The organism is Sphingopyxis sp. GW821-FHT12F08 (genome assembly GCF_058806755.1).
The window spans coordinates 168,948-226,618 of sequence record NZ_JBXAQA010000002.1 but is presented as its reverse complement, the minus strand read 5'-3'; the positions used below and the strand labels follow the sequence as shown (position 1 = coordinate 226,618).

The following is a 57,671-nucleotide window of genomic DNA, read 5'->3' as shown; positions in this document are numbered from 1 at the left end:
CCGGCATTGCCCATCACCTCGGTCGCCTCGACGGGCCAGGCCTTGCCGGTCACCGGCCGGTCGTCCTCGATCCGGTTGTTGAGGTACGCGGTCCACTGCCCGCCGACCTTGCCGCCATTGTGCCAGTTGCCGGTGGCGACATTGTCGGTCGAGATGCGCAGCCACATCCGCACCGCGGGGGTCACGGCATTGATGTTGAGCCAGGTCCCCGCATCCTCGACGACATTGCCCCGCAGCGTGATGAACTTCGACCCCTCGTCGAGATAGAGCCCGATGCGGTTATTGAGATCGAAGACATGGTTCTCGGCAATCACTGTGCCTTCGCTCGCCGAGAGATTGTAGATCGCGCCGCCATCCTCGAAATGCTTCTTGGTGTCGTAGATGCGGTTATAGGCGACGACGACGTTGCGGTGCGTCGTCGGGGTTTCGTAGACCTTGTTCTGCGGCCAGTCGTAGCCGCGCATGCGCGTGCGGTAATTGGCGTTGCCCCCCGCGTCGTGCATGCCCCAGCCATAACCGATGTCGATCGCATCGTAAGGCGTGTCGCTGATGTCGTTGTGCACGATCTGCGCGCCGTCCACGTAAGTCGATAGGATCGCGCTGTTGTCGCTATAATCCTTCGACACCGACCGGATCAGGTTGTTCACGATCGTCAGCTGGCGGTTGGTCATCCGCGGGTCGGAGGGGTGGTGCGCGTCGCGTCGCACCCCGCCCGCGACGATGGCCCCACCGGCAAGGTCGGTGAAGACATTGGCCGACACGACCGTATCGACGGTGCCGAGCCCGACCCCCGAGATGTTCGCGCTCGCGTCGTTGCCGATGCCGAGCGCATATTGGCCGAGGTGCGCGAAGACATTCTTGTCGAACCTTATGCCTTCGGCCACCGACACCTGCACCGCGGCGGGCATCTGCGACCACTCGTTGCGCACGCTCTCGAACTCGGGGCAGCCCCATTTGCAAGTGACCAGCGGCTCGGCGGGGTAAGCGGCGGCGCGCCCCGTGAGATAGGAACCGCTCTGCTGGCTGGCATAGCCTTCGGCGCCGTTCGGACCGAGCCAGCTGCTGTGCGAAAAGCGCAGCCCGCTGACCGTGACATTATGCACCGGCGCATCATAGGTCCCGGCGATGTGGAACAGCGTCTGCAGGCGCGGCAGCTCGACCTCGAGCTTGGCGATGTCGGCGCCGTCGGCGGGGCGGTAATAGAGCTTGCCCTTCGCGGGATCGAGCGCCCACTGGCCGGGCTTGGTCAGCAGGCCGAGCCCGCCGCGCAGGTACAGCTTGCCGTCTTCGGGTTTGTAGGGGTGGGCGAGGGTGTCATAGCCCCAGATATTATTCGCCCAGGCGGGCTGTTTCATCACCAGCGTCTTGCCGTCGATCCACTCGACCGGCGAGAAGCGCGTGGTGAAATGGCCGAGCGCCATCAGTTCGAGCCGCCCGGCGTCGAGGCGCGAGAGGTCGCCCGCGGCGGGATCGTTCACCACCAGGCCCAGGTTGGTGAAAGTGACCAGCTTGCGGTCGAGTTCGATCCCCGCGACCTCGGCCATCTTGCCGTCGACGAACAAATGGCGGCTATCGGTTCCGCGCGGGACGTCGGCGACATAAATGCGCTTCGCTGCGTCGTGGAGCTTCCAGCCGGTGACTGCGATGCCGCCGGAGAGCACTGGCTTCGCCCCCGGCGCAGCGGCCCAGGTCACGACCCAGCCCTTCTGCCCGCCATCGGCGGCGGTCAGCGTGATCGGCTTGTCGAGGCGGTAGATGCCCTCGGCGATCTGCACCGTGACGTCGCTGACCGCATTGGCCTTGCGCACCTCGGCCTGCGCGCGGGCGAGGGTACGGAAGGGCTTTTCGGGCGTCCCGGCGGCCATATCGTCGCCCTGCGGCGAGACCGCGATGGTGACCAGCGGGCGCTTCAGCCCTTCGGTCTGCGCGAGCGCGGGGCCAGCGAGCAGCGCGAGGCCCGACGCGAATAGCCATCTTTGCCCGCTGTTGCTGCGCATCCTGCCTCTCCGTTTTTCGCTATGGCATTGGTTATGGCTTGGCCAAACTGAAATATCAATATATGATTCTCATATGTCAATGAGAAGGGAGAGCGACGTGCGGTCGGCAGCGGCGATTTGGGTTTTGGCTTTGGCTCTCGCAGGTCCGGCACAGGCGCGCGAGGTCGAGCAGCTTGCCGACGGCTGGTCGTTCCGCTTCGGCATCGCCGACGAATCGCCGGCGGCGCCCGGCTATGACGATGGCGGCTGGGACAAGGTCGCGGTGCCGCATAGCTGGAACCGGCTCGGCAACCCCGGCGTCGGGCGCGACGCGACGATCAACGCCGAGCGCGGCATGGGCTGGTACCGCCGCAGCCTCTGCGCGCCCGCGAAGGGCAAGCGCACGATCCTCGAATTCGACGCGGCGAGCATCGTTGCCGACGTCTGGGTCAACGGGACGAAGATCGGCCGGCACGAGGGCGCCTTTTCGCGCTTCCGCCTCGACGCGACCGCCGCGCTGACGCCCGGCTGCCGCAATGTCGTCGCGGTGCGCACCGACAACAGCAAGCCCGACGAAGGCAGCGCGACCTGGCATGTCGTGCCGCTGTCGGGCGACTTCATGATGTTCGGCGGGCTGTACCGGCCGGTGACGCAGCTGACCGTCGATCCGCAGCATATCGACCTGATGGATCATGGCGGGCCGGGGGTTTACGGTCATGTTGCGGCGCTGACCGATAGCGAGGCGAGAGTCATCGTGAAGACGCGTCTCGCCAATGACAGCGCGAAGAAGACCGCGGCGACCGTCGCGACGACGATCCTCGACGCCGACGGCCGTGCCGTTGCGACCGAAGAGCGCAAGGCGGCGCTCGCGCCGGGGCGGATCGAGAGCGAGGTGCAACTGATCGTCGCGAACCCGCGCCGCTGGGACGGGCTCGCCGATCCCTATCTTTATCGCATTGCGGTCGAACTGCGCGATGCCAAGGGTCGCGTGCTCGACCGCGTGGAACAGCCGCTCGGCATCCGCTCGATCGCGATCGACGCGGAAAAGGGCTTTTTCCTCAACGACAAGCCGCTCAAGCTGCAGGGCGTGTCGCGGCACCAGGACCGCTATGCCAAGGGCTGGGCGATCACCGATGCCGACCATGAAGAGGATATGGCGCTGATCCGCGAGCTCGGCGCGAACACGGTGCGGTTGTCGCATTATAATCAGGCGACGCCCTTCTACGATCTGGCTGACAAGAACGGTATGATCCTGTGGGCCGAGCTCGGCCTCGTCAACCAGACCGCGCCCAAGGGGGTCAAGGAAACCCCGCCCGCGATGCTCGCCAATGCCGAAGCGCAGATGACCGAGCTGATCCGCCAGAATTACAACCATCCCTCGGTCGCGATGTGGTCGATTGGCAATGAGGTCACCAACTGGAGCTGGAAGGGGCTGACCCCATCGAACCCGCGGCCCTTGATGGAGGCCCTCAACACCCTCGCCAAGCGCGAGGATCCGGCGCGCCCGACGACGATGGCGACCTGCTGCGAACCGATGCCCGGCGACGAGGATGAGCGCCCGATCCTCTCGGGCATCGCCGACACCGTCGGCTTCAACCTTTACCTCGGCTGGTACGGCAAGGGCTATGTCGCCGAGGTCGACGGGCTCGCTGCACATTTGACCGAACTCCACAAGCGCTTTCCCGGCCTGCCCATCTCGCTCGGCGAATATGGCGGCGGCGGCGCGATCAGCCAGCACACCGACAATGTCCATGGCGGCAAGATCATGAACGTCTCGCGCCCGCAGCCCGAGGAGATCGAGAGCTATATCCACGAACGCTCGTGGAACCAGGTCAAGGGGCTCGACTGGCTCTACGGCGCCTGGGTGTGGCAGATGTTCGACGCCGCGAGCGAGGTGCGCGAAGAGGGCGATGCGACCGACGTCAACACCAAGGGGCTGGTGAGCTTCGACCGGAGGACGCGCAAGGACGCCTATTATTTCTACAAGGCCGCGTGGCAGACGAAGGAGCCGGTGCTCCACCTGACCGGCAAGCGCTATGTCGACCGCGCCTATCGCACCGTCGACGTCCGCGCCTATTCGAACCAGCCCAAGGCGAAGCTGTCGGTCAACGGGCGTGATATCGGCTGGGCCGACTGCGTCGATGCGATCTGTCTGTGGAAGGGCGTCAAGCTCGACACCGGCGAGAACCGGGTCGCCGCCGAGGCGGGGAGCCTGACGGACAGCGCCGAATGGCGCTACGCCGGGCGGGCGGAGGATGTGCATATCCTGAGCGGCACGCTCACCGGGGCGGTGGTGGATGGCGCGCGCTATGGCTCGGACAATTATTTCGAGGGCGGCAACGGCGCGCCGCTCAACCGTTTCCGCCGCGAAATCTATGCCGCGCCGGGGAGCGAGAAGCAGGATCCGCAGCTGGTCGTCGCGGGGGCGAGCAAGCCCGAACTCTACCAGAATTATCGCACCGGCATGTCGGCGTACCGCGTACCCATCGCCAACGGCCGCTACCGCGTGACGCTGTACCTGTTCGAGCCGATCGAGGAAGCGGCGGGCAAGCGGGTGTTCAATGTCGCGGTGTCGGGCGGCAAGGCGACGCGCAAGGTCGATCCCTTCGCGCTCGCGGGCGGCAAGCTCAAGGCGGCGACGGTGGCGCTGCCGGCAGTGGTGAGCGACGGGGTGCTGGTCGTGGACTTCAAGAAGGTTGCGGGCGAACCGATCGTGTCGGCGGTCGATATCGTGGCGGAATAACGCCCACCCATCTCCCGTTCGCCCTGAGCTTGTCGAAGGGCCGTTCTTCCTTGATGCATAGAGAAGAGCGGTGCTTCGACAAGCTCAGCACGAACGGATTGGGGGCAGGGAAAGGGCTAGTCCGCCGTATAAACCGTCTTCATCTGCGTATAGAATTCGACCGCCGCAAACCCCTGCTCGCGCGGGCCATAGCTCGATCCGCGCGTGCCGCCGAAGGGGACGTGATAGTCGACCCCCGCCGTCGGCAAATTGACCATCACCATGCCCGCGCGCACGTGTCTGCGGAAATGGCGCGCATATTTGAGCGAGCTTGTGACGATCCCCGCCGACAGCCCGAAATTGCCCGCATTGGCGAGCGCGAGAGCTTCGTCATAGTCTTTCACCCGTACCGTCGAGACGACCGGCCCGAACACTTCCTCCTGGTTGATCCGCATCGCCGGATCGGTGTCGGCGATCAGCGCGGGGCTCATATAATAGCCCGGCCTGCCGAGGCTGAGCGCCGCGCCGCCGGTCACCAGTCGACCGCCCTCCTGCTGCGCCAGTTCGACATAGGCAAGGTTCTGCGCGAACTGCTGCTCGCTCGCTGCAGGACCGACCTGCGTCTCGGGATCGAGCGCCGCGCCGACCTTGAGCGCCCTTGCGCGCTCGGCGAGCGCCGCGACGAAACGGTCGTGGATTGCATCCTCGACGATCACCCGCGACGAGGCGGTGCAGCGCTGGCCGGTCTGGAAGAAACCGCCGTCGAGCGCGATCGCCACCGCGCGGTCGAGATCGGCGTCGGCGAGCACCACGAGCGGGTTCTTGCCACCCATCTCCATCTGCACGCGCGCCTGCCGCGCCATCGCCGCCATGCCGACCTTGGCGCCGACGCCCTGCGACCCGGTGAAGCTGACCCCCGCGATGCCCGGATGTTCGGCGATCGCCGAGCCGACGCCGCCCTGGCCCAACACGAGGTTGAAGATGCCCGCGGGCGCGTTCAGGCTGGCCGCTGCGTCATGGACGATCTTCGTCAGCGCGTGCGCGATCGCCGGGGTCGAATTGGCGGGCTTCAGCACCACGGTGTTGCCGAAGGCGAGCGCGGGCGCGGCCTTCCATGCGGGGATGGCGATCGGGAAATTCCACGGGGTGATCAGGCCATAGGCGCCGACCGCCTCGCGGTAGGTCGCGGCGTCGATGCCCGGGCGCGTCGATTCGAGCGTCTGCCCGTGGCGGCGCAGCGCTTCGCCCGCGAAATAGCGGAAGATGCGCGCGGCGCGCATCACTTCGCCGGTCGCCTCGGCGCGCGTCTTGCCTTCCTCGCGCGCGAGCAGTTCGCCGAGCGATGCGGCCTTCGTCATCAGCTCGGCGGCGACGCGGTCGAGCAGGTCGGCGCGTAGCTCGGGGCTCGCTTGCGACCAGGCGGGGAAGGCGGCGGCCGCGGCATTGACCGCAGCATCGACCTCGGCCGCGCCGCCCGCCGGATAGGCGGCGACCACCTCGTCGGTGTTCGACGGGTTCAGGCTTTCGAACGGCGTGTCGGCGGCGACGGCGGTGCCGCCGATGAAGTGGGTGAGTTCCATACGCGTTTCCATGTTCCGAAGGGGAGGTGCCGGCGGATCGTATAGCCGGTGCATCGCGCGCTTGAAATATTAAAAATATGATGTGATATATTACTCTTTTGTCGGCAGGAGGTCGAAACAGGGTGCAAGGCCACGCGAACAGATCGGCCAGCGACTGGCGTGAAAGCCCAAGCGCGTGCCTAATGAGGCGGGGACGGCACGCGATGCGAAGCAAGCCGCCGCGGCGTTTCCATTTGATTATTGGGGAGTGATATGAGACGTCCCGTGCAGCATTCCGGCGCGCCATTCTCTATCGGATTTGTTCGCGCCCGGGACCCTTCGACAGCCAATGGATATGCGACTTGAACCATAGTTCGGACAGGGCCGTCTTTTCGGATCGCAGCGATTTCGGCCGCTTCGGCGAGGCCGCGCGGTCGAGCCACGACCAGGTTGCGCGCGCGCTGGGCAACGAGATTTTGTCGGGCGCTTTGCCCTCGGGATCGAAGCTGCCGCCCGAGGCCGAGATCCTCAAGCGCTTCGGCATCTCGCGCACCGTGCTGCGCGAGGTGTTCAAGACGCTGACCGCGAAAGGCCTGATCGTCGCCAAGACGCGCGTCGGCACCACCGTGCTCGACAGCAGTTCGTGGAATTTCTTCGATGCCGACGTGCTGTCATGGAAGGTCAACCAGGAGTTCGACCTTAATTTCATCCGCGAACTCGCCGAAGTGCGCGTCGCGATCGAATCGGCCGCCGCCGAGGTTGCGGCGGTTCGGCGGACCGAGCAGGATATCGCCGACATGCGGCGCTATGTCGCCGAAATGGGCGCCGCGACCTCCGACCCGCGCGAGTTCGCCGAGGCCGATCTGCGCTTTCACAAGGCGGTCGGGCGCGCGTCGGGCAATGCGATGATGCGTTCGCTGTCGGCGGTGATCGAGACCGCGCTCGTCGCCTCCTTCCGCATGAGTTCGCCGGTGAACGAGGCCGACGAGCATAAGGCGAGCGTGCGCGGCCATGCGAAGATCGTCGATGCGATCGAGGCGGGCGACGGCAAGAAGGCGGCGCAGGCGATGCGCGCGATCATCGGCCATGGCATCTCGCGCATCGAGGGGGCTGCGAAGGGGAGGTAGGAGCGCTGCCGACCATGCTCTCTCCCCTTCAGGGGAGAGATACGCAGGCTTGGCAGCTTGCTGCCTAGCCGGAGTTGAGAGGGGTTGCCGGCCACTGGCGTTTATGCCCCTCTCCAAGCTTCGCTAGCTCCTGACGGAGCAAGCTTCGCTATCCTCTCCCCTGAAGGGGAGAGGGCTCAGGACACTGGATGCTGCCCATCGCAACCCGATTGCACTGCCCAATCAATTATACTATTATATTCCTAAATGCCCCCCCGAGCGGGCGGGCAGGCAAGGGAGATGATGATGGATTCGACCGCTCCAGCGCTTTCGCGGCGCCATTTCATGCATTGTTCGGCGTGCGCGACCGCCGCCGCGGGGATGACCGCGATGCCGGCCGCCGCATGGGCCGCGGCTGCCCCCGCGGCCCTGCGCGGCAAGGAGGCGATGCACGAATTTCCGTACGGCGCGGTCAGGCTGACCGGCGGGCGGATCAAAGAGCAATATGACCATATCCACTCGCATTTCCTCGCGCTCGACAACGACCGCATCCTCAAGGTCTTCCGCCAGAACGCCGGGCTGCCGGCGCCGGGCCCCGACATGGGCGGCTGGTACGACAAGGACGGCTTCGTCGCCGGGCTGACGATGGGCCAGTACATCTCGGGCCTCGCGCGCTACGGCGCCGCGACCGGCGACAAGGCCGCGCACGACAAGGTGCATCTGCTCGTCCGCGAATGGGGCAAGGCGATGGTCGAGGCCAGAAACCCCTATGCCGGTCCGCGCGCGCAGGCGCAGTGGGCGGCCTATGTCATGGACAAATATGTCGTCGGCCTGGTCGATGCCTATCGCCTGAGCGGGGTCGAGCAGGCGAAGACCCTGCTGCCGATCATCATCGAGAAATGCCGTCCTTACATATCGCCCGTCTCGCGCGACCGCATCGGCAAGACCGAGCCGCCCTATGACGAAACTTATGTGATCTCGGAAAATCTGTTCCACGTCGCCGAGATCACCGGCGACCGGAAATATCACGACATGGCGGTGCATTACATGCTCGACAAGGAGTGGTTCGACCCGCTCGCGCGCGGCGAGGATGTGCTGCCGACCAAGCACGCCTACAGTCACACCATCGGCAACGCCTCGGGGGCGCAGGCCTATCTCCACCTCGGCGACGAGAAGTATAAGAAAGCCATCGTCAACGCGTGGAAGTTCATGGAGCCGCAGCGCTTCGCGAGCGGCGGCTGGGGTCCCGAGGAACAGTTCGTCGTGCTGGGCCAGGGCAATCTCGCGAAGAGCCTCAAGACCTCGAAGGCGCATTTCGAGACGCCGTGCGGCGCCTTCGCCGACCTGAAGCTCGCGCGCTATCTGATCCGCTTCACCGGCGAGGCGCAATATGGCGACGGGCTCGAACGCACGCTCTACAACACGATGCTCGCGACGCGCCTGCCCGACAGCGACGGCGGCTATCCCTATTATTCCGATTATGGCGCGAAGGGCGAGAAGCGTTATTATCACCAGAAATGGCCGTGCTGTTCGGGCACCCTGGTGCAGGGCGTCGCAGACTATGTCTTGAACGCCTATTTCCACGACGACGACAGCCTGCTCGTGAACCTCTACACCGCGTCCGAAGTGACGTGGGACCGCCCCGGCGGCGCGGTCGAGGTGGTGCAGGAAACCGACTATCCGGTCGGCGACACGGTACGGCTCAAGGTCCGCAAGGCGGGCAACGGCCGCTTCGCGATGAAGCTGCGCATTCCCGCCTGGACCAAGGGCGCGAAGCTGACGGTCAACGGCAAGGCGCAGGCGGCGACCCCGGGCCAGCTCGCGACGATCAGCCGGACGTGGAAGGCGGGCGATACCGTAGAATTGACGATCCCACAGCCGCTCCGCACGCTGCCGGTCGACGCCGAGAACCCGAACCTCCAGGCGCTGATGCGCGGCGCGGTGATGTATGTCGGGCTCAACCCGTGGGACGGCATTGATCAGGACGTCGTCGCGCTCCCCGGCGCGGCCCAGCCGATGCCCGGCCATCCCGAAGCCTATCGCGCCAAGGTCGGCGAGCGCAACCTGGTGTTCGTGCCCTATTATGCGGTCGATACCGAGCGCACGACGACCTATTTCAAGACCGCCTGACGCGGCATGCGCCGGTTCGAGGGACAGAATATCGTCGTCACGGGCGGCAACAAGGGCATCGGCCTCGCCATCGCCGAGCGCTTCGCGGCGGAAGGGGCGAACCTCGTCGTCGGTGCGATCGAGGCCGACCTGTCGCCCGCGGAGCGCGCGCTCGCGGGCTATGGCGTCGCGGTCGTCGCGCAGCGCTGCGATGTGACGCGCGCCGACGACGTGCGCGCGCTGTTCGAGGCGGCCGAGCCGCTGGGCGGGGTCGATGTCGCGGTACAGAATGCCGGCGTGATCACTATCGCGAAGGTCGAGGATCTGACCGAGCGCGAATGGGACCTCAACCTCGCGGTCAACACCAAGGGAGCCTTCCTCTGCTGCCAGGAGGCGATCCGGCGGCTGCGCGCGCGCGGCAAGCCCGGCCGGCTGATCAACACCGCATCGGGACAGGCGCGCGACGGGTTCATCTATACGCCGCACTATGCCGCGTCGAAATTCGGTGTCGTCGGCCTGACACAGAGCCTGGCGAAGGAGGTCGCGGCCGAGGGGATAACCGTCAACGCGATCTGTCCCGGTATCATCCACACCGATATGTGGGACTATAACGACCGCCAATGGGGCAGGCTGATGGGCGACTATGCCCCCGGCGAACTGATGGACGAATGGGTGCAGGGCATCCCGATGAAACGCGCGGGCACCGGCGCCGACGTCGCCGCGCTCGTCGCCTTCCTCGCCAGCGCCGACGCTCGCTACATCACCGGCCAGACCATCAATGTCGATGGCGGCCTCATCATGTCCTAGGGATAAAAAATGGACCGCGTCACAGCGACTTACGAGATCGAGACCGCCTTTCCGCTCGAGGCGGCGGCGGCGGCGATGGCGGGCGAGCAGTCGACCGGCACTTTTGTGCGCGTGCCCGGCGAGACGGACGAGCTGCGCGAGGCGCACGCCGCGCGCGTCGAGGCGCTGACCGAGCTCGATGAAGTCGCCGAACCGTCGCTGCCCGGCTCGGGCGTGCCCAGGGGCTGGGACGGCAAGCGCCGCTGCGCGCGCGTCACTTTGTCGTGGCCGGTGTCGAATTTCGGCCTGTCGCTGCCGAACCTGCTCGCGGCGATCAACGGCAATCTGTCGGAGCTCAATGCCTTTTCGGGGCTGCGGCTGGTCGACCTGACGCTGCCGCCCGAATTCCTCACCCGCTACCAGGGGCCGCAGTTCGGGGTTGCGGGTACGCGCGACCTCGCGGGGGTGTACGGCCGGCCGATCATCGGCACGATCATCAAGCCGAGCGTCGGGCTTTCCCCCGAAGCCACCGCCGAACAGGTGCGCGGGCTGGTCGCGGCGGGGATCGACTTCATCAAGGACGACGAACTCCAGGCCGACGGCCCGCACTGCCCGTTCGAGGCGCGGATCGACGCGGTGATGCGCGTGATCAACGATCACGCCGACAAGACCGGCAAGAAGGTGATGTTCGCAGCCAATCTGACTGGCGAGATCGACGAGATGCTCGCGCGTCACGACCATGCCGCCGCCGCGGGCGGCACCTGCATCATGGCGAGCATGAACTCGATCGGGCTGCCCGCGATGAAGCTGCTGCGCGCGCATTCGGTGCTGCCGATCCACGGCCACCGCAACGGCTGGGGCCTGCTCGGCCGCTCGCCGGCGATCGGAATGAGCTATATCGCCTTCCAGAAATTGTGGCGCCTTGCGGGGATCGACCACAGCCACGTCAACGGCATCGATAACAAGTTCTGCGAGAGCAACGACAGCGTCATCGCCTCGGCGCGCGAGTGCCTCACGCCGATGTTCCCCGCCCCGCACAAGGGGTGCGAGATCATGCCGGTCTTCTCGTCGGGCCAGTCGGCGAAGCAGGCCGCCCCCACTTATGCCGCGCTCGGCAGCACCGACTGCATGTTCGCGGCGGGCGGCGGCATCATGGCGCATCCGGGCGGCCCCGCCGCGGGGGTGCGCGCACTGCGCCAGGCGTGGGACGCCGCGGTTGCGGGCGTGCCCGTCGAGCAGGCCGCGAAGGACGCGCCCGAACTCGCGGCGGCGCTCGGCGCCTTCGGCGGGTGAGCCCGCTCTACGCCTTCTACGGCGACGATTTTACCGGATCGACCGACGTCCTCGAACAGCTGGCCGAGGGCGGTGTGCCCGCGGTGCTCTTCCTCCGCCCCCCCGACGCGGACCTCCGCGTGCGCTTCGCCGGCGTCCGCGCCTTCGGCCTCGCGGGCGACAGCCGCAGCCGCTCGCCGGCGTGGATGGACGACCATCTGCCCGCCGTCTTCGCTGCGCTCGGCGAGGGCGCGGTCGTGCATTACAAGACCTGCTCGACTTTCGACTCCAGCCCGCACACCGGATCGATCGGCCGCGCGCTCGATGTCGGGGTGGCGGTGTTCGGCGGCCCCGCGGCGATCGTCGTCGGCGCGCCGCATCTGCGCCGCTATGTCGCTTTCGGCAATCTCTTCGCGGCGGCGGGCGAGACGGTCTATCGCATCGACCGCCACCCGACGATGGCGCGCCACCCGGTGACGCCGATGCAGGAGGCGGATCTTGTTCGCCACCTCGCGGTCCAGACGCGCGCGATCATCGGCCATGTCGCGCTCGACCGCATCCACGCGGGCGAGACCGGGGCCGCGTTCGATGCCGCGAGCATCGGCGCCGACGCCGTGCTGTTCGACGGCGTAACCATGGACGATCTCGCCGCGACCGGCGCGGTGTTGCTTGGTCGCGGGGTGCGTTTCGCGGTCGGCAGCTCGGGGGTGACGCGCGCGCTGGTGCTCGCCTGGCAGGCGCGCGGCATGATCGGCGCCGCCGCGCCGACGGTGCATGCGGGCGAGGCCGAGCGGCTGCTCGTCGTCAGCGGCAGCTGTTCGCCCGTCACCGCGCGCCAGATCGCGCGCAGCGCCGCCGACGGCTTCGTCGCCGCGCGCGCCGACGTCGCCGCGCTGCTTGCAGGCTCCGCCGCCGAGGAAGCGCGGCTGATCGACGCGGCCGCCGCTGCGCTGGGGCAGGGTGGACGCGCGCTGATCCATTCGGCCGAAGGCCCGCTCGGCAGCGATGCGCCCGCCGCGGGCGAAAGGCTGGGCGAAGCGCTCGGCCGCATCGCGCGCGCCGTCGTGGTCCGCACCGGCCTCCGCCGCCTGCTCTTCGCCGGCGGCGACACCTCGAGCCACGGCGTCGCGCAGCTCGGCATCGACGCGCTCACCTGGGCTGCACCGGTCGAGCGCGGTGCGCCGCTGGTGCGCGCGCATGCCGCCGATCCCGCGGTTGACGGGCTCGAACTGGTGCTCAAGGGCGGCCAGATGGGCGGCGAGGATTTCTTCGAGGTCGTCCGCCGGGGTAGCTAGGCCTTCGCCACCGCCAGCTCCGGCGCCGCCTTATGATCGAACCCCTTCGTGCAGTCGATCAGCGCGAACAGTCCCGCGGCGATCAGCACCATCAGCGCGACCCCTTGCACCGGCAGGTCGTAATTGCCCGTGCCCGCGATGATATAGCCGATCGCCACCGTGCCGATGAAGCCGCCGAGGTTGCCCGCGGTGTTCATCACGCCGCTCGCGGTGCCGCCGTAACGCCCGCCGATCGACATGCACATCGCCCAGGCCGCGGGCAGCATCAGGTCCATCACCCCGAAGGCCGCGGCGGCGAGCAGCACGATCGCGACCTTGTCGCTCGCCTGGCTCATCGCAAACAGCAGCACGGCCGTGCCCGTCAGGCAGATGCTCGCGATCAGCCGATAGGCGTTCTTGATCCCGATGCGCTGCGCCAGCCGGTCGCACAGAACCCCGCCGATCAGATTGCTGGCAATGCCGACGAGGAAGGGCAAGGAGCCGTACAACCCCATCTCGGCCTCGCTGAAGCCCGACCCCTTGACCAGCCAGGTCGGGAACCAGCCGAAAAAGAACCAGCTGCCGAAGGCGTAGAAGAAATAGGCGAGCGCGATCAGCCACAGCTGCGGCAGGCCGAGCAGCTTCTTCCACGGCGTGCCCGCATGCCCGCCGCCCTCGTCGGCGCCGATATCGGTGACCTCCTCGGCGCTGATCCCCGGATGATCCTTCGGATGGTCGTGATACCAGCGGCGCCAGGCAAAGGCCCAGGCGAAGCCGACCAGCCCGAGGATGACGAACACCGCCTGCCAGCCGAGCCAGACGTTCATCGGTACGAGCAACAACGGCGCGAGCGCGCCGCCGAAACGGCTCGCCGCCCAGATCACGCCTTGCCCGCGCGCCCGCTCGCGCGCCGGCATCCAGCGGTAGAGCACCCCCGACATGTTGGGATAAGCGCCCGCCGCGCCGAGCCCGAACAGGAAGCGTGCGACGGTGAGCTGCCAGAAATTGTGGCACGCCGCGGTGATCGCGGTGAAGAAGCTCCACCAGATGGTGATCCGCGTCAGCTCCTTGCGATAGCCGTGGCGGTCGCCCATCGCCCCCGACGGCACCTCGAACACCGCATAGGCGATGACATAGGCCGACAGCACCCAGCCCCATTGTTCGGGGGTGATGCCGAGGTCCTTCTGGATCGTCGGGCCGGTGACCGCGATCGCCATGCGGTCAATGAAGGTGATCACCGACAGCGCGGCGAGCAGGATCAGGACGCCATGGCGCGTCTTCATTTCGACAGGCCCGCGAGCATCTCGGCGGCGCGCGCCATGCCGAGCTCGGGGCTGGCGAGCACCGGCGCCGCGACCGCGCCTTCGGGCAGGCTCGCGACGACACGTGCCATCGACGCCTGTGCGAGGACGATGACGTCGACCCCGCTCATTGCCCCGGTCAGCGCCTCGCCGACGATGCGGTCGTGCGTCGCCCCGTCGCCCGCCATCACCGCGTCGAAGGCGCCGGCGCAGACATGCTCGACGATCGCGACATCCTTGCCCTGCTCGGCCGCCACGCGCCGGATCAGGTCGGCGGTGGGTTTCAGCGTCGTAGCCAGCGTCGCGATGACGCCGATCCTGCGGCCGGTCGCGACCGCTTTTTCGGCCATCGGCCGGTCGACGCGCAACACGGGCTGGTCGTAGAGATCGGCCGCCATATCGACCGCGGGGCCGATCGACGAGCAGGTGACCAGCGCGAGGTCGCAGCCGGCGTCGAAGGTCGATCCGACGAGCTGGATCACGCGGCGCATCGTCGGCTTTTCGAGCCGGCCGGCGGCGATGGTGTTCTTGATCGTGCTTTCGTCGACGAAATGCAGGATGCGCACGTCGGGCATCAGCCGCGCCGCGATCTCGTTGAAGATCGGCGCCAGCACCGGTGAATTATGGATCAGTCCGAGCGTCGGCATGGCGTGTCTCTCCGGTCTATGTTCTGAATTCGTAGCTGCCCGATCCGACCGCGAAGCGGACATGATCTACGGTACGGGCGAAATCGCGGATGTCGGGGTGCGCTTCGAGCGGCGTGCCGGCCTCGGCCCAGTCGCGTGCGGGCAGTTCGACCTCGGCGATGGCGTTTGCCGGGACGGTGAGCGCGAAGCGCGTGAGGCCCGCCGCGTCGCCGTCGGTCTCGGTGGCGATCAGGCCCACGGGGGATTCGAAACTTGCGGTGACGCGGCCCACGGCGGGCAACCATAGCGGCCGTGCGGCGATGCGGCTGAAGCCCGGTGCGGCGGGGGCGATCCCGGCGAGGCGGCGGTAGAAGAAACCGACCACCGCGCCGAAGGCGTAGTGGTTGTAGCTGTTCATTGCGAGGTCGCCGGTGTCGCCGTTCCAGCGCTCCCACATCGTCGTCGCGCCCTTGGCGGCCATATAGCCCCAGCTCGGATAGCCGGTCTGGAGGAGGAGGCCCGCGACCGCGTCGAACTTGCCCGCGTCGGCGAGCACATCGAGCAGATAGGGCGTACCGAGGAAGCCGGTCGAGAGCTTCATCCCGCGTGCCGCGATATTGGCGGCGAGGACCTCGGCGGCGGCGGCGCGGTGGTTTTCGGGGACCAGCCCGAACGTTAGCGACAGGACCTGGCTGGTCTGGCTGCCGTTGCCGCATACTCCGTCGGCCGCGACGAATTCGGCGGCATAGGCCGCGCCGATCATCGCGCGCAGGTCGCGGTAGCGCGCGGCGTCGGCGGTGCGCCCGGTCGCCGCGGCCATGTCGGCCATCAGCTCGGCGCTCCACGCCCAATAGGCGGTCGCGCACAGGATGCGCGGTGTGGTCTCGTCGTCGGGCTTGACCGCGTCGACCGACAGCCAATCGCCGAGGTCGAGCCCGCGGTCGTTTCGCCAGACATGGTCGGGGTTGCTCCGCGCGACGAAGCCCATCCACGCCTCCATCGCGTGCCAATTCTCGTCGATCACCGCGGTGTCGCCGTAGCGCCGCCACAGCTGCCGGGGCAGGATGATCCCCGCTTCGCTCCACCCCGCGGTTACGACGTCGGGGTAAGAGAGCGGCTGCGGCACGACGATCGGATAGGCGCCGTCGGGCCGCTGCGCCGCGCGCGCTTCGGCCAAGAAGCGGCGGATGAAGGGATCGACCTCCATGTTGAACGTCGCGGCGTCGAGGAAGACCTGGATGTCGCCCATCCACCCCATGCGCTCGTCGCGCTGCGGGCAATCGGTGGGGACCGAGAAGAAATTGCTGCGCTGACTCCACAGCGCATTATTCCAGATCGTCTGCAGCAGCGGCGCGTCGCGGAAGGTCATGCTCCCGACCTCGCGGCATGCGCTGTGGACGATCATGCCCTCGATATCCTCGGCGGTCGGCACCCCCGGATAGCCCGTCACCTCGACATAGCGGAAGCCGTGATAGGTAAAATGCGGCTCGAACACCTCCTCGCCGCCGGTTCCTGCGAGAATGAAGCGGTCGGTCGCCTTGGCGAGGCGCAGGTTCGACAGGTCGGCGGTGCTGTCGGGATGGAGCAGCTCGGCGAATTTCACGCTGATTTCGGTGCCTGCTGGGCCCTTCGCGCGAATGCGCGCCCAGCCCGAGAAATTCTGTCCGAAGTCGAAGACGAAACGCCCCGGCTGCGGCGCGGCAATGGAGACCGCGCGGCGCACGCCCCTGCGTTCGAGCGCGGGCGCGGTCTGTGTGACCAGGCGTGCCATTGGCGCAGCGCCGATGCTTACGGGCGCCCAGTCGCTGCCGTCGAACCCCGGCGCATCCCAGCCCGGCTGCTCCAGCCGCGCGTCATAGGTCTCGCCGTCGTAGATTTCGGACAGCGGGATCGGCGAGGTCGAAATCTTCCAGTTCGGCCCCGTCGTCACCCAGTCGCTACCGCCGTCCTCATAGTCGATTCGTAGCATCGCCCGGAACCGCCGCGGGGCGGGGCCGAAGCTATAGCGCTCGATCCGCCAGCCGAAAGGGCTGGCATACCAGCCGTCGCCTATGATCGCCGCCAGCGCATTGTCGCCCTCGGCGATCAGGCCGGTGACGTCATAGCTCTGGTAGAGGATATGGCTCTTCGCCACGGTCATTTCGGGCGCGAGGATCGTGTTGGATACGCGCTTGCCGTTGATCCGCGCGTCATAGGCGCCGAGTGCGGTCGCGTAGAGGCGTGCGGCGACGACGGGCCGGCGGGTGGTGAAACCGGTGCGCAGCAGCATCGCGGGCTCGCTCGGGCGCGGGTAGCCCTGTGCCCAGCTCGTGCTCGGCACCACCGGTGCCCAGCCGCTCGCGCCGAAATCGGGCGCGATCCAGTCTTTGGGCGGATCGGCGAGCACGCGAAAGGCCGAACCGACGATCCGCTCGATACGCCCGTCGGAGCAGTGCAGCCGGATCAGCGCTGCAAAGGCGCCGCCATCGACCGGAAAGAAACCCTCGACATCGGCCTCGACCAGCGCGCAGACCGAATTGCGCCCCGGCACTACCTCGCCGTCATAGGGCGCGAGCGTCCCCCAGAAGGGCAAATGCGTGTCCCAGCCGAAGGGCCGGTCGAGCGGCGACGCTGCGCCATTGACCCACACGCCGCGCAAATGATCCTTGCCCGCGACGAATATCTCCGCGCGCACCACGTCGGCGGGCGCCTCGAAGTCGAGCCGGAAGCCATGCGGCCGTGCGTCGAGCGACGTGGCGCCCCACACCCAGCTGACCCCCGCCGCGCGGTCGGCGGCGGCCAGCGCATCCTCCGCCTCGATCCACTCGCCGCGCCAGTCGGTCGGCGCGAGCAGCCCCGCCTCGAACCACGCCGGCTCGGACACCGCGCCGCCGTCGATCTCGACCGTCCACCACACGCGCTGCATCGCCGCCAGCGCCGGCCCGCCATAGGCGATGTCGAAACTTGCCCCCGACGCCACGACGCCGCTGTCCCACAGCAGATCGCTCGCCGTCAGCGCATCGACGCTCGCCGCCGCGCGGATGCGATAGCTGCTCTGCACGACCCTGCGCCCAGCACCCTCGACGCGCCACGACAGGCGCGGGTGCGCCGCCTCGGTGCCGAGCAAGCCGCTGACATAGTCCGCACGCAGGTCGATGGCGCGCATCGGCTAGAGCTCGATCCCGAGACGATATATCCGGTTCGCATTGCCCCCGAACAGCGCCGCCCGCTCGCTGTCCGAAAACTCGGCGGTGATCGCGTCATAGGCATCGAAATGCTGGTCGAAGCTGCCGAACAATTTGTCGGTCGGGAAATTGCTCGCGAACATCGCGCGCCCGGTGCCGAACATCGCGATCGTCTCGAGCACATAGGCCCGCGCCTGCTCCACGTCCCACGGCCGCCAGGTAAAGCCCATGCCCGAAATCTTGCACGCGACGTTCGGCAGCCCGGCCAGCTTCGCCATTCTGCGCCGCCACTCACCCCAGCCGTCTTCATCGCCGGGGATCGCCATCCCGGTATGATTGACGACCACCTGCGTATCGGGATGCTTCGCGATGAGTTCGGCCAGATGCGCGAGCTGCCCCGGATAGGCCTGGAGGTCGAAGCTCAGCCCGAAACGCTTGAGCAGCGCGAAGCCGCGCATCCACGCGCTCGACGCGGTGACATCGGCCAGCGAATAGCTGCGCGCCGGGTCGGGGTGCCAGTTGATGATATGGCGGATACCGCGAACGTGCCGGTGCTCGATATGTGCGGCGAGCAGCCGCTCGACCTCGGGATCGTCGAGCGCGGCAAAGGCGACGATGCCGCTCGGCAGGCCGCGGTCGTCGGCCATCGCCTGCAGCCATTCGGTTTCCTTCAATGCATCGGCCGGGTCCGCCCCCGCGTCGATATGCACGATCCCGCGGACGTCCCATTTCGCGGCATCGGTGAGGTAGGAATCGAGCGGATAGTCGACCGCGATCGGTTCGACGCTGCCATTGGGATTGTCGGTGTCGAACGGCCCCGTCAGCCACGGATAGCGGATATGCGCAAGGTCCCACAGATGGACGTGCGGATCGACCAGAGGCGGGCGCTTCGCCATGTCAGTAGGTCGCGCGCCCGCCCGAGGTGTCGAACACCGCGGCGGTAGAGAAGCTCGCTTCCTCGCTCGCGAGGAAACAGATCATCGCCGCATTCTCGTCGATCGTGCCGAAGCGGCCCATCGGGATCTTCGAGAGCATGAAGTCGATATGCGCCTCTGTCATCTGGTCGAAAATCGCGGTCTTCACCGCCGCGGGCGTGACGGCGTTGACCGTGATATTGTCCTTCGCCAGCTCCTTGCCCAGCGATTTCGTCAGCCCGATCACGCCTGCCTTCGACGTCGAATAGGCCGACGCGTTGGGATTGCCTTCCTTGCCCGCAACCGATGCGATGTTGACGATGCGGCCATAGCCGTTCGCCTTCATCAGCGGCACGGCCACCTTGTTGCAGAAGAAGGTGCCGTGAAGGTTGATCGCGATGACCCGCTCCCACGCGTCCGACGGATAATTTTCCACCGTCTCGTTGGGCCCGGTGATCCCCGCCGAGACGACCAGGATGTCGAGCCGGCCGAGCTTAGCGACGACGTCCGCGGCGGCGGCGATCACCTGCGCCTCGTTCGACTGATCGACTTGCGCGCTGTGCGCCGCAAAGCCGCAATCGGCGAGCGCCGCGTCGGAAATGTCCCAGATACTGACCTTGGCGCCCTCGGCCGCCATGCGCTCGGCGGCGGCGCGGCCGATTCCCGCCGCGCCGCCGGTGACGACCGCGACGCGGCCTTCAAAGCGTCCGCCGGTCATGCGGGCTTCCACGCGACGAAGTCCTGGCGCTGCGTGCCCAGCTTCTCGATACCCAGCTCGACGACGTCGCCGGCCGTCAGATACCAGGGCTCGGGCTTCTGCCCCAGCCCGACGCCCGGCGGCGTGCCGGTAGTGATGATGTCGCCGGGCTCGAGCGTCATGAACTGCGAGCAATAGGCGATGATCTCGGCGACGGTGAAGATCATCGTCCTGGTGTTGCCGTCCTGCAATTTCTTGCCGTTGACCGACAGCCACATCGACAGCTGCTGCGGATCGCCGACCTCGTCGGCGGTGACCAGCCAGGGGCCGACCGGGCCAAAGGTCGGGAAACCCTTGCCCTTGTCCCAGGTCATGCCGCGCTCCTGCTGCCAGTGGCGCTCGGACACGTCGTTGATCACGCAATAGCCCGCCACATGGCTCAGCGCGTCGGCCTCGGATACATAGGAAGCGCGCGTGCCGATCACGACGCCCAGCTCGACCTCCCAGTCGGTCTTGAGCGAATCCTTCGGGATCGTCACCGGATCGTTCGGCCCCTGGATGCAGCTCACCCATTTGTTGAACACCACGGGTTCTGCGGGGATCGGCAGGTTCGATTCGGCGGCATGGTCGGCATAGTTCAGGCCGATCGCGACGAAATGCCGCGTACCAATCACGCAGGGGCCGTAGCGGACGTCGCCCTCGACCGGCGGAAGTGACGCCGGGTCGATTTCGGCGAGCGCGGCCAAGCCGGTTTTGCTGATCGCGAGGGCGTCGATGTCGGCGACATGCGCGCTCAAATCGCGGATGCAGCCATCGGCGTCGATCAGCCCGGGCTTCTCGGCGCCCGCGGCGCCATAGCGGCAGAGTTTCATGGCTTGTCCTTGTCTTTTCTGGATCAGTCGTTGGGATAGGGGCGATGCAGCGCGATGTCGCGGTTGAGTTCGACGCCGAAGCCCGGCTTGTCGAGTTCGCTCGCGCGGATGCGGCCGTTCTTCGGCACTGGCTCGCCCAGCAATTGCGGCGCGAACATCGGCACCACCTCGGTCGGGCCGGGGTGCATCATCAGGAATTCGGCGAAGGGCGAATTGTGCCGCGTGATCACGAAATGATAGCTGTACACCGACGATCCGTGCGGGATCATCAGCACCCCCTTGCTGTCGGCATAGTTGGCGATCTTGATCAGCTCGGTCACCCCGCCGCACCAGCCGACGTCGGGCTGGATGATGTCGCAGCATTCCATGTCCATCAGCATGCGAAAGCCCCAGCGCGTCGCCTCATGCTCGCCGGTGGTGACCAGCAGCCCCTTGGGCGCGTTCTTCCTGAGCTGCGCATAGCCCCAATAATCGTCGGGCGAGAGCGCTTCCTCGATCCATTTCAGCCCGCATTCGTGCCACGCACGGTGCGCGATCCGCGTCGCATAGTCGAGATCAAGGCTCATCCAGCAATCATACATCAGCCAGAAGTCGTCGCCGCATTTCGACCGCATGTCGGCGAGCAGCGCGATATTCTTGTCCATCCCTTCCAGTCCCTCGGCGGGACCGTGGTGCAGCGGCAGCTTGCCGCCGATGAAGCCCATTTCCTTGGCCAGGTCGGGGCGCGCGCCGGTGGCGTAGAATTGCATCTCGTCGCGCACCGCGCCGCCCAGCATATGATAGACGGGCTCGCCGCGCAGCTTGCCGAGCAGGTCCCAGATCGCGAGGTCGACCCCCGAAATCGCGTTCACGACCAGCCCCTTGCGCCCATAATATTGGGTCGCGAAATACATCTGGTCCCAGATCTTCTCATATTCGGCGGGGCTGCGGCCGATCAGGAAGCGCGCGAGATGCTTTTCGACGATGAAGCAGGCGGGCTCGCCGCCGGTGGTCACCGCGAAGCCGATCGTGCCGTCCTCGGCCTCCAGCTCGACCACCAAAGTGCCGAGCACGTTGATGCCGAAGCTCTGCCGCGACGCGCGATATTCGGGATAGCGCGCCATCGGGGTCGCGATATGGTCGTCGATCCAGTGATCGCCCGGCTGGTCGTGATAATCGGCGCCGCCGCCGCGCACGGTATAGGCGCGGACGTGCCGGATTTTGGGCAGCCCCGCGGCGGTCGTCCCGTCGATCTGATTCAAGATATTCAAAACCTGCCCCCTATTGCGCCGCGCCGGGCGCGGCGAAGCCCGCCGCCGCATCGTCGAGCACGAGTGTCCAGTCGTTGCCCGGCGCTGTCTCGCCGGGCGGGTCGAAGCGGCGCGAGCCGCGGTTGTCGAAGCTGCCCGCGGGGACCGCCGACCCGTCGCGCGGCGAATACCAGGTCGCGGTGATCCGCTTGCCTGCGATGGCGCCCAGCTGCACCGTGAAGGGGTGCCCGTTATAGCTGTAGGCGAAGGCGTAATGTTTGCCACGGCTGGCGAGAATGCGGTCGTAGCGCGTGCCATTGTCGACGATCAGCGACTGGTCGGGCACGCGTTCAAGCATCGGTCGCGATTCAATGAGCGCGCGCAGGTGGCGCATCTGGTCCGCACCGACCGCTCCCGGTGCTTGCAGCGCGTCGTACCAGGGCAGGGTGGGTTCGAAATTGGCGGTGTCGGCGCCGGGCAGGTACATCTGCATGACGTTGTTCTCGCCATAGGTGTGACCAAAGGCGCCCGCCATCACCGCCCACCAGCCGTAACGGCGCACGTCGCCGGCGGTCCAGCGCGGCTGTTTTTCCTCGTGCAGCCCGTGCGGGATATTTTCGTAGCTCGGCTCGCCGTCGATCGTCGGTTTGGCGGGGACGCGCGCGAGGTCCTGCGCGACATAGCGCCAATTATCCTCGGCGATCGCGTTGGGACCTTCCTGTGCATAGCTGCGATGCCCCGACTGGAACATGTTGAAGTCGAGCCACGGCGCCTCGTGCCACTGCCACGACGAGCTCGTGCGTCCGATGGGGTGGAAGGTCATCAGCTGTTTCGGCGCGATGGTCTTGATCGTGGTGCCCAGCGCGTCCCACACCGCGCTGCGCATCTCGGACCGTGTGTCGCCGCCGTTCAGCCAGGCGATGTTCGGCTTCCTGCCGTAGCGCTCGGCGAGGAAGCGGCCATAGGCGGGGGCGTTGTCGACCGTCAGCTGGCGATCCATCGCCAGATCGCCCCACGCGGGCACCATCGCGACATAGATGCCGTGCGCCGCGGCGCGCTCGACCACCCAGTCGAGATGGTCCCAATAATCATATTCGCCGGGCTTGGCGGGGTCGTTGCCCGGGGTGGTGCGCGGCCGGCCCGGGTCGCCCTCGACCAGCGCGGGGGCGGCATAGCGGCTCGTCATCTTGGGGGTGTGCAGCAGCATCACCTGCACGACGTTGAAACCCTGCCGCTGGCGCGTCGCGAGATAGCGTTCGGTCTCGTCGCGGTCGAGACGGCTCAGCAGCAGCCAGGCGGTGTCGCCGAGCCAGAAGAAGGGCTTGCCGCCGGCTTCGAGATAACGGCCATTCGCAGAGACCGTCAGCGGCGGGGTCGCGTCCTTCGAGGCGGCGGCGGGAGTTGCCAGCGTGGTCGCCAGCGCGGCGAGCAGGGCTAGGCCGGCTTTCATCTTTTGACACTCTCCCCGACGCGGCTGGGCCGCTTTGCTATCGAGGAGTGTTTATACATATAATAGTATTAATTGGTCAAGCACTGTTCCCGACATTTTGTCGCGCCAGCGCCGCCGGCATCGGCCCGCCGGTGGCCCAGTCGAGCAGCTCGACCGTGTGGACCACGGGGGTGCCCGAGCGCGCGCCGATCTGCATCGCGCAGCCGATATTTCCCGTCGCGATGACGTCGGCGTCGAGCCGTTCGAGATGCGCGACCTTGCGGCCGCCGAGCTGCCCCGCGATCTCGGGCTGCAGGATGTTGTATGTCCCCGCCGACCCGCAGCAGAGATGCGCCTCGGCCGGGGTGCGCACCTGATAACCCGCCGCCGTCAGCAGGTGTCTGGGCGCGTCGACGACCTTCTGTCCGTGCTGCAGCGAGCAGGCGGCGTGGTAGGCGACGACCAGCCCGCGCCCGTCGCCCGCGGGCAGGTCGATCGTGGCGAGGAACTCGCTGACGTCTTTCGCCAGCGCCGAAACGCGCGCCGCCTTATCGGCGTAGGCGGGGTCGCCGCGCAGCATGAATCCATAGTCCTTGATCGTCGTCCCGCAGCCCGATGCGGTGACGAGGATCGCTTCGAGCCCGCCCGCCTCGATCTCGTGCATCCACGCATCGACATTACGCCGCGCCGCGTCGAGGCTGTCGGTCTCGCGCCCCATATGATGCACCAGCGCGCCGCAGCAGCCTTCGCCGGGGGCGAAGATGACATCGTGCCCGGTGCGGTTGAGGAGGCGAATCGCGGCCGCCTGGAACTCGGGGCGCAGCACCGGCTCGGCGCATCCGTGAAGCAACGCCACCCGGCCTTTGGCAGCGAGGACCGTCGACGACCGCGCCGCGATCTCGGGCGGCAGGCGGCGCGGGGCCAGCGCCAGCATCGCCGCGACCGGCTTCAGCCCGCGCACCTTGGTCAACAGCGGCGCGAGCGGCCGCGCGAGCGCGGCGGCATCGAGCGCGAGGCGGAAGCGGCCGGGATAGGGCAGGATCGCCGCCAGCATCCGCCGCAGCACCCGCTCGGGCCACGGCCGCTCATAGCGTTCCTCGATATAGGCGCGCGCATGGTCGACCAAGTGCATGTAATTCACCCCCGAGGGGCAGGTCGTCATGCACGACAGGCATGAGAGGCAGCGGTCGACATGCTTGACGACCTCCGCGCTCGGCTGGCGCTCATTCTCGAGCATGTCCTTGATCAGGTAGATGCGCCCGCGCGGACTGTCCAGTTCGTCGCCGAGCAGTGCATAGGTCGGGCAGGTCGCGGTGCAGAAGCCGCAATGCACGCATTTGCGGATCACCCCCTCGGACGATGCCATCGCCGGATCGGCCAGCTGCTGCGGCGAAAAATGCGTCTGCATCTAAAAGCGCCCCGTCTCGAACACGCCATCGGGATCGAAGGCGCGCCGCACCCGCGCTTCCAGCGCCGCAAGCGCGGCGGGCTGCGGATGCAGCGTCGGCACTGCGGTCCGCATCGCCTCACCGGCGCGCACCAACATCGCATGGCCGCCCGCCGCTTCGGCCGCCGCACGCGGATCGGCCTCGCCCGCCAGCCAGATCAGCCCGCCGGCCCAGTCGAACAGCCAGTCGGCGCCAGGCAGCGCGGCGACCACGCCTGGCGCCCGGCTCGGCGCGACGATGATGCGCCACAGCGGCTGGTCGGCGGGCAGGGGCGCGGCGAAGCGCACCGCCTCCCACAAGGCCTCGCCGTCGGGGATCGCGGTGAAGTCGGGCAGCATCGCCGCGCGCGCCGTGATCGACGGGGGAAAGCCGTCGAACCGCAGCGCGGTGACCGCCGCGCCCTGCCAGTCGGGGAGATGCGCCGCCGCCGACACCTCGGCCGCCGACCCCAGCGCCTCGGCCAGACGCGCTACCGCCGCCGCGGGATCGAGCCCGCGCACGACGAGTGTCCGACGCTCGCGCGGCGCGGGCAGGACTTTGAGCGTCACTTCGGTGAGCGCGGCGAGCCGACCCCAGCTGCCGGTGACGAGCTTGGAGAGGTCATATCCGGTGACATTCTTGACCACCTTCGCGCCCGCGACGAAGCGCTCGCCGCGCCCCGACACCGCGGTGAAGCCGAGCAGATGGTCGCGCGCCGCGCCGCCGCTCAGCCGCCCCGGCCCAGACACCCCGGCGGCGATGACGCCGCCGATCGTGGCGCCGCCCGCTGCGCCGCCGAGCATTGGACCATGGTCGAAGGGATCGAAAGCGAGCATCTGTCCTTCCGCCGCGACGAGCGCCTGCACCTCGGCGAGCGGCGTTGCCGCGCCGACCGTGAGCACCAGCTCGGGCGGGTCGTAATCGACCACGCCGGCAAAGCCGCGCATATCGACGATGGTGGCTTCCGGCGTCGGCGCGCCGATCGCATCTTTCGAGCCGTCACCGCGCAGTCGCAGCTTGGTGCCGCGTTCGCGCGCGTCGGCGACGATCGCGCAAAGCTCCTCGATGTTGGCGGGACGCAGCATCAGAAGCGCGGCAGCTCGGGAAACGCCACCTCACCCCGGTGCACATGCATCCGCCCCAGCTCGGCGCAGCGGTGGAGCTGCGGGAACATCTTGCCGGGGTTGAGCAGCAATTCGGGATCGAAGGCGCATTTGACGCGTTGCTGGTGCGCCAGGTCGACCTCCGAAAACATCGTATGCATCAGGTCGCGCTTCTCGACCCCGACGCCATGCTCGCCGGTCAGGACGCCGCCGACTGCGACGCACAGCCGCAGGATATCGGCGCCGAACGCCTCGGCGCGTTCGAGCTGGCCCGGCTGGTTGGCGTCGTAGAGGATCAGCGGGTGGAGGTTGCCGTCGCCGGCGTGGAAGACGTTGATCACGCCGAGCCCATATTGCGCCGACAGCTCCTTCATCCGCGCCAGCACCTCGGGCAGGCGGCGGCGCGGGATGGTGCCGTCCATGCAATAATAATCGGGCGAGATGCGCCCCGCCGCGGGGAAGGCGGCCTTGCGCCCGGCCCAGAAGGCGGCGCGCTCGTCGTCGTCGGCCGAGGTACGCAGCGACACCGCGCCGTTCGCCCGCGCGATCGCCTCGACCTCGCTGACCAGATGCGTGCATTCGGCGCCGGGGCCGTCGAGCTCGACGATCAGCAGCGCCTCGACGTCGAGCGGATAGCCGGCGCCCACAAAGGCCTCGGCGGCGTGGATCGCGGAACGGTCCATCATCTCCATGCCGGCGGGGATGATGCCGCCCGCGATGATTTCGGCGACGCAGCGCCCGGCGTCCTCGACGCTGTCGAAACCGATCAGCAGCGCCTTCGCGGTCTCGGGGCGCGGGAGGATGCGGACGATGACTTCGGTGACGACCCCGAGCAGGCCTTCGGAGCCGACGATCACCCCGAGCAGGTCGAGCCCCGCGGGTTCGAGCCCGCGCCCGCCGAGGCGGATGACCTCGCCCTCGATCGTTACCAGCTCGACGCCGAGCACATTGTTGGTGGTGAGCCCATATTTCAGGCAATGCACCCCGCCCGAATTTTCGGCGACATTGCCGCCGATGGTGCAGGCGATCTGGCTCGACGGGTCGGGGGCGTAATAGAAGCCGGCGTCCTCGACCGCGCGCGTGATCGCCAGGTTGGTGACCCCCGGCTGCACCACCGCGACGCGGTCGGCATAGTCGATGTCGAGGACGCGGTTGAACTTCGCCATGCCGAGCAGCACTGCATCGGCGAGCGGCAGCGCGCCGCCCGACAGCGAGGTTCCCGCGCCCCGCGGCACGACCTTGACCTTGTTGGCATGGCACCAGGCGAGCACCGCGGCGACCTGTTCGACCGTCTCGGGCAGCACGACGAGCAAGGGCGGCTGGCGATAGGCGGTCAGCGCGTCGCTCTCATAGGGGCGCAGCGCGTCTTCGTCGTCGATCACGCCCTCGCCCGGCACGATCGCGCGCATCGCCGCAGCGATCTCGCCGCGCCGTGCGAGCGTCGCGGCGTCGGGCAAGGGCATGACGAGTGACATCGGCGCCTTATTGCAGGTTCACGAACATCCCGCCATCGACGAGCAGCGCCGCGCCGGTGACATAGGCTGCCATGTCGGAGGCGAGGAAGACGATCGGCCCCGCGAGATCCTCGGGCTGGCCGAGGCGGCCGAGCGGGGTGCGCGATTCCATGTAGCGGACCTTGTCGAGGTCGGCGAGATCATCCTTGTTGATCTCGGTCAGGATCGTCCCCGGCAGCACCGAATTGCAGCGGATACCATGCTTGCCGAGCGCGATCGCCGCCGACTGCATCAGCGAATGCACCCCCGCCTTGGTCGGGGTGTAATGCGTCTGGTACTCGCCGCCGACGAGCGCCGAGATCGACGACACCGCAACGATCGCGCCGCCCTGGCCCTGCTCGACCATTTGCTTCGCGGCCGCCTGCACCATATAATAGGCGCCGTGGAGGTTGACGCGAAAGGTGCGGTCGACCGTCTCGACGGGCATGTCGAGAAAGGCATGGAAGGGGCAGATGCCCGCGTTCGACACCATTACATCGACGCGCCCGAAGGACTCGACCGCTTTCGCGACGAACTCGGTCGCGGTCTCGGGCAGCGCGACGTCGCCTTTCACCGCGAGGCCCTGTTGCCCGAGCGCCTCGATCTCGGCGACGCACGAGCGCGCCTTGTCGTCGCTCGACGCATAGTTGATCGCGACGTTCGCGCCATGCCGTGCCGCGCCGATCGCGGCGGCGCGGCCGATGCCGGTCGATCCGCCGGTGACCAGCACCGTCTTGCCTTCGAGAAGCTTCATTTCACATCCTCTGCCAGGATCGCGTGCGTGATCGCATCGATCCGGTTGACCCCGGTCAGCGTCATCGCGACCGTCATTTCCTTCGCGATCAGCTCGAGCAGCCTGGCGACCCCCGTCTCACCTTCGGCCGCGAGTGCCCATAGCCAGGCGCGGCCGAGCAGCACGCCCCTGGCGCCCAGCGCCAGCATGCGCACGACGTCGAGCCCGCTGCGCACGCCGCCGTCGGCGAGCACGGTCAGCCGGTCGCCCACCGCATCGGCGATCGCGGGCAATGCGCGCGCGCTCGACAGCACGCCGTCGAGCTGGCGCCCGCCATGGTTCGACACGACGATGCCGTCGGCGCCGATCGCCGCCGCCTCGCGCGCGTCCTCGGGATCGAGGATGCCTTTCAGGATCAGCGGTCCGTCCCATTCGGCTCGGATCCAGTCGAGGTCCTTCCACTGGATCGACGGATCGAAATTGGCGCCGATCCAACCCATATAGTCGTCGAGCCCGTTCTTGTCGCCGAGCACCGGGCCGAGGTTGCCCAGCGTGTGCGGTCTTCCCCACAGTCCAACGTCCCACGCCCAGCGCGGCTTGAACATCGCCTGGACGATGCGGCGCAGCGGTGCGTTGGGGCCCGACATGCCCGAATGCGCGTCGCGATAGCGCGCGCCGGGGACGGGCATGTCGACGGTGAAGACCAGCGCCTCGGCCCCCGCCGCCTTCGCGGCGGCGATCAGGTCCTTCATGAAGGCGCGGTCGCGCAGGACATAGAGCTGGAACCAGAAGGGATCGGCGGCTTTCGCGACATCGGCGATCGGGCAGATCGACACGGTCGAGAGACAGGCGGGGATGCCGGCCGCCTTCGCCGCGCGCGCCGCCTGCACCTCGCCGCGGCGCGCATACATGCCGCTGATTCCGACCGGCGCGAGCGCGATGGGCAGCGCGATCTCGCGCCCGAAGAGCGTCGTCTTCAGATCGATCGACGCGACGTCGCGCAGCACGCGCTGGCGGAGCGCGATGCCCGCGAGGTCGCCGACGTTGCGGCGCAGCGTCTCCTCGGCATAGGCGCCGCCGTCGGCATAATCGAACAGGAAGCGCGGGATGCGCCGCCGCGCCGCTTCGCGGAAATCATGGGCCGAGGAGATGATCACGCCGTCACCCTATCAGAAGGAGCTGAAAAGCGCCTGGCGCGCGAGGTTGAGCGCGGTGATCGCGTCATGCTGGTCCTGCGCCTTCTGCATCGCCTCGAAATCGAGCTTGTCGAGCGCGCGCTCGACCGCCTTCAGGAAACCGATCGCGCTGTTCGCGGCGGCGACGCTGTCTTCGCGGAAGGGGAATTGGTCGAGCTGCCACACGCCTTCCCACTTGTTCTTCCTGAGCGTGTAGAAGAATTCGAACAGCTCGATCGGGTGCACCGACCCCGCGACCAGGTCGTCGTCCCAGCTGCGGAAATTGTCGTTCACGTCCATGCCGAACAGCCGGCCATGGTCGATCGCGAGTTGCGCCGCGTCGGCGGGGCTTTCGCCGCCGTAGAGCGAATGGCCGAAGTCGAGCAGGATGCCGACATTGGGCTGGCCCATCTTCTCGATGCCCAGCAGGGTGCGCGCCATGCTGTCGTAGCTCATGTGGCAGCGCGGCTCGCGCGGCTTATACTCGATCACGAATTTGAGGTCGGGGTTCTGGCCCGCGAGCTCGCCGATGCCTTCGACGCTCTGCTGCCAGAGCTTCTTGTGGTCGACCTGGAAGGGATAGTCCCAGCCGTCCTGCCCGGGCCACAGCTTGACATAATCGGCGCCGAAGCGGCGCACGACATTGGCGGCGTCGTTGCACATTTCGTTGGCCAGGCGGCGAATGCCGGGATCGGGGTTGGTGAAGGCGCCCTTGGCGAACTGGCGGGTGTAGATTTCGGGGGTGATGCCGATGACCGAGAGGTTGTTGCGCTTCAGCGCCGCTTCGACCGTGTCGAGCGACAGGTCGGGATCGGCGAAGGGATAGTTGATGTCGACCACCGACAGGTCGTCGACCTGCCCGGCGAGGTCGATCATCTCGATCAGGGTGCGCGCGGGGCCATAGCCGTCGGTCGCGTAGCGATCGACATAAGTGGCGAAGTGCCAGATGCCGGCGCCATATTTTTGGGTGCTCATTTGCTGCGATCCTCTCGGGGGTTTTGCGGAAGGTTCAGGCGACGATCACCTCGACGCCGGCGGCGGCGAAGGCGGCGTGGCGCGCCTTGTCGATGCCGTCGTCGGTGACCAGGATGTCGATCAGGTCGATGCCGCCGAGCGCGGAGAAGCTGCGCGCGCCGATCTTGCTCGAATCGGCGACCAGGATGACCTGCCGTGCTGCGTCGATCATCGCGCGCTTGACCGAAATGTCGGACAGCGAGGGATAGGTGAGCCCCGCGTCGAGGTCGATCGCCGCGGTGGCGAGGAAGAGTTTCTCGGCGAACAGCCCGGTGAAATAGTCGGCCGAGCGCTCGCCCGACAGCGACAAGGTCGGCGCCTTGAAATGGCCGCCGGGCATATGGACGTCGAATCCCGGCTCGGCGCCGAGCATCAGCGCTATGTTCAGAGCGTTGGTCACGACGGTCATGTCGCGGCGGCCGAGCAGGTTCGCCGCGACCTCGGTCGTCGTCGATCCCGAATCGAGGATGATGCTCTCGCCGTCGCCGACCAGCGCCGCGGCGGCGCGGCCGATGCGCTGCTTGGCGTCCATATTCTGGTTGTGCTGCAGCGCCATCGAATGGACCTGCTGCGTCACCGATTTCAGGAAGGCGCCGCCGTGCTCGCGAACGATATGCCCCTCGGCTTCGAGTTTCTCGAGGTCCTGGCGCACCGTGACTTCGGACACGTTAAAGGCCTCGGCCAGGCTGCGCACCCGTGCGCTGCCCTCTTCCTGCAGCCATTCCAATATCTTGCCGCGGCGTGCCTCGCCAAGCAGCCGCGAGCGGGTGCCGTCGGTCATGCGGCGCCTCCCGCGATGCGCGCGGCGCCAGCCTGGGCCACGAACGGGCCGGACGATCTCGGCATCACCCCTCCTGCATGCTTCTCCGCCGTTATCCATGACGGTCGCCTCTCCTAGCCCCGATTTTCGTTTCTTGTCAATTTTTGCCGATATCGTCACAAAACGAAAAAAATCGAAAGAATGATTCGACATCGCATATAATATTACTATTTGTTGCGCCGAGATTCAATATGGGCTATGGGCGCCGCAGGAGAGGGTGATGGAAACGGTGGGACTCGCACAGTCTGGCGGGCGCTATGGCGTCGAAAATGCGCGGATTGAGTGCGTTCGCGAGCGTGCGAACTGGATGCGCCGCCGCCTGCTCGGCATGATCGTCGACGCGGGGCAGGGGCATCCGGGCGGCGATCTTTCGGCCGCCGACATCCTCGCATCGCTCTATTTCGATATTTTGCGGATCGACTCGGAAAAGCCGTCGGCGCCTGATCGCGACCGCTTCGTAATGAGCAAGGGCCATTGCACGGGCGCGCTCTATACCGCGCTCGCGGGCGCCGGATTTTTCCCCGAGGCCGAGCTCGACACCTATCTCAAGCCCGGTTCGCGGCTCAACGGCCATCCCAATCGCGCCTATCTGCCCGGGGTCGAGACCAACACCGGTCCGCTCGGCCACGGCCTGCCGGTCGCGGTCGGCATCGCGGTCGCGGGGCAGATCGACGGGGCCGACTTTCGGACCTTCGTCCTCACGGGTGACGGCGAATTGCAGGAAGGCAGTGTGTGGGAGGCGGCGATGTTCGCGGGGCACCGCGGGCTCGGCAAGCTGACCGTCATCGTCGACCGCAACCGCCTCCAGCAGGGTGCGAAGACCGAGGATATCAACGGCCTCGAACCGCTCGCCGACAAATGGCGCGCTTTCGGTTGGGAGGTCGCGGGGGTCGACGGACACGACCATGAAGCCTTGCTCGCGGCTTTCGACGCCGCCGCCGAACCGCGCGACAAGCCGCGCGTCATCATCGCCGACACGCACAAGGGGCAGGGGGTCAGTTTCATGCGCGATCAGGCCGGCTGGCACCACGGCGTCCCCAATGCCGAGCAATATGCGCAGGCGCTGAAAGAACTTGGCGCCGAACTCGAAGCGGAGATGAAGTGATGGCCGCCGTCAGCGCCCCCGCCGGACTGTTCGACTGCCGCGATGCCTATGTCCGCGCGGTCGAGGAACTCGCGGCCGAAGACAGCCGCATCGTCGCGGTCGTCAACGATTCGGTCGGCTCGTCGAAGCTCGGCAAGTTCCGCGACCGCTTTCCCGAACGCCTGATCAACGTCGGCATCGCCGAGCAGAATATGGTCGGCGTCGGCGCGGGGCTGGCGAACGGCGGCAAGATCCCCTTCGTCAGCGGCGCGGGCTGCTTCCTGACCGCGCGTGCGATGGAGCAGATCAAGGCCGACTGCGCGTATAGCGAACAGAATGTGAAGCTCTGCGGCATCTCGTCGGGGGTCGCCTATGGCGAGCTTGGCGCGACGCATCACAGCATCGAGGATGTCGCCTGGCTGCGCGCGATCGACAAGCTGACCGTGATCGTCCCCGCCGACCCGTGGGAAACCGCAGCCGCGATCAAGGCCGCTGCGGCGCACGACGGCCCCGTCTATGTCAAGATCAGCCGCATGCCGGTGCCCGAACTTGCGCGCCCGGCGGACGCCGCCTTCACCATCGGCAAGGCCGAGGTGTTGCGCGAGGGCGGCGATATCGCGCTCGTCGTCAACGGCACGCTCGTTCACCGCGCGCTCGCTGCGGCCGAGGCGCTCGCCGCCGAGGGGATCGCTGCGCGTGTCATCAACATGGCGACGGTTTCGCCACTCGATCCCGAAGCGCTCGCCGCCGCCGCCGCGACGGGTGCGATCGTCACCGCCGAGGAAGGACTCGCGCATGGCGGGCTCGGCGGCGCGGTCGCCGAATATTGTGCGCAGCATGCGCCGGTGCGGATGCGGATGCTGGGCTTTGCGGGCTTCCAGCCGACCGGCTCGGTCGACTGGCTGTTCGAGCAGGCGGGGCTGACCGCCGAGGGTATCGCCGGCGCCGCACGCGACCTGCTGGCGCTGCGGGGCTGAACCGATGACCGCGCCCGTCATCCTCGCGATCGATCAGGGGACGTCGAATACCAAGGCGTTGCTGGTCGGCGCCGACGGGTCGGTGCTGCTGTCGCGCTCGCGGCCGATGCGGATCGACTATCCGCGCGCGGGTTGGGCCGAGCAGTCGGCGTCGGATATCTGGGAAGCCGTCGCGGCGCTGATCGCCGAACTGGTCGCCGCGGCGCCCGAGGCCGAGATCGCGGCGCTTGCCATCTCGAACCAGCGCGAGACGGTGGTGCTGTGGGAAGCCGCCACGGGCAAGCCCGTCGCGCCTGCGGTCATCTGGCAATGCCGCCGCTCGGAAGCGCGTTGCGCGGCGCTGCGCGCGGCGGGGCAGGGCGACGAAATCGCGGCGCGGAGCGGGCTGGGGCTCGACCCGCTGTTCCCCGCGGCGAAGATCGCTTGGCTGCTCGACAGCGTCCCCGACGGCCGCGTGCGTGCCGCCGCGGGCGAGCTGCGCTGCGGCACGGTCGACAGCTGGATGCTGTGGAACCTGACCGGCGGTGCGGTGCACGCGACCGATCACAGCAATGCGTCGCGCACCCAGCTGTTCAGCCTCGACACGCTCGGCTGGGACCCGCGGCTTGCCGAACTTTTCGACGTGCCGCTCGGCATTCTCCCCGAAATCCGCTCGTCCGACAGCCGCTTCGGCAGCGTCGCGCCGGGGCTGACCGCGCTGCCCGAAGGGACGCCGGTGCATGCGATGCTCGGCGACAGCCATGCTGCGCTGTTCGGCCACGGGCTGACCGAACCCGGCGGGATCAAGGCGACGATCGGCACCGGAAGCTCGCTGATGACCGCGACCGACGGGCGCGTGCGTTCGTCGCACGGGCTGTCGGGGACGATCGCGTGGAGCCGCGGCGGCGTGGTGCAGCATGCGCTCGAGGGCAATATCTCGGTGTCGGGTCAGGCCGCGGCATTTGCCACCACGCTGCTGGGTCTCGCCGACGAGGCGGCGCTCACCGATCTCGCGCTAACGGTGCCCGACAATGGCGGGGTCGTCTTCGTGCCCGCGCTCGCCGGGCTCGGCGCGCCGCACTGGTGCAGCGCCGCGCGCGGGCAGATTTCGGGCATGTCGCTCGGCACCCGCCCCGCGCATATCGCGCGCGCGGCGATCGAGGCGATCGCGCTGCAGATCGGTGACGTCTTCGCGGCGATCGAGGCCGACCTCGGCACGCGCTTCGCCGAACTGCTCGTCGATGGCGGCGGTACGCGCAACGCGCTGCTGATGCAGATGCTCGCCGACCTCGCCGGCTGCGACATCGTCCGCCCGGCGGTGGCCGAGGCGGGCGCGATCGGGGTTGCGCGGCTGGCGAGCGAAGCGCTGGGGATCGCCCCCGCCGCGCGGGAAGCGGCTGCGAGCGACCGTTTCCAGCCGTCGCTCGCGATCTGCGCGCGGACAGAAATCAGGACCGGATGGCGCGAGGCCATCGCCCGGATAACCGGCGGTTGAGCCGGAAACAACGACAAGGAAAAGGGAGAGGGAAGATGAAGAGATTTGTAGGCCAATCGGGTTCCGCGCGCGCGATGCGCCGTGCCATGCTGCTCGCCGGGACGAGCGTCGCGTTCCTCGGCGCCACCGCCGCCGCGGCGCAGGACGTGCTGCCGCCGCAGGACGAAGAGGTTTCGGCCGACGCGCCGATCATCGTGACGGGCAGCCGCATCAAGAGCCCGACCCTGACCTCGCCGTCGCCGCTGCAGGCCGTGACCAGCGAGACTCTGGAAAATTCCGGCGCGACCAACGTTCAGGATGCCCTGCAGCAGATTCCGGCGGTCGGGGTCCCCGGCCTGACCCGTACGAGCACCGGCAACACGACCAATCCGGGTCTCGCGACGGTCAACCTTCGCAACCTCGGCGCCGACCGGACGCTGGTGCTGATCGACGGCCGCCGTTCGGTCGCCGGCGTGCCCGGCACCGCGCAGGTCGACCTGTCGATGATCCCGTCGTCGTTCGTCGAGCGCGTCGACGTGCTGACCGGCGGTGCGTCGGCGGTCTATGGTTCGGACGCGATCGCGGGCGTGGTGAACTTCATCTACAAGAAGGATCTCGAAGGGCTTCAGCTCAACGTCCAGTCGGGCATTTCGGAACGCGGCGACGACTGGCAGCTCGCCGCGAACGCGACCTACGGCACCAATTTCGCCGACGGGCGCGGCAATCTGATGCTCTATGCGGGCTGGAACCAGGAAGGGTCGATCGAGGCCAAGGACCGCGATTTCTCTGCGTTCGACTTCACCAGCCTCGGGACGACGCAGCGTGTCGCGGCGAACAGCGACGCCAATCTGATCGCGGCGCAGAATCTTTTCACGCGGACCTATGTGCCGTCGAACGTCGGGCCGGGCGGCGCGTTCGTGATCGGTGCCAGCGGTAACCGCATCATCCTGTCCGACGGCACTTTCCGTGCCTATAATGCCGCGACCGATGGCTTCAACCGGGCCGGCGACCAGCTGCTCGCCTCGCCGTCGAAGCGCATGACCTTCGCGACCCGCCTCAACTATGAGGTCGATGACAAGATCTCCGTCTTCTTTGAATCGACCTTCGCCAATGTCCGCACCGACGGCCGCATGGAGGCGTCGCCGATGCGCACCGACAGCGCGCTCGGCGCCTTCCCGGGCACCGGCGGCTTCTATCCGATCGAATTCAGCGTGCTCGATCCGACGACCGGCACCGCGGTGCGGCTCGCCAACCCGCTCGTCCCGGCGGCGGTCTTCGCGGCGGCGACCAATCGCAACAACAATGACGCGATCGGGTCGAAGGATCTGAGCTTCCTGCTGCGCACCACCATGTTCGCGCCGGGCACGCGCCTGATCCCGACCGAGCGCGACAATTTCCGCGCGGTGATCGGCACGCAGGTCGACCTTGGCGGCGACTGGAACGTCGATGCCTATTATCAATATGGCTTTACCAAGCAGCATCAGTCGATGAGCGGCCTCGCGAACCTGTTCAACCTTGCCGAGGCGCTGCAGGTCATTCCCGACCAGTTCGACTATGACAATGACGGCAACCGCACGGAAGCGATTTGCCTTAACGCCACAGCGCGTGCGCAGGGCTGCGTCCCGATCAACGTCTATGGCCTCAACGCCGACGGCAGCACCAAGATCTCGCCCGAGGCGATCAAATATCTCCAGACCAGCCTCACCCGCGATTCCAAGCAGACGATGCAGGTCGTGGCCGCCAGCATCACGGGGCCGCTGTTCCAGCTTCCCGCAGGCGCGGTACAGATCGCGGCGGGCGCGGAATATCGCAAGGAGACGAGCCGCGACATCTTCGACCCGCTGACCAACGCGGCGCGCAACGGCTATGTGCAGCTGATCAACACCGCGGGTTCGTTCGACGTCAAGGAAGTCTATGGCGAGCTCGTCGTTCCGATCCTGGCCGACACGCCTTTCTTCCACAATCTGACCGCACGCGGCGCGGTGCGCCTGTCGGACTATTCGACGGTCGGCACCTTCTATGCGTGGAACGCCGGGCTCGAATGGTCGCCGATCGAGGATATCCGCTTCCGCGCCGTCTATGCCCATGCGGTGCGCGCGCCGAACATCGGGGAGCTCTTCGCGCCGTCGGCGGCGGGCATCATCGCGATCACCGACCCCTGCCAGGGCATCACCCTGACGACGCAGAGCGCGACGGCGGACAATTGCCGCGCGGTGCCCGCGATCCTGGCGAACATGCAGGCGAACGGTGGCACCTTCACGCTGACCCAATCCGATCTGAATGGCGTCGGCGGCATCACCGCGAGCAACGTGAACATCCAGGAGGAGGTCGGCAAGACGCTGACGCTGGGCGTGGTGGTCAATCCGCGCTCGATCGACGCGCTCCGCAACCTGACCTTCACTGCCGACTATTTCGACATCAAGCTCGACGATGCGATCAGCCGGCTCGCCGCGGCGACGGTGCTCAACAAATGCTATCGTGAGGGTCTGCCCGAATTCTGCCAGTTCGTGACGCGGCGCACGCAGGCGTCGGGCGCGTTCAGCACGGGTTCGGTCGAACAGGTCGTGCGCGGCCTCCTCAACAGCGGCGGATCCTTCTCGCGCGGGCTCGACTTCACGCTGAACTACCGCCACGAAGTCGCCGGCGGGACGGCGGGCATCTCGGCGAGCTGGACCCATCTGATCAAGAACGGGTTCCGCGCGCTCACCGGCGATGCGTATGACAATACGATGGGCGAGGTCGGCACGCCGCGCGATTCGATCTCGGTCGGCCTGAACTGGGAAAACGAGGATTTCGGCGTCACGCTCAACAATGAATATATGTCGTCGACGGTGCTGGATTACGAGAATTTCCAGACGCTCTACCGCCTCGCCAACGGGTCGGTGGCCGACGAGAAATATTTCCGCATCGGGTCGAAAATCTACACGGACCTGCAGCTCCGCTTCACCGGCGTCGAGAATTTCGAATTTTATGTCGGTGCGAAGAATCTGTTCGATGTCGACCGTCCGGCGTTCTGGACCGGCCTGCCCAGTGCGGGCAATATCAACGGCATCTACGATCCGATCGGCCGCCGCTATTATGCGGGTGTCCGGGCGAAGTTCTGATGCGGTCCGGTGGCGAGGCGGCGCGTGGACGCCGCCCCGTTCGCCCGTCAAAAGATAATGGGGTTGGAGATTAGGGATGGCCGACGGCGCCGCGGGGCACACGGAACGGAGCGAGCGCGAGGACTGGAAAAACACCATCCTCGCCGGCCTCGCCAACTATATCGACGCGGGGTCGATCGTCGCGGGATCGGCGGCGCTGGCGCTGTGGGCCGAGGCGTATAAGCTCGACACCGACCTGATCGGCACGATCGGCGCCTTTGGCCCCAATGCGATTTCGGCGGGCGTCGGCGCGCTGATCGGCGGGCGGCTCTGCGACCTGCTGGGCCGCAAAAAAATCTATCAATACGACATGCTCTTCTACGCGTTCGGCATGCTCTGGCTGGTCTTCGCGATGAACGCGTGGATGGTGATCATCGGCTTCTTCCTCGTCGGCCTTGCGGTCGGCGCCGACATCCCAGCTTCCTGGTCGCTGATCGCCGAAATGGCGCCCGACGACAAAAGGGGGAAGCACAGCGGCGTCGCGCAGGTGCTCTGGTATCTGGGCCCGGTCGTGGTGCTGGTGATGTTCCTGATCCTCGAACCGCTCGGCATGCTAGGCGCGCGCATCGTCTTCGCGCATCTCGCGATCCTCGCGATCGCGCTGACCTTCCTGCGATCGAAGATGCAGGAATCGCGGCGCTGGCTCGAGGCGCAGGAAGCGGACGAACGCGGTGAGGCCAAGGTGCAGAAGGGGCGCATCCGCGACCTCTTCACGCGCCAGCATATAGGATCGATGGCGTTCCTCAGCGGCATGTATCTGTTCTGGAACCTGTGGGCGGGGACCAACGGCTTTTTCTTCCCCTATATCCTCCGCACCGTGGGCGACCAGAGCCAGGCGACCTCGGTTGCCGTGCTGGCCTTGAGCTTCCTCCTCGGCATGGGGTCGATCTACTTCATCTTCATGAAGCTCGCCGACCGGGTGAACCAGCGGCTGCTGTTCGGCATTTCGGCGGTGACGCAGGTGATCGGTATGGCGCTGCTCGCGCTCTTCCCGCTCACCTTGCCGCTCGCGATCGTCCATGTCTTCCTGATGTCGGTCGGCGGCGGTTTCGGCGCGCAGAGCTTCTTCCAGCTGTGGAGCTCGGAGATGTTCCCGACGATGCTGCGCTCGACCGCGCAGGGGCTGATGTTCGCGGTCGTGCGCATCGCGCTCGGGATGTTCAGCTTCTTCGTGCCGTGGCTCACCGCGACGGGCTTCACGACGCTGGCGTGGATCCTCGTCGGCTTCCTCGCGATCAGCGGCGTGATCGGCTTCGTCTGGGCGCCGCGCAACGAGGGCAAGTCGCTCGAACAGCTCGAGGCGGAACGCGCGGCATGAGTGTTTCGCGGCGGCAATTGCTCGCGGCCGGCCTCGTCGCCGGCGCGGCGGCAGCGAGTCCGGCGCTGGCGCAGGGCGCGAAACGCACCGAGCGCTGGGGCGTGCACGAGTTGGTCTTCGACGGGCCGGTGGCAGGCAATCCGTTCGATGACGTATGGCTCTCGGCGGTCTTCGAAAGCGGCGGCAAGGCGATCGAGGTGCCGGGCTTCTACGACGGCGGGGGCATCTATCGCATCCGCTTCAGTCCGCCCGAGATCGGTTCATGGAACTGGCGCAGCATCAGCAACGTCAAGGCGATGGACGGCCAGACGGGCAGCTTCGACTGCGTCGCGCCGGCGAAGGGCAATCACGGCCCGGTGCGCGTGACCAGGGACGGCTATCATTTCGCCTATGCCGACGGCACGCCGTTCCGCCAGATCGGCACGACCTGCTACGCCTGGGCGCTGCAGTCCGACGCCAAATGCGCCGAGACGATCGAAACGCTGCAGGGCGCCCCCTTCAACAAGATGCGCATGCTGGTGACCCCCAATGTGGAATCGGTCGCGACCAATCCCTTTGTGCGCACCGGCGACGGCCCGCGCGACTGGGACCCCACGCGCTTCGATCCCGCCTATTTCCGCCGGTATGAGGACAGGATCATCCGGCTCGGCGAATTGGGGATCGAGGCGGACGTCATCCTTTATCACCCCTATGACGAGAAGCGCGGCTATAACGACATGAAGCGCGCCGACGACGAGCGCTATGTCCGCTACTGCGCCGCGCGCTGGGGCGCGTACCGCCATGTCTGGTGGTCGATGGGCAATGAGTACGACCATATCAAGACCAAGACGATGGCCGACTGGGACCATCTGTTCGAGGTGCTAGTCGCCGCCGATCCGCACGACCGGCTGCGCTCGATCCACCAGATCAATATCTATTACGACCATCGCAAGCCGTGGATCACTCATGCTAGCATCCAGAATGGCGCCGCGGTGCTCGACGACATCCGCGCCGCGCTGCACCGCGATTTTGCGCTGAAGCCCGTGATCTTCGACGAGGTCGTCTATGAGGGCAATTCGGACAAGCGCTGGGGCCAGCTGACCGGCGAGCAGATGGTCGAACGCTTCTGGTGGGGGCTGATCGGCGGCACCTATGTGGGGCATAGCGAGACCTATGACCCCAATCGCAACGCCGATTATAGCTGGCTGGGGCAGGGCGGCAGATTGAAGGGCAGCAGCCCGCCGCGATTGGCGTTCCTGAAGACGATCATGGAGGAAGGGCCAGTGCCGGGGATCGACCCGATCCAGCATTGGTGGGACTATCATATCGGCGGCCAGGAATTCGCTTATTATCTCAAATATTTCGGTGCGAACACGCCCGCCGAATGGCCGGTGATCCTGCCGGGCCGCGGCGAAAAGGCGCTGCAAAGCTATCGCATCGACATCATCGACACCTGGAACATGACGGTGACGCCGGTCGAGGGCCTGTTCCGGATGGCGCGCCGCAACGAATATGATGTCCACGACCCGGCGCGGCCGAGCATCAGGCTGCCCGCGAAACCGTGGATCGCGCTGCGGATCGTGAGGGCCTGATCAGGCGGGGAGCAGATCGAACGCCGTTTCGGCCATCGTCCGGCCGTTGACGATCAGTTCGATCCGGTGGTGCCCCGGATGGTGCCGCCGCGTGCTGAAGTCGCGGATCGTCTGGCGGATCGACAGCGCGGCCGTCTCGCCCGCGGCGAGATCGATCGCCTTCCATTTGAAGACCTTGGCGGCGGTCTTGCCGCCTGCACGGGCATAATGGATGCGATAGTCGATCACGAGCGGCTGCGTTGCCGCCGATGTCGAGGCGAGGTCGGCGGCAATGGCGATCTGCTCGCCCAGCTGCAGCGTTGCCGGTTCGACTGCGAAGCGGCGCACCGCGACCTCGGCGCCATGCCCGACCCCGATCAGCGCCAGCGCGCGGGCGTCGCCCGCCTTGATCAACGTGCGCAATGCGTGGCGGACGATCCAGCGGGTCGCGGGATCGTCCTGCGACCAGCCGCCGAGGCGATCGAGCAGCCAGTCGGGGCGGTCCTTGGCGATGTCGTTGAGATGATTGGCGACCGATTTGCGCACATAGAGTGCGGGGTCGGCCTTCAGCGCCTCGAGGATCGGTGCGCCGAGCGTCGGGTCGGCCTTGAGCGCGGGGACGCGCGCGGCCCAGGGGAGGCGCGGGCGGCAGCCTTCGCTGGCGAGGCGGCGGGCATGCTCGTCGTCGCTTTTGGTCCAGCGCTGCATCGCGGCGAGCGTGTGCGGGGTATCGGCGGCGAGGAACGGCCGGATCGCGAATTCGGCGGTGCCGTAGCGCGTCAGGTCGGCGAGCGCCGCGAGCGACGCGTCGAAATCGCCGAGACCCCGCTGCGCGACATATTCGGTGATCGCCACCGCCTGAAACCCGCCCGACAGTCGCGGCGCCATCGTGCGCAACACGTCGAGCGCGGCGGGATAGTCACCGGGAAGCGCGGGGACGAGCGCGGCGGCGATATGGCGCACGCGCTCCATGATCGACAACGCATCTATTCCGGCCGATGCTGTGGCGAGAAAGACCGGCCGGTCGAAACGCGGCGAAGATGCGGCTCCCGCATCGGCAATCGCCGCGAGCGCCGCCGGGCCGAGCAGATCCTTCAGTAGCGGTGCGGCGCCGGTGTCGCTCACGAGGCCTTCGGCGATTTGAGCGCGTCGGCGGCCCAGTCGGCGCCGTCGATCGCGGCCTCATAGGCGGCGAGATGCGCCGGATCGGCCTCCAGCCAGGCCGTGAGTTCGTCCCAATCGTCGAAAGCGGGATCGCCGACGCGGATCGCCCATCGCCGGGCGGCCTCGTTCAGCTCAGATGGATGCGTCGGCATTCCCCACTTCCCTGTTTCGACGGGATTTACCCCATGACGAAGCCGGGACACCTATTCCGCATCGAAACGCGCCTTCAATTCGGCGAGCGCCCGATACGCCTTTTGCAGGTCCTTTTCGACCGAGCTTAGACTGATCCCCCATTCCGCCGCGATATCGGCCTGACCGACGCCGTCAAGCCGGTAGCGACGAAAAATGGCATCGGCGCGCGGTCCGAGCGCGGTAAGTGCCGCCTCGATCGCCGCGAGTTGCTCGCGTGCGACCAGCGCACGTTCGCCGCCGGGGCGCTCGCCGGGCGCATCCGTCAGGTCGTGCCAGTCCTGGTGCCGGCGGTCGCGGCTGGCGGAGGCGCGGCGCACGTCGCGGATCAGATTTTCGGCGGCGCGGAACAGATAGGACAAAGGTTCGCCGACCGGCCGGTCCGATAGCGCGCCGATCTTCTGCCACAGCTCGTGGAACAGATCCTCGGCCTCGTCGCCCGCGCCGCGCGCCGCCAGGAAGCGGATCAGCCGCCCGCGCTCGCGCTGCAGCACCTGCTGCAGGCTCGTCGCCGTTGCCCCGCCCTCCACCGCTTAGCGCGCCTGCTCGCCGCCGGGGAGGGCGGAGGCGGAAAGATCGGCGGGCACGCGCCGGCTGGCGAATTGCGAGACATGGGGCGCGGGGGGCGCCTGCACGGTCACGCTGCGCGCTGCGGGGGCCGGGGCGGTGCCGAGCCAGCCGAGCGGGTCGGTGGGGCGGCCGTTCAGCCGGACCTCGAAATGGAGGTGATTGCCCGTCGAGCGGCCGGTCGAGCCCATCAGCGCAATCGGCTGTTGCAGCGAAACTGCTTCGCCAGGCGCGACCAGGATATGCGAAAGATGCGCGTAGCGCGTGGCAAGCCCGCCGCCATGGTCGATCTCGACCATCCGGCCATAGCCGCCCGCAGGGCCCGCGAAGGCGACGCGGCCGGGCGCCGAGGCGAGGATCGGGGTTCCCGCGCCGCCGGGGATGTCGAGGCCGTGGTGCGCGCGGCGCCCGCCGTGGATCGGATCGGTGCGCACGCCGAAGCTCGACGAGAGCCGGATCAGCCCCTTCGGCGCGGCCGGTTTCGCGCGTGGCTCCCTGATGACGATCGGGGATGCGGGGGCGGGTTCGGGCGCCGTCCATCCGGCCATAAGCTGCCCGCTGGCGTCGCCCGTTGGAAGGGTGGTTTCATCACCGGACGACGCGCCTCCCAAGGCCGGGAGAAGCAACAGGGCGAGGGTCGGGCGAAGGGCCGGGGGCACGGGCATTTCCTGTAATGACGGAGCCGTTCGCGACCACCCTTGGATCGGCCAGCGGAAATATTTTTGTGCCGAAATCGTTGCGGAATGTGCCGCCGACATTCGTCTTATCCGATGAGATCAGCCTTTGTCGAAGGGAGACGAACAATGAATTCCACCGAGAAGCGCATGCTCGACATGCTCAAAAAGGGCCGCGACCATCATGGGGTCGTCGCCGTCAAGGCCGAGTTCGAGGCCGAGGGCACGCGCCCCGACGAACTGCTCCGCCTGCTCGAACTGACCTGGCGCGCCGACCTCAAGCTCGCGCTCAAGATCGGCGGCTGCGAAGCGGTGACCGACCTGCACGCGTCGAAGCTCTATGGCGCCGATTATATCATCGCGCCGATGGTCGAGACGCCCTATGCGCTGTCGAAATTCGTCGATGCAGGCCGCAAGGTCTATGGCGCCGATCGCAGCGACACGCGCCTGCTGTTCAACCTCGAGACCGAAACGACGCTGCAGAATCTCGACGCGATGCTGCCGCTGGCGCGCGAGATCGACGGCATCGTGTTCGGGCGCGTCGATTTCACTTTGTCGCGCGGGATGGCGCGCGACGCGATCAACGACCGTTCGATCACCGATGCGGTGCTGCGCGCGGCGCACGCCTGCGCCGAGCATGACCTGGAGCTGGTCGTCGGCGGATCGGTCGCGGTCGCGGCGGCCGAGGCGCTCCGCGAGATCCGCAGCGTGCGGCTCGACCGCTTCGAGACGCGCAAGGTCGTGTTCGACGGCGCCGCGGTCGAGAATGCGGGTTTCGAGGCCGGCGTGGCGAACGCTGTGGCCTTCGAACTCGCCTGGCTGCAGAACAAGCGCGACTATTACAGCGTCATCGCCGACGAGGATCTGCCGCGCATCCGCATGATGGAAGAGCGCAGCGCCGCCGCCAAGCGCCCGCGCCTGACGGTCGCGGCCTGACTGCCCGTGCCGCTTCGCGAGCAGGTTTCCCTCCTCTTGCGCGAGGTTGCGACGGGCGTGGTGATGCCGCGTTTCCGCCTGCTCGCGCCCGAGGAGATCGACGAGAAGAGCCCCGGCGAGATCGTCACGATCGTCGATCGCGAAAGCGAGGCGCGTCTGCATGACGGTCTCGCCGCGCTCGGGCTCGGCGCGCGCATCGTCGGCGAGGAAGCCGCAGCGCGCGATCCGGACCTGCTCGCGAATATCGGCGAGGGGCTGGTCTGGCTGATCGATCCGCTCGACGGCACCGCCAATTTTGCCGAGGGGCGTGCGCCCTTCGGCATGATGGTCGCACTGGTCGAAGACGGCGAGCCCGTCGGCGCGTGGATCTACGATCCGCTTGCCGGGCGGCTTTGCCACGCCGAGCGCGGCAAGGGCGCGACCTGCGATGGCGCGCCCGTCCATGCTCGCACGGCGTCGCGAAATCCGCCGCGCGCGGCGCTCGGTACGCATTTCATGACCCTCGAACGCCGCGCGCGCGTCCATGCCGCCGCCGCGGCGCTCGATGTGCGCCCGGTGCCGCGCTGCGCCGCCGAAAGCTATCCGCGGCTCGTGCTCGGGCAGGACGATATCGCGCTGTTCCAGCGTATCCTGCCGTGGGACCATGCCGCGGGCGCTTTGTTCCTGACAGAGGCCGGGGGCAAGGCGACGCATTGGGACGGCCGGCCCTATCGCGTCGGGGGGGCAGGACAGGGCATGCTGGCCGCTGCGACCCCCGACCTGTGGCAGGCCGCCGCCGACCTGTTGCTCGGCGCCGAAGCCGGGCTGGCCGAAATGGAAGTATTGGACCGATGATTTCGAAGTGGAAGCCGCTGGTGGCGGGTGTCTTGGCGCTGCTCGCGCTGACGCCCGTCTCGGCGCAACTCGCGCCCCCCGTCGGCGGCGGTTCGATCGACAATGCGGCGAACCGCGGCGCGACCGAGCAGATCGCGGTGCCACCGGTCGAGATCAGGCCGGTCGAGCCCGCGGTGATCGACGCGCCCGCTCCGGCGGATGCGCCCGCCGAGGCGTCGCGCCGTCCCGCCATGCCGCCGGTACCGGTCGCCAATGAATTCGAAACCTGGGTCTCGCGCATCGCGGGCAAGCCGCTGCGCCGTTTCGGGTCCGAACTGCTGACCCCCGCCGCGCGCGACTTCACCGCGCCGCCGACCACGGCGATCCCGCCCGACTATCGCATCAACCCCGGCGACGAGCTGCTGCTCGGCCTCACCGGGTCGGTGCAGGCGTCGGGGCTGCGCCTGGTCGTCGACGGCGAGGGGCGCATCTTCGTCCCGCGCGTCGGTGCGATCCGCGTCGCCGGCATGCGCTACGGCGACGTCCACGGCGTGATCGAGCGCGAGATATCGCGCCAATATCGCGGTTTCCACCTCGAGGTCGGGGTCGCCAAGCTCCACGGGATCACCATTTACGTCACCGGCTTCGCGGCGCGGCCCGGCTCCTACACCGCGAGCAGCCTGTCGACGCTGGTCAACGTCGTGCTCGCCGCGGGTGGCCCCGCTTCGGGCGGCAGCTATCGCTCGATCCAGCTGCGCCGCGGCGGCCAGATCGTCTCCGACTTCGATCTCTACGACCTGCTGCTCAAGGGCGACAAGCGCGGCGACGCGATGCTGCAGAATGGCGACGTCATCCATGTCGCGCCGGTCGGCGCCGAGGTCGCGGTGATCGGCAGCGCCAACCGCGAGGCGATCTTCGAACTCGCCCAGGGCGAGACGCTGACCGACGCGATCGTCTATGCCGGCGGGGTCAACAGCGTCGCCGACGACGGGCGGCTGATGCTGCTCAACGCGATCAGCCCCGACAGCGCGGGTTGGCGCGAGATTTCGGCGACCGAGGCGGGCAGCCGCCAGGCGAAGCGCGGCGACGTCATCCGCCTGCTCTCGAACATCGGCATCGCACGGCCGCTGCGCCAGCAGCCGGTGCTCGTCACGCTGAGCGGCGAGGTCGTCAAGCCCGGCCATTATTATGTCCAGCCCGGCACGCGCATGGCCGATGTGATCGCCGAGGCGGGCGGGCTGACCGGCGAGGCCTTCCCCTATGCCAGCGTGATCACGCGCGAGAGCGTCAAGCATCAGCAGCGTCTGAGCTACGACCGCGCGATCGACGATGTCGAGCTGCTGCTCGCGGCGCAGCCGGTGACTTCGGTCCAGCGCGCGCAGCTCGTCCAGCCGGGCAACCTCGCGCTGATCGAGAATATCGTCGATCAGCTGCGCCGCCGCGAGCCCGACGGGCGGCTGGTCTTCGACCTGCCGGTCGACGCCGCGGCGCTGCCGGCCGACCTGATCCTCGAGAATAACGACATGGTCCATGTGCCGTCGCGCCCGGTCACGGTCGGGGTGTTCGGCGCGGTGCCCAGCCCGGCGTCCTTCGCCTATCGGCCTGGGGCAACGGTCGGCGATTTCGTCACCTCGGCGGGCGGCATCCAGACGATCGGCGACAAGAGCGAGGTGTTCGTCGTGCGCGCCAATGGAACGGTGCTCGCGGGCGGCAAGAAGGCGCTGCGCGCGCCCGCACTGCCCGGCGATCTGGTCTATGTCCCGATCGACGCCAATCGCGGCGAGTTCTGGGCGCGGCTGCGCGACATCACCGGCACGCTGTTCAGCGGGCTGGTCGGGGCGGCCTCGGTCGCGGCACTCGCGAAATGAGCCGGGTTCTCGCCCTGGTCGCCGACCCGCGGTGGCGCCGCCGCGCCTATGTGCTCGCCGCGCTGATCCTCGCCGTGCTCACCGTCTTTCCGCAGCCCTATGTCGCGCGTGCGAAGATCCTGCCGCAGGACAGCAACAGCATCGGGCTCGGCTCGATGATGAACGCGCTCGGCGGCCAGCTTCAGGGCTTCGCATCGCTGTTCGGCGGCGCCAAGCAGCAGATCGACATGTATCTGGCGGTCGGGCGCAGCGACGAGGTCACCGGCGCGGTGATCAAGAAGCTCAAGCTCGCCGGGCCGGGCGCTTATGGGTCCGAACGGAGCGCGCGCGTCGCGCTGGCGAATAAGGTCGATGTCCATTCGCTGACCGGCGGCATGATCGAGATCGAGGTGCGCACGCGCGATGCCGACGAGGCCGAAATGCTGACCGGCGCCTATGTCGAGGCGATCAGCAACCGCATTGTCGCGCTGGGCAAGGACCGCGTCGAACGCAAGCGCGCGGTGGTGATGCAGCGCTTCAAGGAAGCCGCCGACCGCGTCACCGAAACCGAAAATGCGCTGAACGAATTCCGCCGCCGCAACCGGCTCGCCGAACCGCAGGCCGAACTGGGCTCGGCGCTGTCGGTGCGCGCCGGATTGGAAGCGCAGCTGCAGGCGAAGCAGGTCGAGCTCACGACGCTGCAGAAATTCCAGGGCCCCGAAAATCCGCAGCTGATGGCCGTGCAGTCGCAGGTCGCCTCGCTCCGCGCGCAGATCGCGCGGAGTACGACCCCGGCGGCGGGGGCGGCGGGCCCCAATGTCGCGGGCCTCAGCGAGGTGTCGGGCGAATATCTCGACCGCTACCGCGACTATCGGTTCGCGCAGGCACTGTACGAGGTCTATGCGCGCTCGTCCGAGGAAGTCGCGGTCGAAACGCTCGCGGGCGAGACCGCGTCGAGCGTGCAGGTGCTCGAGGCGCCGCGCCTCGACGCCGACCGCAAGTATAACATCGCCGCGCTGGCCTTGCTCGCGCTGGTGATCCTCGGCGCGGTGTTCACCGAAATCTATGCGCCCGCGACGGGGATACGGCTGTTCGGAAAGCGCGCGGCATGACCGCGGAGGATGCCGCGCCCGAGTTGTCGATCGTCATTCCCTGCTTCAACGAGGCGGAGAATGTCGCCGCGATCGTCGCCGCGGTGAACGCCGAGGCCGAGCGCCATGTCGCGCGGCACGAGGTGATCCTGATCGACAATGGCTCGACCGATGGCACGCGGACGATCATGCGCGAGCTGTGCGCGGCGGACCCGCGGGTGCGCGCGATCCTCAACAACCGCAATTACGGCCAGATGCGCTCGCCGACCTATGGCCTCTATCAGGCCGAGGGGCGCGCAGTGATCGGCATGTGCGCCGATTTCCAGGATCCGCCCGAACTGATCGGCGCCTTTATCGCGCAGTGGCGCGCGGGGGCCGAGGTCGTGCTGGGGCAGCGCCGGTCCGAGAAGGCGTCGCCGCTGCTGCGTCTGGCGCGGCATATGGGGTATGGCTTCCTCGGCCGCTTCGGCGATTATCCGGTGATCCCCGGGGCGACGGGCTTCGGGCTGTTCGACCGCGCGGTGATCGACACGCTCGCGGCGTGGAACGAGCCTGAGCCTTTCTTTCGCGGCATGGTGGTCGAAAGCGGCTTCCGGCTGGCGCTGGTGCCGTTCGATCGGCCCGCGCGCGCGGCGGGGGAGAGCAAGAATGATTTTGCGGCGCTTGCCTCTTTCGCGCTGTCGGGGCTCGCGGGGTCGGCGAAGTCGTTGTTGCGGCTGCCGCTGTTTCTGTCGGTCTATGCGGGGCTGCTGGCCGTCCTTCTCTTCCTCGGTGGCCTGATCGCGCTGCCGCTGGGCGGTCCCGTCTGGGTGCTGCTCGCCCTCGCGCTCGCCTTCGCGCTCTTCGCGCTACTGCTGCTCTTTCTCGGGCTGATCGGCGAGCAAGTGCGAATGCTCGGCGAGCGCAGCCGCAACGTGCCGCTGGTGATCGAGGAAGAACGGCTGGGGTTCCCCGCCGACCGCGCGCGGCCCGCTGCGCGCACGCTGATCCGCCGCCCGTGAGCGCGCCGCGCGTCCGTCTGCTTCCGCTGGTCCCGGAAGCCCTGCTCGCGCTCGCCGTCGCGGCGAGCGCGGGATGGACGCTGCACGTATTCCTCGACGTCGGCTACCTGCCGCAGCCCTTCGTGTTCGATACCAACGACACCTTCATGGACTGGTTCAACACCGCCTATTGGGCGAACAACCGCGGCATCCATGACGTGTGGCGGAGCATCTATCCGCCCTTGTCCTTCGTCTTCCTCGACGCGACGAGCCTGCCCGGCTGTTACCTGCAATCGTCCTTCCACGCGCGCGATTGCGACTGGCTGGCGCGCGGGACGATTTATGCATTTTACGTCTTCGATGTCGTGCTGGCGTGGATCTGCTTCCGCCGCCTCGACCGCCGCACCGCGCTGATGCGCACGGTCGCGATCGCGCTCGGGCTGCCGATGCTGTTCACGCTCGAACGCGGCAATCTGATCCTCGTCGCCTTCGCCTTCTTCATGATCGCGCACGGGCCGGTCACCGCGTCGAAGCCATGGCGCTGGTTCGCGGCGGCGGTGACGATCAATTTCAAGCCCTATCTGGTGCTGCCGATGTTCGCGCATGCGGTGAAACGCGACTGGCGGACGCTGGAGATGGCGGGGATCGCGACGATCGCGCTCTATCTCGTCACGCTCGCGCTCGTCGGATCGGGCACGCCGATGGAGCTCGCGTCGAACACCGCCAACTGGGTCGTCTTCCAGGGCGGGCAGGTGTGGAACGAGGTCAATTATTCAACGAGCTACGCGCCGTTCCTCATGTTCCGCACGCTCGACATCCCGCTGCTGCAATTCGTGCCGTCGCGGCTGATCGAGACGATCGAGTTTCTGGTGCCCATCGCGATCCGCGCGGGCCAGTTGCTCGCGCTCGCGGCGCTGGCGGCGGCGTGGCTCCAGCCCAAGGCGCTGCCCGCGCAACGCATCGCGGCAATCCTGCTCGGCGCCTATCTGGTGACGCAGTCGCCGGGGGGCTACACGCAGCTTTTCCTGATCTTCCTCGTGTTGATGGAGCCGTGGAAGGGCGCGGGGCCGGTCATCGCAATCGCCTGCGCCTATCTGCTGTGTCTCGTCGGCGACTGGCCGCTCGCGACGGTGCTCGACGTGACCGGCACCAGCTGGCTCGGCGAGCGGACGGTGACCGCCAGCTTCGGGCTCTCTGCCGGCCATTTCATCCGGCCGGGGCTGATCGTGCTGATCGTCGTGGCGCTGTCGCTCGACAGCATTGCGCGCGTGATGCGTGCGCATCGCAGCACCCGCCCTTCGCTGGGGCTGGTGGCGGCATGATCCTGGCCGAAGACCTCGCGGCGATCGATCGCCAGCTTGCGCCCTACTGGCCGCAGCTCAAGGGTGCGCGTATCTTCATGACCGGCGGCACCGGCTTTATCGGACAGTGGATGCTCGAGGCGCTGGCAGCGGCGGACTGCGACGCCGAGGTCGTGATCCTGAGCCGCGATCCGGATGCTTTCGCCGCGCGCGCCCCACATCTCGCCAAGCGATTCCAGTTCGTTGCGGGCGATGTCTGCGACTTCGTCGCGCCGCCGGGGGGCTTCACGCATGTGATCCATGCGGCGACCGATGCCAGCGCGCAGCTCAATGCGAACGACCCACGGCGGATGTTCGATACGATCGTCACCGGCACGCGCAATGCGCTCGATCTGGCGGTCGAGCGGGGGGCGGGGCGGGTTCTGTTTCTGAGTTCGGGCGCGGTCTATGGCGTCCAGCCGCGGGAGGTGGCGCATGTCGCCGAGGACTGGCCCGGCGGCCCCGATCCGCGCGATCCCAAATCGGCCTATGGCGAGGGCAAGCGCGCCGCCGAACTGCTCTGCGCGATTTACGGCAAACAGTTCGGGCTCGACGTCGTGACGTCACGCATCTTCGCTTTGCTCGGCCCCTTGCTGTCGCTCGACATCCATTTCGCCGCGGGCAATTTCATCCGCGACGCCATGGCGGGGCGGGCAATCCGCATCGAAAGCGCGGGCAGCGCAGTGCGCTCCTATCTCTACGCCGCCGACCTCGCCGCCTGGCTGTGGTTGATGCTGCTGCGCGCCCCGCACGGCGCAACGTGGAACATGGGGTCCGAGGAGGCCGTGTCGATCGCCGACCTCGCGCGCCGCACCGCCGCGGTGCTCGGCGGGCCCGGGGTCGAGGTGCTCGGGCGCGAAGACGCGGGGTGGAACCCCGGCCGCTATGTCCCTTCGACTGCCTTGGTCCGCGATGCCCTCGGCGTTGCGCCGACCGTCTCCCTCGATGCGGCAATCCGCCGCACCGCAATCTTCAACGGATGGAAAAAATGAGCCAGATCAAGCTCTCCGACTGGGTCGCCCAGTTTCTCGCCGACCGCGGCATCGCCGATGTGTTCATGCTGACGGGCGGGGGCGCGATGCACCTCAATCATTCGCTCGGCACGCATCCCGCGCTGACGACCACCTTCACGCATCACGAGCAGGCGCTGTCGATGGCGGCGGAGGCCTATTACCGGCTGACCAACCGGCTCGCGGTGGTCAACGTCACCTCCGGCCCCGGCGGCACCAACGCGATCACCGGTGTCTATGGCGCCTTTGTCGATTCGATCGGCATGCTGGTGATTTCGGGACAGGTGAAGACCGAGACGACGGTGCGCGCGACCGGCCTGCCGCTGCGTCAATATGGCGACCAGGAGCTCGATATCGAGGAACTGGTGCGGCCGATCACCAAATATGCGACGATGGTCACCGACCCGCTTTCGATCCGCTATCATCTCGAAAAGGCGCTCTACCTCGCGACCGGCGGCCGGCCGGGGCCGGTGTGGCTCGACATTCCGCTCGACGTGCAGGCGGCGAAGATCGATCCGGGCGATTTGCTGCCGGGGTTCGATCCTGCCGAACTCGACGAGCCGTGGAGGCGGGGCGATCTCGATGCGGTGGCGGCGGACATCCTCGATCGCATCGCCGAGGCCAAACGCCCGGTGGTCTTCGCGGGCAGCGGCGTCCGGCTGAGCGGCGCGCATGCAGCCTTCCTCACCCTGATCGAGCGGCTCGGCGTGCCGGTGGTCACCGGCTGGAACGCGCATGACGCGCTGTGGACCGACCACCCGCTTAACTGCGGCAAGCCCGGCACCGTCGGCGACCGCGGTGGCAATATGGTGACGCAGAGCGCCGATCTGCTGCTGGTGCTCGGCAGCCGGCTCAACATCCGGCAGGTCAGCTACAACTGGAAGAGCTTTGCGCGCGAGGCGTATAAGATCTGGGTCGATATCGATCCGGTCGAGCTCGCCAAGCCCAATGTCGTGCCCGACATGCCGGTGACCGCCGACCTCGCTGACCTGATCCCGGCCTTGCTTGCGCAGCCCTATGCCGGGCCGAGCGACGGGCATCGCGAATGGCTCGGTTGGGCGCGCGAACGCGTCGCCGCTTTCCCCGCGGTGCTGCCCGAATATCGCGACCATGAGACGCTCGTGCACCCCTATGTCGCGATGGACGAGCTCTTCGCGCAGCTCGGCGAGGAGGATGTCGTCGTCACCGGCAACGGCAGCGCGTGCGTGATCGGCTTCCAGGCCGCGCAGCTCAAGCGCGGCCAGCGGCTGTGGACCAATTCGGGCTGCGCGACGATGGGATACGACCTTCCCGCCGCGATCGGCGTCTGCGCCGCGACCAAGGGCAAGCAGCGTGTCGTCGCGATCGCCGGCGACGGCAGCATCATGATGAACCTGCAGGAGATGCAGACGATTGCGGGTTACGGCCTGCCGGTGAAAATCATCCTGATCAACAACAGCGGCTATGTGTCGATATTCCAGACCCAGCGCAATTTCTTCAACGGGGTCGAGGTCGGCGGTGGGCCGAAGAGCAATGTCACCTTCCCCGATTTCGCGAAGATCGCGCAGGCCTTCGGCTTTGCTTACGCCCGCGCCGAAAATCATGGCCAACTGGAGGGGGCGATCGCCGCGACGCTCGCGACCGACGGCCCCGCCTTCTGCGAGATCTTCGTCGACGAGCATGTCGCCTTTGCGCCCAAGCTCGGCGCGAAGCAGCATCCCGACGGGCGGATCACCTCGCCTGCGCTCGAGGACCTCTCGCCCTTCCTGCCGCGCGAGGAACTCGCGGCGAACATGCGCATCGCGCTGATGGACGAGGGATGAGCCAGATCATGACGATACGCTTCCTGCGGCTGGGCAAGCCCTTTCGCTTCCTGGCGGCGGGGGCGCTCAACACCGCCTTCGGGCTCGCTTTCTATCCGCTGCTGCTGTGGGCGGTGCCCGAATTCCGCACCCATTATCTGGTCGCGCTCGGCGTGGCGCAGATCGTCTGCCTCTGCTTCGCCTTCACGACCTACAAGCTCGGCGTGTTCCGCACGCGCGGCGACCTGCTCCGCGAATTCGGCACCTTCTCCAGCTTCTATGCGGTGAATTATGCCGCCAACTGGGCGGCGCTGCCCCTGCTCGTCGAGCTGGGCGGGGTGCCGCCGGCGATCGCGCAGATCGGCTTCACCCTCGTGCTGATCGCCGGCAGCTGGTTCTGGCACAGCCGCGTCACCTTTCGCGATCATGGCGTGCGATGAGCGGCCCCGCGCTCCGAGGCCGCGCCTGCCCGCTGTGCGGGTCGCACGACGCGCAGGAAGAAGTCGCGAGCGCGCCGCGCGCCGAGGCCTGTTCGTTCCGCGACCTGCACCCCTATTGGTACGGCATCGACCAGGAGCGGCGCTTCTTCACCTATCATCGCTGCGCGCATTGCGAGCAACTCTACAACCGCGACTTCTTCGACCAGCGCCAGCTGACCCAGCTCTATTCGGCGATGCTGCCGAACATGGCGGTCGTCCCCGAAAGCGCGATCGTCGCGACGCAGCGCGGCTATTATGACGATGCCGCGCCGCATGTCGTCGCGGGCGGCGCCTATCTGGAGATCGGCCCCGACGTCGGGCATCTGGCGGGGCAGGCGGCGCGGTGCGGGCATTTTCGCCATTTCTGGCTGTTCGAGCCCAATCGCGCGGTGCATCCGCTGCTGCGCCGCGCGGTCGGCGCGATGCCGACGACGATCCATCCCGACATGACTGACCTGTCGGCGGTGCCCGACCGCTCGGTGAGCCTTGCCGCGATGGTGCATGTGCTCGATCACCTGCTCGACCCCGCGCCGATGCTGCGCGCGGTGCGCGCCAAGCTGCGGCAGGGCGGGGTGCTGATGATCGTCACGCACAACGAACGCTCGGCGATGCGCCGCCTGCTCGGGCGCCGCTGGCCGGTCTTCTGCCTGCAGCATCCGCAGCTCTATAATCCGCGCACGATCCGGCGCCAGCTGCGGCAGGCGGGCTATGGCACCGTCCGCGTCAAGCGCAGCCGCAACGTCTTTCCGGTCGATTTCCTGGGGCGGCAGGCGTTGCAGGCGGCGGGGCTGCGCGAGGTGCGGTTGCCGCTGCCGGGCTGGCCGGTCGGGCTGCGGCTTGGCAATATGCTCACCCTCGCCAGCGCCGACTGACGTGGCCGCTTCCGCCTCCCGGCAGCGCTGGCTCGAAACGGCGGCGCTGCTCGCGATCCTGCTGCTCGCGCTGTGGCTGCGCCTCGACGGCGTCGGCTTCGGCCTGCCGGCGCTCAACGACCCCGACGAGGCGCTGTTCATGACGACCGCGCTCGAGATGCTCGAAAGGCAGAGCCTCAACCCCGGCTGGTTCGGCCATCCGGGCACGACGACGCTCTACTCGCTCGCGCTGGTCATCGCCGGCGTCGGCGGCATCGGCATCGCGACGGGGCGTTTCGCCGACGCCGAGGCGCTGGCGGCCGCGGTCTATGCCGACCCGGGAATCCTGTTCCTGCCCGCGCGGCTGATGATCGTCGCGTGCGGGGTGCTGTGCGTCTGGCTGACCTGGCGGCTCGGCAAAAGGCTGGGCGGCGTGCGGCTCGGACTGGTCGCCGCGGCGATACTCGCCGTCAACGCCGTGCATATCGAATATTCACAGATCATCCGGACCGACGTGCAGGCGAGCGTCTTCATCCTGCTCGGCGCGCTGGCGGCGCTGGCGATCGCCGACAACGGGCGCCGCCGTGATTATTTGCTGGCTGGCGTCTGCGCCGGGCTGGCCTGCGCGACGAAATGGCCGGCGGCCGCGGTCGGGGTCACCGCACTCTGCGCCTGGGCCGGGCGCCGGGCGGAGGGGGATCGCGACTGGCAGGGGCCGCTGCTGCTGGCGATCGCCGCGGCCGCGACGCTGCTCGTCACCTCGCCCTATCTGCTGTTCGACCATGCGACCGTCGTGCAAAATCTGTCGGGTGAGGCGCGGCCGCTGCACCCCGGCGCGACGGGGGAGGGGTTTTTTGGCAACCTCGGCTGGTATGTGGCGAACCCGCTGCTGTCGTCGCTGGGGATCGGCGGGCTGGCGCTGGCCGTGCTTGGGTGCGTCTGGGGCGCGGGCAATGCGCGGCGGTGGACGATCGTGATCCTGCCCTTCTGCCTGTTGTTCCTCGCGATGATCAGCGCGCAGTCGCTGCGCTGGGAGCGCTGGATCGTGCCGCTGCTGCCCTTCGCCGCGCTCGCTGCCGCGCGCGCGCTGTGCGGGCTCGCCGACCTGCTGCCCGCGCACCGGCTGCGCGGGGCGGCTTTGCCCGCGGTGCTGCTCCTGCTGCTGGCGCCGATGGTCGGCACCGCGCGAAGCGAAGCGACCGAGCGCCGCCACGACACGCGCCAGATCGCCTCGACCTGGCTGCGCGCGCATGCGCCGCCGGGAAGCAGCGTGCTGATCGAGCATGCCGCCTTCGATCTGCTCGGCGACCCGTTCGCGCTGCGCTATCCGATGGGATCGGGGGGGTGCGTCGAGGTGCGCGACCTGCTCGCCGGGCGTGTGAGCAATTCGAAGGTCGACAAGGTGCGCGGCGGCGCGATCGTCGACGTCGGGCATGTCGCGATGGCACGGATCGAAAGCTGCCGCGCCGATTTCGCGATCGTGACCAACCATCTGCGCTATCGCGCCGATCGCATCGGTTATCGCGCCGAACTGGCGCGCTACGACCATCTGCTGGCGGGCGGCAAGCTGCGCTTCACCGCGCGCGCCGTTCCGGGCCAGAGCAGCGGGCCGACGGTGCAGATATTCGAATTAGTCGATTGAGCGGCCGGCGGGCCGGGTCCAGATCTTGGTCCGGCAGAAGACCGCGACGCAGCCTTTGAGCTCGAGCGTGCCGTTGGGCAGCAGTGTCAGCTGGCCGCGCGAGGCGCCGTCGCCCGATTCGGGATCGTAGACGGGGCCGCCCTTCCACTCGCGCGGGCCGCCGGTGAAGCCCTGGAGCACGACGAGGCCTTTCAGCCGCCGCTGGCGCAGCTTGGGATCGCCGTTGCGAACGTCGCGCAGCTCGGGGTTCGCGCGCAGCCGTTTCGCGTCGATCACCTTGCCGCACAGCGCCTTGCCGCAGCGATAGATTTCGACGCGGCCGCCCTCGCTGCCGGTCGCCCAGACGCCTGTGATGTCGGCCGCCGATGCGCCGGCCGGCACCGCGAGCGCTGTCGTGGCGACGAGCAGGAGGATCGGCCGCTTCATGCCGCGAGCCCCCTCGGCTTCGCGGCTTCGAGCAGCACCAGCGCTTCGGCCAGCAGCGGGCGGTCGTCGACTTCCCACGGATGGAAGCCGGGCTTCATATAAGCGAAGACCCCCTTGAGCAGCGCGCGCATCAGCCCGCGGCGGCCATAGAGCCAGCGGAGCAGCACCCGCCAGGTCGCTAGGTCGTTGCGGCCGTCCTGGCGGAGCAAGTCGGCAGTGTTGCGGAAGATGACATAGTGGAAGCGCATCGTCGTCACGCCCATCACCGTGCAGCGCTTCAGCCAACGGCGGAACGGCGTCATGCGCCGCGCGGCGTGGAGATAAGTGTCGAACGCCACCGCCTTGTGCTCGATCTCCTCGATCGCGTGCCAGCGCCAGAGTTGCCGCGCCTCTTCGGCGGCACCGCCGAGATGCTCGGGGTTGGCGAGCGCGTCGTGCGCGAGCGTCGCGGTGAAATGTTCGAGTGCGCAGGTCGCCGCGAGCCGCTGGATCGGCGAGCGGCGCTTGACCCACGCGATCGTCCGGCGCGCACGATCCTCGGCCGATGCGATATCGAAACCCGCATCCTCGGCCTGGCGGTTGAAGACGACATGTTCGCGCGAATGCATCGATTCCTGATAGAGGAAATCGTCGATCTGGCCGCGCAGTGGCTGCGCCGTATCGTCGCGATAGTGGCGCACCGAGGTCATGAAGAATTTCTCGCCGACCGGGAAGGTCGAGGAGAGCGCGTTGAAGAAAGCGGTGCGGCCGGGATCGCCGCTGTGCCACCAGCGCGGCGGCGGCGCCTCGCGCCCGAATTTGAGGTCGCGCTTTTCGATATGGAGATCGGGCGGGGTGGGAACGGCCGACGGCATGCAACACCTCCTGGCGAATCAAATGACATTAACATCAATGTTTATATAGACTGTCGGGCCGGAGCGCAAGTGCGGTTTGCGGCGGATTTCGAAGGGTGTCGCGGCGCGCGGGGCGGGTTCGCCGGGTGCGGCGAGCCGTGTGGATTGTGGCGGGCGCATGCTTTGCGCTAAGGCCGTGAGCGGGACGCGCATCGCCATGCAGGCTGCAGGGGACGAATATCATGTACAAGCAGGCGCGCCCGCACCAGAAGCGCCGCAAGCGGCTGGGTCCCGAGGTCCGCGAGGAGGGGCTTGCGGCGGCGCGGCGGCTGCTCCTCGCAGGCGGGCCGGGAGCGGTGACGCTGGCGAATATCGGCGACGAGATCGGCATGTCGCACGCCAATGTCCTGCACCATTTCGGCTCCGCGGCCGCGCTGCAGTCGGCGCTGATGGGGTCGATGATCAACGACCTCAATGTCGCGCTCGACGATGTCGTGACCTTGCTCAAGACCGATGCCGCGGCGCCGCGGACCGTCGCCGACCGCGTGTTCGATGCCTTCGACAAGGGCGGCGCCGGACCGCTGGCGGCATGGATCATCCTGTCGGGCGACCTGGGCCAGCTCGAGCCGGTGCGCGACGCGGTGCGTGCGCTGGTCGATGCGATCGTCGGTCAGTCGAGGGACGATGCGGCGCCCGAGCGCGTGCGCACCGCGGTGCTGCTG

Annotated in this window: 47 protein-coding genes (2 of these 47 cut by a window edge); 24 read left to right on the top strand and 23 right to left on the bottom strand. The window is 67.7% G+C overall.

The genetic code is table 11. The annotated features are described in order from the left end of the window. Nucleotides 1–1,997 carry the 5' portion of a right-handed parallel beta-helix repeat-containing protein gene (locus AC1RNQ_RS05990; RefSeq protein ID WP_493169705.1) on the bottom strand. It extends 88 nt beyond the left edge of the window, so the window shows 1,997 of its 2,085 coding nt (coding positions 1–1,997); the start codon lies at nt 1,995–1,997; its stop codon lies off the left edge, out of view. Nucleotides 1,998–2,127: 130 nt separating this feature from the next. On the opposite strand from AC1RNQ_RS05990, the gene AC1RNQ_RS05985 reads away from it, so the two are divergent. Further along, nucleotides 2,128–4,719, top strand: coding sequence for a glycoside hydrolase family 2 TIM barrel-domain containing protein (locus tag AC1RNQ_RS05985; protein ID WP_493169704.1), 2,592 nt, complete (start codon nt 2,128–2,130; stop codon nt 4,717–4,719). A 116-nt stretch (nt 4,720–4,835) separates the two neighbouring features. Here AC1RNQ_RS05985 and AC1RNQ_RS05980 read toward each other — a convergent pair whose 3' ends face one another. Further along, nucleotides 4,836–6,278: an aldehyde dehydrogenase family protein gene (locus AC1RNQ_RS05980; protein WP_493169702.1), complete on the bottom strand. Its 1,443-nt coding sequence runs from the start codon at nt 6,276–6,278 to the stop codon at nt 4,836–4,838. Between the two features lie 341 nt (nt 6,279–6,619). Here AC1RNQ_RS05980 and AC1RNQ_RS05975 point away from each other — a divergent pair, with 341 nt between their 5' ends. The 5 genes from AC1RNQ_RS05975 to AC1RNQ_RS05955 all read left to right on the top strand — a co-directional run bounded on the left by AC1RNQ_RS05975 (nt 6,620) and on the right by AC1RNQ_RS05955 (nt 12,825). Then, nucleotides 6,620–7,384 carry a FadR/GntR family transcriptional regulator gene (locus AC1RNQ_RS05975; RefSeq protein WP_493169701.1) on the top strand — a complete coding sequence of 255 codons (765 nt, stop codon included), beginning with the start codon at nt 6,620–6,622 and terminating at the stop codon, nt 7,382–7,384. Between the two features lie 285 nt (nt 7,385–7,669). Continuing rightward, nucleotides 7,670–9,493, top strand: a complete 1,824-nt coding sequence (locus AC1RNQ_RS05970; RefSeq protein ID WP_493169700.1) for a beta-L-arabinofuranosidase domain-containing protein — start codon at nt 7,670–7,672, stop codon at nt 9,491–9,493. A 6-nt stretch (nt 9,494–9,499) separates the two neighbouring features. Continuing rightward, a complete protein-coding gene (locus AC1RNQ_RS05965) occupies nt 9,500–10,279 on the top strand; it encodes an SDR family oxidoreductase (RefSeq protein ID WP_493169698.1) in 780 nt (259 codons plus the stop codon). A gap of 9 nt (nt 10,280–10,288) precedes the next feature. After that, complete coding sequence (locus tag AC1RNQ_RS05960) at nt 10,289–11,551, top strand: ribulose-bisphosphate carboxylase large subunit family protein (protein WP_493169696.1); 1,263 nt, start codon at nt 10,289–10,291, stop codon at nt 11,549–11,551. Then, complete coding sequence (locus AC1RNQ_RS05955) at nt 11,548–12,825, top strand: four-carbon acid sugar kinase family protein (protein ID WP_493169694.1); 1,278 nt, start codon at nt 11,548–11,550, stop codon at nt 12,823–12,825. Before AC1RNQ_RS05960 ends, AC1RNQ_RS05955 begins: the two co-directional genes overlap by 4 nt. Here the strand turns inward: AC1RNQ_RS05955 and AC1RNQ_RS05950 are convergent. The 15 genes from AC1RNQ_RS05950 to AC1RNQ_RS05880 form a co-directional block, all read right to left on the bottom strand. Continuing rightward, nucleotides 12,822–14,087 (bottom strand): MFS transporter, encoded by a 1,266-nt coding sequence (locus AC1RNQ_RS05950; protein WP_493169693.1) that lies wholly within the window; start codon nt 14,085–14,087, stop codon nt 12,822–12,824. The two genes, AC1RNQ_RS05955 and AC1RNQ_RS05950, sit on opposite strands and share 4 nt — an antisense overlap. After that, nucleotides 14,084–14,752: an aspartate/glutamate racemase family protein gene (locus AC1RNQ_RS05945; protein ID WP_493169692.1), complete on the bottom strand. Its 669-nt coding sequence runs from the start codon at nt 14,750–14,752 to the stop codon at nt 14,084–14,086. Before AC1RNQ_RS05945 ends, AC1RNQ_RS05950 begins: the two co-directional genes overlap by 4 nt. 16 nt (nt 14,753–14,768) lie before the next feature. Further along, nucleotides 14,769–17,876 carry a family 78 glycoside hydrolase catalytic domain gene (locus tag AC1RNQ_RS05940; RefSeq protein WP_493169691.1) on the bottom strand — a complete coding sequence of 1,036 codons (3,108 nt, stop codon included), beginning with the start codon at nt 17,874–17,876 and terminating at the stop codon, nt 14,769–14,771. Between the two features lie 3 nt (nt 17,877–17,879). Further along, nucleotides 17,880–18,791: an amidohydrolase family protein gene (locus AC1RNQ_RS05935; RefSeq protein ID WP_493169690.1), complete on the bottom strand. Its 912-nt coding sequence runs from the start codon at nt 18,789–18,791 to the stop codon at nt 17,880–17,882. 1 nt (nt 18,792) lies between these two features. Next, entirely contained in the window at nt 18,793–19,527 is a 735-nt protein-coding gene (locus AC1RNQ_RS05930; protein ID WP_493169689.1) for an SDR family NAD(P)-dependent oxidoreductase, read from the bottom strand. Then, entirely contained in the window at nt 19,524–20,378 is an 855-nt protein-coding gene (locus tag AC1RNQ_RS05925) for a fumarylacetoacetate hydrolase family protein (protein WP_493169687.1), read from the bottom strand. The genes AC1RNQ_RS05930 and AC1RNQ_RS05925 overlap by 4 nt, the downstream gene beginning before the upstream one ends. Nucleotides 20,379–20,401: 23 nt before the next feature. Next, nucleotides 20,402–21,628: an L-rhamnonate dehydratase gene (rhmD, locus tag AC1RNQ_RS05920; RefSeq protein WP_493169686.1), complete on the bottom strand. Its 1,227-nt coding sequence runs from the start codon at nt 21,626–21,628 to the stop codon at nt 20,402–20,404. A 10-nt stretch (nt 21,629–21,638) separates the two neighbouring features. Then, a complete protein-coding gene (locus AC1RNQ_RS05915; protein WP_493169684.1) occupies nt 21,639–23,057 on the bottom strand; it encodes a glycoside hydrolase family 140 protein in 1,419 nt (472 codons plus the stop codon). Between the two features lie 76 nt (nt 23,058–23,133). After that, nucleotides 23,134–24,444: a glycolate oxidase subunit GlcF gene (gene glcF / locus AC1RNQ_RS05910; RefSeq protein WP_493169683.1), complete on the bottom strand. Its 1,311-nt coding sequence runs from the start codon at nt 24,442–24,444 to the stop codon at nt 23,134–23,136. After that, nucleotides 24,445–25,548 (bottom strand): FAD-binding protein, encoded by a 1,104-nt coding sequence (locus tag AC1RNQ_RS05905; RefSeq protein ID WP_493169682.1) that lies wholly within the window; start codon nt 25,546–25,548, stop codon nt 24,445–24,447. Continuing rightward, nucleotides 25,548–27,041, bottom strand: coding sequence for an FAD-linked oxidase C-terminal domain-containing protein (locus tag AC1RNQ_RS05900; protein ID WP_493169681.1), 1,494 nt, complete (start codon nt 27,039–27,041; stop codon nt 25,548–25,550). The genes AC1RNQ_RS05905 and AC1RNQ_RS05900 overlap by 1 nt, the downstream gene beginning before the upstream one ends. 7 nt (nt 27,042–27,048) lie before the next feature. Next, nucleotides 27,049–27,813 carry an L-rhamnose 1-dehydrogenase Lra1 gene (gene lra1 / locus AC1RNQ_RS05895; RefSeq protein WP_493169679.1) on the bottom strand — a complete coding sequence of 255 codons (765 nt, stop codon included), beginning with the start codon at nt 27,811–27,813 and terminating at the stop codon, nt 27,049–27,051. Beyond that, on the bottom strand, nt 27,810–28,949 hold the full coding sequence (gene lldD / locus AC1RNQ_RS05890; RefSeq protein WP_493169677.1) for an FMN-dependent L-lactate dehydrogenase LldD: 1,140 nt from the start codon (nt 28,947–28,949) through the stop codon (nt 27,810–27,812). Before lldD ends, lra1 begins: the two co-directional genes overlap by 4 nt. 12 nt (nt 28,950–28,961) lie before the next feature. Next, nucleotides 28,962–29,942: a sugar phosphate isomerase/epimerase family protein gene (locus AC1RNQ_RS05885; protein ID WP_493169676.1), complete on the bottom strand. Its 981-nt coding sequence runs from the start codon at nt 29,940–29,942 to the stop codon at nt 28,962–28,964. Between the two features lie 34 nt (nt 29,943–29,976). After that, nucleotides 29,977–30,762, bottom strand: a complete 786-nt coding sequence (locus tag AC1RNQ_RS05880; RefSeq protein WP_493169674.1) for a DeoR/GlpR family DNA-binding transcription regulator — start codon at nt 30,760–30,762, stop codon at nt 29,977–29,979. 259 nt (nt 30,763–31,021) lie between these two features. Between AC1RNQ_RS05880 and AC1RNQ_RS05875 the strand changes: the two genes are divergently transcribed. From AC1RNQ_RS05875 to AC1RNQ_RS05850, 6 genes are all read left to right on the top strand, one after another. After that, nucleotides 31,022–31,906 (top strand): transketolase, encoded by an 885-nt coding sequence (locus AC1RNQ_RS05875; RefSeq protein WP_493169672.1) that lies wholly within the window; start codon nt 31,022–31,024, stop codon nt 31,904–31,906. Next, on the top strand, nt 31,906–32,862 hold the full coding sequence (locus AC1RNQ_RS05870; protein WP_493169670.1) for a transketolase family protein: 957 nt from the start codon (nt 31,906–31,908) through the stop codon (nt 32,860–32,862). Before AC1RNQ_RS05875 ends, AC1RNQ_RS05870 begins: the two co-directional genes overlap by 1 nt. A gap of 4 nt (nt 32,863–32,866) precedes the next feature. Beyond that, nucleotides 32,867–34,336: an FGGY-family carbohydrate kinase gene (locus tag AC1RNQ_RS05865; RefSeq protein ID WP_493169669.1), complete on the top strand. Its 1,470-nt coding sequence runs from the start codon at nt 32,867–32,869 to the stop codon at nt 34,334–34,336. Nucleotides 34,337–34,371: 35 nt separating this feature from the next. Next, the gene (locus AC1RNQ_RS05860; RefSeq protein WP_493169667.1) at nt 34,372–37,419 is read left to right on the top strand and encodes a TonB-dependent receptor domain-containing protein; all 3,048 of its coding nucleotides are present in this window, start codon (nt 34,372–34,374) and stop codon (nt 37,417–37,419) included. Between the two features lie 76 nt (nt 37,420–37,495). After that, on the top strand, nt 37,496–38,776 hold the full coding sequence (locus tag AC1RNQ_RS05855; protein WP_493169666.1) for an MFS transporter: 1,281 nt from the start codon (nt 37,496–37,498) through the stop codon (nt 38,774–38,776). After that, nucleotides 38,773–40,347, top strand: coding sequence for a DUF5060 domain-containing protein (locus AC1RNQ_RS05850; protein ID WP_493169665.1), 1,575 nt, complete (start codon nt 38,773–38,775; stop codon nt 40,345–40,347). The genes AC1RNQ_RS05855 and AC1RNQ_RS05850 overlap by 4 nt, the downstream gene beginning before the upstream one ends. Here AC1RNQ_RS05850 and AC1RNQ_RS05845 read toward each other — a convergent pair whose 3' ends face one another. From AC1RNQ_RS05845 to AC1RNQ_RS05830, 4 genes are read right to left on the bottom strand one after another with little or no spacing between them, the layout of a single operon-like run. Further along, nucleotides 40,348–41,451, bottom strand: coding sequence for a DNA alkylation repair protein (locus tag AC1RNQ_RS05845; protein WP_493169663.1), 1,104 nt, complete (start codon nt 41,449–41,451; stop codon nt 40,348–40,350). It lies immediately after the preceding gene. Further along, nucleotides 41,448–41,642, bottom strand: a complete 195-nt coding sequence (locus AC1RNQ_RS05840) for a DUF4880 domain-containing protein (protein ID WP_493169662.1) — start codon at nt 41,640–41,642, stop codon at nt 41,448–41,450. The genes AC1RNQ_RS05845 and AC1RNQ_RS05840 overlap by 4 nt, the downstream gene beginning before the upstream one ends. Nucleotides 41,643–41,693: 51 nt before the next feature. After that, on the bottom strand, nt 41,694–42,209 hold the full coding sequence (locus tag AC1RNQ_RS05835) for an RNA polymerase sigma factor (protein WP_493169660.1): 516 nt from the start codon (nt 42,207–42,209) through the stop codon (nt 41,694–41,696). A 3-nt stretch (nt 42,210–42,212) separates the two neighbouring features. Then, complete coding sequence (locus tag AC1RNQ_RS05830; protein WP_493169659.1) at nt 42,213–42,794, bottom strand: M23 family metallopeptidase; 582 nt, start codon at nt 42,792–42,794, stop codon at nt 42,213–42,215. Nucleotides 42,795–43,049: 255 nt separating this feature from the next. On the opposite strand from AC1RNQ_RS05830, the gene AC1RNQ_RS05825 reads away from it, so the two are divergent. The 11 genes from AC1RNQ_RS05825 to AC1RNQ_RS05775 are packed head-to-tail and all read left to right on the top strand — an operon-like array spanning nt 43,050 to nt 55,690. Further along, on the top strand, nt 43,050–43,856 hold the full coding sequence (locus AC1RNQ_RS05825) for an aldolase/citrate lyase family protein (protein WP_493169658.1): 807 nt from the start codon (nt 43,050–43,052) through the stop codon (nt 43,854–43,856). Further along, complete coding sequence (locus tag AC1RNQ_RS05820) at nt 43,857–44,690, top strand: inositol monophosphatase family protein (protein WP_493170592.1); 834 nt, start codon at nt 43,857–43,859, stop codon at nt 44,688–44,690. 20 nt (nt 44,691–44,710) lie between these two features. Further along, nucleotides 44,711–46,537, top strand: coding sequence for an SLBB domain-containing protein (locus AC1RNQ_RS05815; protein ID WP_493169657.1), 1,827 nt, complete (start codon nt 44,711–44,713; stop codon nt 46,535–46,537). Then, nucleotides 46,534–47,628, top strand: coding sequence for a capsule biosynthesis protein (locus tag AC1RNQ_RS05810; protein ID WP_493169655.1), 1,095 nt, complete (start codon nt 46,534–46,536; stop codon nt 47,626–47,628). Before AC1RNQ_RS05815 ends, AC1RNQ_RS05810 begins: the two co-directional genes overlap by 4 nt. Next, nucleotides 47,625–48,608, top strand: coding sequence for a glycosyltransferase family 2 protein (locus AC1RNQ_RS05805; RefSeq protein ID WP_493169654.1), 984 nt, complete (start codon nt 47,625–47,627; stop codon nt 48,606–48,608). The genes AC1RNQ_RS05810 and AC1RNQ_RS05805 overlap by 4 nt, the downstream gene beginning before the upstream one ends. Then, nucleotides 48,605–49,909 carry a hypothetical protein gene (locus tag AC1RNQ_RS05800; RefSeq protein WP_493169653.1) on the top strand — a complete coding sequence of 435 codons (1,305 nt, stop codon included), beginning with the start codon at nt 48,605–48,607 and terminating at the stop codon, nt 49,907–49,909. Before AC1RNQ_RS05805 ends, AC1RNQ_RS05800 begins: the two co-directional genes overlap by 4 nt. After that, nucleotides 49,906–50,919, top strand: coding sequence for an NAD-dependent epimerase/dehydratase family protein (locus tag AC1RNQ_RS05795; RefSeq protein WP_493169652.1), 1,014 nt, complete (start codon nt 49,906–49,908; stop codon nt 50,917–50,919). Before AC1RNQ_RS05800 ends, AC1RNQ_RS05795 begins: the two co-directional genes overlap by 4 nt. Next, on the top strand, nt 50,916–52,739 hold the full coding sequence (locus tag AC1RNQ_RS05790) for a thiamine pyrophosphate-binding protein (RefSeq protein WP_493169650.1): 1,824 nt from the start codon (nt 50,916–50,918) through the stop codon (nt 52,737–52,739). Before AC1RNQ_RS05795 ends, AC1RNQ_RS05790 begins: the two co-directional genes overlap by 4 nt. Further along, the gene (locus tag AC1RNQ_RS05785; protein WP_493169649.1) at nt 52,736–53,158 is read left to right on the top strand and encodes a GtrA family protein; all 423 of its coding nucleotides are present in this window, start codon (nt 52,736–52,738) and stop codon (nt 53,156–53,158) included. The genes AC1RNQ_RS05790 and AC1RNQ_RS05785 overlap by 4 nt, the downstream gene beginning before the upstream one ends. Continuing rightward, a complete protein-coding gene (locus tag AC1RNQ_RS05780; protein WP_493169648.1) occupies nt 53,155–54,069 on the top strand; it encodes a class I SAM-dependent methyltransferase in 915 nt (304 codons plus the stop codon). The genes AC1RNQ_RS05785 and AC1RNQ_RS05780 overlap by 4 nt, the downstream gene beginning before the upstream one ends. Before the next feature lies 1 nt (nt 54,070). Further along, nucleotides 54,071–55,690, top strand: a complete 1,620-nt coding sequence (locus tag AC1RNQ_RS05775) for an ArnT family glycosyltransferase (protein ID WP_493169646.1) — start codon at nt 54,071–54,073, stop codon at nt 55,688–55,690. Here the strand turns inward: AC1RNQ_RS05775 and AC1RNQ_RS05770 are convergent. Further along, on the bottom strand, nt 55,679–56,116 hold the full coding sequence (locus AC1RNQ_RS05770; protein WP_493169645.1) for a DUF2147 domain-containing protein: 438 nt from the start codon (nt 56,114–56,116) through the stop codon (nt 55,679–55,681). The genes AC1RNQ_RS05775 and AC1RNQ_RS05770 overlap by 12 nt on opposite strands. After that, nucleotides 56,113–56,970, bottom strand: a complete 858-nt coding sequence (locus AC1RNQ_RS05765; protein WP_493169644.1) for a metal-dependent hydrolase — start codon at nt 56,968–56,970, stop codon at nt 56,113–56,115. The genes AC1RNQ_RS05770 and AC1RNQ_RS05765 overlap by 4 nt, the downstream gene beginning before the upstream one ends. A gap of 221 nt (nt 56,971–57,191) precedes the next feature. On the opposite strand from AC1RNQ_RS05765, the gene AC1RNQ_RS05760 reads away from it, so the two are divergent. Further along, on the top strand, nt 57,192–57,671 hold the 5' portion of the coding sequence (locus AC1RNQ_RS05760; RefSeq protein WP_493169643.1) for a TetR/AcrR family transcriptional regulator. It continues 159 nt past the right edge of the window; 480 of the gene's 639 nt are visible here — the first part of the coding sequence; its start codon is at nt 57,192–57,194; its stop codon lies beyond the right edge, outside the window.

Bases quoted from the DNA above. Each gene is read 5' to 3' on its own strand.
- AC1RNQ_RS05980 (WP_493169702.1), bottom strand. From the start codon at position 6,278: ATGGAACTCACCCACTTCATCGGCGGCACCGCCGTCGCCGCCGACACG.
- AC1RNQ_RS05970 (WP_493169700.1), top strand. From the start codon at position 7,670: ATGGATTCGACCGCTCCAGCGCTTTCGCGGCGCCATTTCATGCATTGT.
- AC1RNQ_RS05965 (WP_493169698.1), top strand. From the start codon at position 9,500: ATGCGCCGGTTCGAGGGACAGAATATCGTCGTCACGGGCGGCAACAAG.
- AC1RNQ_RS05960 (WP_493169696.1), top strand. From the start codon at position 10,289: ATGGACCGCGTCACAGCGACTTACGAGATCGAGACCGCCTTTCCGCTC.
- AC1RNQ_RS05950 (WP_493169693.1), bottom strand. From the start codon at position 14,087: ATGAAGACGCGCCATGGCGTCCTGATCCTGCTCGCCGCGCTGTCGGTG.
- AC1RNQ_RS05945 (WP_493169692.1), bottom strand. From the start codon at position 14,752: ATGCCGACGCTCGGACTGATCCATAATTCACCGGTGCTGGCGCCGATC.
- AC1RNQ_RS05940 (WP_493169691.1), bottom strand. From the start codon at position 17,876: ATGCGCGCCATCGACCTGCGTGCGGACTATGTCAGCGGCTTGCTCGGC.
- AC1RNQ_RS05935 (WP_493169690.1), bottom strand. From the start codon at position 18,791: ATGGCGAAGCGCCCGCCTCTGGTCGATCCGCACGTCCATCTGTGGGAC.
- AC1RNQ_RS05930 (WP_493169689.1), bottom strand. From the start codon at position 19,527: ATGACCGGCGGACGCTTTGAAGGCCGCGTCGCGGTCGTCACCGGCGGC.
- AC1RNQ_RS05925 (WP_493169687.1), bottom strand. From the start codon at position 20,378: ATGAAACTCTGCCGCTATGGCGCCGCGGGCGCCGAGAAGCCCGGGCTG.
- AC1RNQ_RS05915 (WP_493169684.1), bottom strand. From the start codon at position 23,057: ATGAAAGCCGGCCTAGCCCTGCTCGCCGCGCTGGCGACCACGCTGGCA.
- glcF (WP_493169683.1), bottom strand. From the start codon at position 24,444: ATGCAGACGCATTTTTCGCCGCAGCAGCTGGCCGATCCGGCGATGGCA.
- AC1RNQ_RS05905 (WP_493169682.1), bottom strand. From the start codon at position 25,548: ATGCTGCGTCCCGCCAACATCGAGGAGCTTTGCGCGATCGTCGCCGAC.
- AC1RNQ_RS05900 (WP_493169681.1), bottom strand. From the start codon at position 27,041: ATGTCACTCGTCATGCCCTTGCCCGACGCCGCGACGCTCGCACGGCGC.
- lra1 (WP_493169679.1), bottom strand. From the start codon at position 27,813: ATGAAGCTTCTCGAAGGCAAGACGGTGCTGGTCACCGGCGGATCGACC.
- AC1RNQ_RS05885 (WP_493169676.1), bottom strand. From the start codon at position 29,942: ATGAGCACCCAAAAATATGGCGCCGGCATCTGGCACTTCGCCACTTAT.
- AC1RNQ_RS05880 (WP_493169674.1), bottom strand. From the start codon at position 30,762: ATGACCGACGGCACCCGCTCGCGGCTGCTTGGCGAGGCACGCCGCGGC.
- AC1RNQ_RS05875 (WP_493169672.1), top strand. From the start codon at position 31,022: ATGGAAACGGTGGGACTCGCACAGTCTGGCGGGCGCTATGGCGTCGAA.
- AC1RNQ_RS05870 (WP_493169670.1), top strand. From the start codon at position 31,906: ATGGCCGCCGTCAGCGCCCCCGCCGGACTGTTCGACTGCCGCGATGCC.
- AC1RNQ_RS05865 (WP_493169669.1), top strand. From the start codon at position 32,867: ATGACCGCGCCCGTCATCCTCGCGATCGATCAGGGGACGTCGAATACC.
- AC1RNQ_RS05860 (WP_493169667.1), top strand. From the start codon at position 34,372: ATGAAGAGATTTGTAGGCCAATCGGGTTCCGCGCGCGCGATGCGCCGT.
- AC1RNQ_RS05855 (WP_493169666.1), top strand. From the start codon at position 37,496: ATGGCCGACGGCGCCGCGGGGCACACGGAACGGAGCGAGCGCGAGGAC.
- AC1RNQ_RS05850 (WP_493169665.1), top strand. From the start codon at position 38,773: ATGAGTGTTTCGCGGCGGCAATTGCTCGCGGCCGGCCTCGTCGCCGGC.
- AC1RNQ_RS05840 (WP_493169662.1), bottom strand. From the start codon at position 41,642: ATGCCGACGCATCCATCTGAGCTGAACGAGGCCGCCCGGCGATGGGCG.
- AC1RNQ_RS05830 (WP_493169659.1), bottom strand. From the start codon at position 42,794: ATGGCCGGATGGACGGCGCCCGAACCCGCCCCCGCATCCCCGATCGTC.
- AC1RNQ_RS05825 (WP_493169658.1), top strand. From the start codon at position 43,050: ATGAATTCCACCGAGAAGCGCATGCTCGACATGCTCAAAAAGGGCCGC.
- AC1RNQ_RS05810 (WP_493169655.1), top strand. From the start codon at position 46,534: ATGAGCCGGGTTCTCGCCCTGGTCGCCGACCCGCGGTGGCGCCGCCGC.
- AC1RNQ_RS05805 (WP_493169654.1), top strand. From the start codon at position 47,625: ATGACCGCGGAGGATGCCGCGCCCGAGTTGTCGATCGTCATTCCCTGC.
- AC1RNQ_RS05795 (WP_493169652.1), top strand. From the start codon at position 49,906: ATGATCCTGGCCGAAGACCTCGCGGCGATCGATCGCCAGCTTGCGCCC.
- AC1RNQ_RS05790 (WP_493169650.1), top strand. From the start codon at position 50,916: ATGAGCCAGATCAAGCTCTCCGACTGGGTCGCCCAGTTTCTCGCCGAC.
- AC1RNQ_RS05785 (WP_493169649.1), top strand. From the start codon at position 52,736: ATGAGCCAGATCATGACGATACGCTTCCTGCGGCTGGGCAAGCCCTTT.
- AC1RNQ_RS05780 (WP_493169648.1), top strand. From the start codon at position 53,155: ATGAGCGGCCCCGCGCTCCGAGGCCGCGCCTGCCCGCTGTGCGGGTCG.
- AC1RNQ_RS05770 (WP_493169645.1), bottom strand. From the start codon at position 56,116: ATGAAGCGGCCGATCCTCCTGCTCGTCGCCACGACAGCGCTCGCGGTG.
- AC1RNQ_RS05765 (WP_493169644.1), bottom strand. From the start codon at position 56,970: ATGCCGTCGGCCGTTCCCACCCCGCCCGATCTCCATATCGAAAAGCGC.